Here is a 57,671-nt window from a genome sequence, read left to right as displayed (position 1 = left end):
GTGCGCTGCACCATCGGGTCGAGGTCGCCGTAGGCGGGGGCGCCGCCCAGGCTGTCGTCCCAGTTCGAGGACCAGCCGATCTTCATGGGCTTGCCGTCGAGCTGCGAGACCGGCCGCGCGACGGGATAGTCCGTGCCGAGCGGCGCGTCGGTGAGGTTCTTGTAGTCGTACGTCCAGGGCTCGTAGTAGTCCTTGATCTCCGGGAGCCGCGGGTTGGAGAAGATCCCGGCGAGCTTCTTGAACCGGCCGCCCGCCTTCAGCTTCAGCGCGCCCCGCCGGTTCAGCTCCCAGCCGCCCCGCCACTTCTCCTGGTCCTCGTAGCGGCGCGGGTAGCCCTGTCCGGGGCGGGTCTCGACGTTGTTGAACCAGACGTACTCCATGCCCCGCCGGTTGGTCCACGCCTGCTTGCAGGTGACCGAACAGGTGTGGCAGCCGATGCACTTGTCGAGGTTCATGACCATGGCGACCTGGGCCATCGGGCGCATCAGTACTCGACCTCCTGGGAGCGGCGCCGGACGACCGTCACCTCGTCGCGCTGGTTGCCCGTCGGGCCGAGGTAGTTGAAGGCCCAGCTCAACTGGGCGTAGCCGCCGATGAGGTGGGTCGGTTTGAGGAGCAGGCGGGTGAGCGAGTTGTGGACGCCGCCGCGCTTCCCGGTGGTCTCGGCGAGCGGCACGTTGACCGTGCGTTCCTGCGCGTGGTGCATGTAGACCGTGCCGGGCGGCATGCGGTGCGAGACGATCGCGCGGGCCACGACCACGCCGTTGCGGTTGACCGCCTCGATCCAGTCGTCGTCCGCGACACCGATCGCCGCCGCGTCCTCGACGGACATCCAGATGGTCTGGCCGCCCCGGGACAGGGCCAGCATGAACAGGTTGTCCTGGTACTCGGAGTGGATGGACCACTTGTTGTGCGGGGTGAGGTAGCGGACCGTCACCTCGCGGTCGCCGTCGGGGCCGAGCCGCGGTTCGCCGAACAGCCGGTGCATGTCCAGCGGTGGTCGGTACACGGGCAGCGCCTCGCCCAGCTCGTGCATCCAGTCGTGGTCCACGAAGAAGTGCTGCCGCCCGGTGAGGGTGTGCCAGGGCTTGAGGTGCTCGGTGTTGAGCGTGAACGCCGTGTAGCGCCGCCCGCCCGCCTCGCTGCCCGACCACTCCGGCGAGGTGATGACCGGCACGGGCGCCGCCTGGGTGTCGGCGTAGGTGATCCGCTTGCCCTCGTGCTCGGCGGCCAGGTGGGCCATCGCCTGCCCGGTCTTGGTCTCCAGGGTTCGGAAACCCTGGGTGGCCAGGCGACCGTTGGTGGTGCCGGACAGGGCGAGGATGGTGTTGGCCGCCTTCACCGCCGTGTCCAGCGCCGGGCGCCCGTCGGCCGGGCCGCCGCGCACCGTGCCGTTGAGGTCCCGCAGCCGCGCCACCTCCTCGTCCGGCTTCAGGGTGACGCCCTTGGCGGGCAGGCCCTTGGCTTCCACCAGCGGGCCGAGCGCGGCGAACTTCGCGCCGATCGCCGTGTAGTCGCGCTCCACGACGACGAGGTTCGGCATGGTCGCCCCGGGCTCCGGATCGCACTCACCGCGCCGCCAGTCCCGTACGACACCGCCCGGCTGGGCGATCTCGCCGGGGGTGTCGTGCTGGAGCGGTGCCGCCACCAGGTCCTTGCGCACCCCGAGATGGTCCTCGGCCAGCTCACTCAGCTTCTCCGCGAGGAGCTTGAAGGTGTCGAAGTCGGTGCGGGCCTGCCACGGCGGGTTCACGGCCGGGGAGAAGGCGTGCACGTAGGGGTGCATGTCCGTGCTGGACAGGTCGTGCTTCTCGTACCAGGTCGCCGCGGGCAGCACCACGTCGGAGAGCAGCGTGGACGAGGTGTGCCGGAAGTCGAGGGACAGCAGCAGGTCGAGCTTGCCCTCGGGCGCCTCCTCGTGCCAGACGACGTCCCGGGGCCGCTCGCCGGGCGCCGCCTCCTCGGCCCGCAGCGAGGACTGGGTGCCCAGCAGGTGCTTGGTGAAGTACTCGGCGCCCTTGCCCGACGAACCGAGCAGATTGGCCCGCCACAGGGTCACGATCCGCGGCCAGTTCTCCGGCGCGTCCGGGTCCTCGCCCGCGAACTTCAGCGTGCCCGCGCGCAGTTCGGCCACCGCGTTCGCCACCGGGTCGCCGAAGGCCTCGCCCAGCTCCAGGGGGTTGCGGTCGAAGGTCGGGTACGAGGGCATCCAGCCCGTGCGCGCCGACAGGGCGAGGCAGTCCGCGCCCGCCATCCCCGACAGCCGCCCCTCGCCCAGCGGCGAGGCCAGCACGTCGGCGCGGAACCGGTCGTAGCGCCACTGGTCGGTGTGCAGGTACCAGTACCCGGTGCCGATCGCCTGGCGCGGCGGGCGCGACCAGTCGGACGCGGCGGCCAGCGACGCCCAGCCGGTCACCGGACGGCACTTCTCCTGGCCGACGTAGTGCGCCCAGCCGCCGCCGTTGCGGCCCTGGCAGCCGGTGAGCTGGAGCAGGGCGAGGAAGCCCCGGTAGATCGTCTCGGAGTGGAACCAGTGGTTGGTGCCCGCGCCCATGAGGATCATGCAGCGGCCCTTGGAGCGTTCGGCGGTCCGCGCGAACTCGCGGGCGATCCGCACACAGGCCGCCGCCGGGACCGAGGTGTGCGTCTCCTGCCAGGCCGGGGTCGCGGGCGCGTCCGCGTCCTCGTACGACGCCGGCCAGTCGCCCGGCACGTCCGGACGCGCCACGCCGTACTGGGCGAGGAGCAGGTCGAAGACCGTCGTCACCAGCGGCCCGGTCGCCCCGCCGAGGCGCGTCGCCGGCACTCCCCGGCGCAGAACGTCGCCGCGTCCCTGCCCGTGCGGGCCGCCCTCGGTGTCGAAGCGGGGGAGGAGCACCTCCACGCCCGAGGCCATCTCGTGGCCGTGCACGCTCAGCCGGGGGCGTACCTCGCCCAGGTCCAGGTTCCACTTCCCCCGGTCGGCCTCGTTCCAGCGGAAGCCCAGCGAGCCGTTCGGGACCACCGCGCGGCCCGTCGCCCCGTCCAGGACGACCGTCTTCCAGCGGGCGTCGTCGCCGCCCTGCCCCAGGTCGGCGGCGCGCAGGAACTTGTCCGGGACGTACGCCCCGCCCCGCTCGGTCAGCGTCACCAGGAACGGCAGGTCGGTGAAGCGCCGTACGTAGTCGTCGAAGAACGGGGTCTCCCGGTCGACGAAGAACTCCTTGAGCACCACGTGCCCCATCGCCATCGCCAGCGCGGCGTCCGTGCCCGGGTGCGGGTGCAGCCACTGGTCGGCGAACTTCGTGTTGTCGGCGTAGTCGGGCGAGACCACGACCACCTTCTGGCCCCGGTAGCGGGCCTCCGCCATCCAGTGCGCGTCCGGCGTGCGGGTCACCGGCACATTCGTGCCCCACATGATCAGGTACGCCGCGTCCCACCAGTCGCCCGACTCCGGCACGTCCGTCTGGTCGCCGAAGACCTGCGGGGAGGCCACGGGCAGGTCGGCGTACCAGTCGTAGAACGACAGCATCGGGGCGCCGATCAGCGAGTGGAAGCGGGCGCCCGCCGCGTGCGACACCATCGACATGGCGGGGATGGGGGAGAAGCCCGCGATGCGGTCGGGGCCGTGGGTGCGGATGGTGTGCACGTGGGCGGCGGCGACCATCTCGACCGCCTCGTCCCAACTCGCCCGGACCAGACCGCCCTTGCCGCGCGCCCGCTGGTAGCGCCCGCGGCGCTCGGGGTCGCCCTGGATGTCGGCCCAGGCCAGCACCGGGTCCTTCAGCCGGGCCTTCGCCTCGCGGTACATCGTCAGCAGTACGCCGCGCACGTACGGGTAGCGCACCCGGGTCGGCGAGTACGTGTACCAGGAGAACGCCGCACCGCGGGGGCAGCCGCGCGGCTCGTACTCGGGGCGGTCCGGACCGACCGACGGGTAGTCCGTGGCCTGGGTCTCCCAGGTGATGATGCCGTCCTTGACGAACACGTTCCAGCGGCACGACCCCGTGCAGTTCACGCCGTGCGTCGACGTCACGACCTTGTCGTGGCTCCAGCGGTCCCGGTAGAAGGCGTCCGACTCGCGCCCGCCGACCAGCCCGATGCTGTGCAGATCGGGTGCGGCGGTGCCCGGCCGGAAGAACCGTCCCGCGCGCAGCAGCGCCGCGCCCGGCTCGGTGGGCGGTGTCCGCGTGTCGGTCACGTGCGCTCCCTTGCTCACCCGGTCCCGGGTGCTCGCCAGGCCCTGGTTCCCGAACCTAGGGCCGGGCACGGGAGCGCACCCGTTCGCGGCGCCCGTACGGGTCAGGGCTTGCCTGCGCGGTCCGGGCCAGGGCTTGCGCGCGCGGTCGGGTCAGGGCTTGCGGGCCACCCCCGCGTACACCGGCACGATGCCCTCCGCCTGGGCCGCCACGTCCTCCGGGTCCGGCCGCCAGCCGGTGACCGGGATGATGCCGGGACCCATGAGCTCCAGGCCGTCGAAGAAGCGCGCGAACTCGGTGAGGGAGCGCGGGTGGAAGGGCGTGCCGCCGCGGGCGAACAGCTCCGCCGCCCGCCCCACCGCCTCGGGGTTCAGATCGGGCGTGACCTGGGAGAGGACCAGGAAGCTGCCCGGGGCGAGCACGTCGGTGTACCGCTTGAGCAGGCCGTGCACGTCGTCGCCGTCGGCCGCGTCGCCGAGGTAGTGGGTCAGGGCCACCAGCGACAGGGCGAGGGGCCGGTCGAAGTCCAGGGACTCGCCCGCCAGCCGCAGGATCAGCTCCGGGTCCCGGACGTCCGCGTGGACGTAATCGGTGGAGCCCTCCGCCGAGCCGTGCAGCAGCGCCTCGGCGTGCCTGAGGACGATCGGGTCGTTGTCGGCGTAGACGACCCGCGACTCGGGCGCCACCGCCTGGGCCACCTGGTGCAGATTCGGCTCGGTGGGGATCCCGGTGCCGATGTCCAGGAACTGGCGGATCCCGGCCTCGGCGAGGGTACGGACCGCCCGGTGCATGAACCGGCGGTTCGCGCGTGCCCCGCGCACCGCCGTGGCGTCCACCGCGAGGATCCTGCGGGCCAGCTCCTCGTCCACCGGGTAGTTGTCCTTGCCGCCCAGCCACCAGTCGTAGACCCGGGCCGGGTGCGGCCGGCTGGTGTCGACGGGCGCGGGCCCGGGCTCGGATCCGGTCATGCGGTGTCTTCTCCTCACGGACTGTGTGGCTGCGTGGCAGACCGTCGCCGGTCAGAAGGTCTCGCGGTACTCCCGCAGGATCTTCTCGGTGCGCTGGGTCGAGGCGGCGCGCGCCGTCATGTGGTCCAGGACCTCCAGGTGCGCCGAGACCTCGGTGCGGGAGTCCAGGTACAGGGCGCCCGTCAGGTACTCGGTGAAGACCATGTCGGGCAGCTCCGGCTCCGCGAACCGGAACAGGGTGAACGGCGCGTACGTCCCGGGGTGCGGCCCGTCCTCGAACTCGGCGACCTGGAGCGTCACCCGGTCCCGCGTGGCGAACTCCAGCAGCTTGTCGAGCTGCTCGCGCATCACCCGGCCGTGGATGCTCACCGGGCGCTTCAGCACCGTCTCGTCCATCACCACCCACAGGTGGGGCGGGTCGGGGCGGTCCAGCAGGCGCTGCCGCTCCATGCGCAGGGACACGTGCCGCTCCACCGCGTCCGCGCCCGCGTTGCCGATCGTCCCGGCCTCCAGGACCGAGCGGGCGTAGTCCTCGGTCTGGAGCAGGCCCGGGACGAAGTGCGGCTCGTAGGAACGGACGATCCGCGCGGCGCCCTCCAGGCTCACGTACAGGCTGAACCAGTCCGGCAGCACGTCGTGGTACCGCTGCCACCAGCCCGGCTGGTTCGCCTCCTCGGCGAGCGCGACGAACGCCGAGACCTCGTCGGCGGCGACCCCGTACGCCGTCAGCAGTATCTGGACATACGGTATTTTCAGCGCGACCTCGGCCATTTCCATGCGCCGCACGGTCGCCGGGGCCACGCGGAGCACCTTGGCGGCCTCCTCGCGCTTGAGGCCCGCCGTCTCCCGCAGTTCCTGCAGCCGTCTGCCGAGGACCACCTGGCCCACGGTGGGTGCGGCCCGCCGCTCGCTCACGCCACGCCTCCCCAACGCGCCCAAGTCTCACCGCAGTCTGTCATGTTCCTCTGTCAGTCTCACAGGGGTGTTCGTGGATCATTCGTGGACCGGACGCATTACCCGGCGGGTAATCGACCGCGCCCGTGCGGGGCGGGATGGTGGAGCCACCGGGTTCCGGTACGGCGCACTCCGGTCCGGGACCCGGCCCACCCCAGCATGTACGACCCGACGGAGGGTGACTCGTCATGTCCACGCACCAGCTTGCCGCACTCGCCCGTACGGCCGAACCGCGGCTGATGCTCCGCCGCTTCCTCGCCCTCGACGCGGCGGTGACCGGCGCCAACGCGCTCGCCTACCTCGCACTGTCCGGTCCGCTGGGCCGCTACCTCGGCGCCGGCTCCGGGCTGCTCCTCGCCCTCGGCGTCTTCCTCGTCGTGTACGCCGGGTGCGTGGGCCTGCTGGCCGCCCGCCCCCGGCCCCCGGCGCTCGCCGTCCGGGCCGTCGTCGAGGCCAACCTCGCGTGGGCGGCCGTCAGTCTCGTCGCGCTCGCCCTCTGGCTGACGCCCACCACGGCGGGAGCGGTGTGGACGGTGCTCCAGGCCGTCGTCGTCACCGGCTTCGCGCTGCTCCAGTACACGGCCCTGAGGCAGGGTCAGGTCAGCAGCGTGTGAAGGTACTTGACCGTCGCCGGGTCGGCAGGGAGCAGCGTCTCGATGGCCAGCTCGGCGACCGTCACGTCCATCGGGGTGTTGAAGGTGGAGATGGACGAGATGAACGACAGCACGTGTCCCTCGTGCTCGATCTGCATCGGCAGCGCGAAGTACGGCACCGGCTCGTCCGGCTCGGCGCCCGCCACGGTCTCCGGCACCGGATACGCCGTCACCTCGTCGTACAGCTCCCGCAGCGGCTGTGAGCGGTGCAGGGCGATCTGCCGCCCCATCTGCTCCAGCAGATGCCCGCGCCACTCGCGCAGGTTGCGGATGCGCGGCGCCAGGCCCTGCGGGTGCAGCGTCAGCCGGATCGCGTTCAGCGGCGGCGCGAGCAGGTGCTCCGCGACACCGTCCATCAGCATCGTGATCCCCCGGTTGGCCGCCAGCACCTGGTACGTCCCGTCGACGACCAGCGCCGGATACGGCTCGTATCCCCGGATCAGCCGCTCCATGCCCTCGCGCAGGGCGCCGAGCGCGGGATCGTCCAGCGGGGTCTCCGGGTAGCGCGGGGCGTAACCGGCCGCGAGCAGCAGCGCGTTGCGCTCGCGCACCGGGACGTCCAGGTGCTCGGCGAGGCGCAGCACCATCTCCTCGCTCGGCCGGGAGCGGCCCGTCTCGACGAAGCTGATGTGCCGGGCGGAGGAGTCGGCGCGCAGCGCCAGCTCCAGCTGGCTGACCCGCCGCCGCACCCGCCAGGCCCGCAGCAGCGGGCCCACGCCCCGGTCGGTGGCGGCGGTACCGGGCATGAGTGCGCTCATACCTCGAACGGTAGTCGACGGCGGGCCGCGCCGGACCGGCCGCACTGTGGCACGCTGAAGCGAACCCGCCCGTCGAGCACCACCAGCGAAGGAGCGCAGCACATGCCCGTCGAACCGCTGTCGCCGCAGGAGATCGAGGAGCGGCTGGCCGGACTGCCCGGCTGGTCCCTCGACGCCGGCCGCCTCACCCGCTCCTACCGGCTCGGCTCCCACTTCGCGGCGACCGCGATGGTCGTCCACATCGCGCAGGTGCAGGAGGAACTGGACCACCACTCCGACCTGACCCTCGGCTACAACACGGTCGCCCTCGCCGTGCACACCCACAGCGCGGGCGGCGCCGTCACCGAGAAGGACGTCGAGCTCGCCCGCAGGGTGGAGGACCTGGCCGCCGGCCACGGGGCACACTGACGGTGTGCTCGACTACGACAAGGAAGCGGAGCGGTACGACGAGTCCCGCGGCGGTGAGCCCCGGGCCGCGGCCGCCGCGCAGGCCGTACTGAGCCTGGTGCCGCGGCAGGCCCGGCGGCTGCTCGACGTGGGCTGTGGCACCGGCATCGTCACCCGGCGGATCGCGGCCGGGCGTGACGGTCTCCGGGTGACCGGTGTCGACCTCGTCCCCGCCATGGCCCGCCGCGCCGCCGCCCGGCTGCCCGGAGCCGTCGCGCTCGCCGACAGCCGCCGACTGCCTTTCGCGGACGGGGAGTTCGACGCCGTCACCAGCGTGTGGCTGCTGCACCTCGCCGGCGGCGCCGGGAACGCGCGGGCCATCGTCGGCGAGTGCGCCCGCGCGCTGCGGCCCGGCGGGGTGTACGTGACCACGGTGGACAAAGGCGCCTCCCACAACGTGGGCAGCGACATCGACGCCGTGCTCGCGGCCCGCCCGCCCAGCACCGCGCACGACGCCGCCCACCTCGTCGAGGCGTACGCCCGCGAGCACGGTCTGGTCCCCGTCGGCAAAGCCCGCTTCACCGGCCACGGCCAGGGCCGCAGCCCCCGCCGTACGGTCGCGGACCTGCGGCGCGGCTGGTTCGTCACGCTGCCCCCTGGCGGGCCCCTCGCGGAGTCGTTCGCCGCGCGGCTGGCCGCCCTGCCGGACCAGGACCGGCCCCGGCCCGACCCGGTCTTCACGCTCTTGGCGTTCAAGAAGTCCTGAGGCGGGGGCGGCAACCCGGCCGCCCCGGGCGGCGACTGAGAGGCGGAATCCATCCGCCCCTCAGGAGGTTCGTCCCGTGAGGCACCCCCACACCCGCCACACCCACCGCAGACGCCCACTCGTCCTGGCCGCAGCCCTCGCCGCCGCCGGGCTGGTCGGCGCGGGCCTGACGTCGCTGGCCCCCGGCACCGCCGAGGCAGCCACGGCACGCCAGGTCGAGGCCCTGGACCGGGGCGTCGTCAGCGTCCACACCGGCGACGGCAATCTGGTCAGTTGGCGCTGGCTGGGCACCGACCCGGACAACGTCGCGTTCAACGTCTACCGGGCCGGCACGAAGGTCAACTCCAGCCCGGTCACCGGCTCCACCACCTACTTCCACTCCGGCGCCCCCTCCCAGGCCGACTACACCGTCCGCGCGGTCGTGAACGGCACGGAGCAGGGCGACTCCGTCCACGCGATCCAGTTCCGCGCCGGCTACAAGGACGTACCGATCAGCCCGCCGGCCGGCGGCACCACCCCCGACGGCGTCTCCTACACCTACGAGGCCAACGACGCCTCCGTCGGCGACCTCGACGGCGACGGCGCGCTCGACATCGTCCTCTCTGTTCGGTGACGAAGCGGCCTCTCGGAACGATCCGCCGAAACCCTCCCCAGCCGGACCGATGGCCGCCAGACTGTGCACCTCGAAGTCACCACAAGGGGGGTGCCATGGGATTCATCAACCAGGCCAAAGGCAGCGAGGCCGGCAAGCGTGCTCGCGAAGCGCGCGAGGCCGGCAACGGCGTACTGATCTACAAGTTCATCGAGGCCGTCACCAACAGCAAGGTCACCGCGCCCATGACGGGCATGGCCGAACAGATCCAGGCCGTCGAAGCCGAAGGCTGGCGACTCGACCAGATGGCCGCGGCCGAGGGGAAGGCCCTGACGGGGGAACGGGTCTCCCTCGTCTGTCTGTTCCGCAGAACCTGACCCCGAGCGCAACGGCGCCCCCGCTGTCCTGCCGTAGCGGAGGTGCGGGGGCGCAGTTGCCTTCTCTCAGCGCCTACTCCAGCCAGAGGATCAGCACGGTGGCGATACCGGAAGCCTGACGATCATTGACACAATTTCATCACATGGTCTTCACGTAAGGGTTCACTGGGGGATGATGCACCACGCAACAGCACCATTCCCCGGGGGGAACCATGAGCAACAACTTCACACCGCCGCCCATGCCGTCCTACGGGCCACCGGTACCTCCGCCCCCGCCAGCGCCGCCGGGGAAGAACCGCACAGCGATCGTCGCCGTGGCCGCCGCCGTGGTGGCCGCCGCCGTCGCGGCAGCCGTCACCATGGGAGTCACCGGGGACGACGAGGCGGGACCCGCACCCACGGTCACCGTCACCGAGACGGCGGCCGTGGGCGAGAGCGACACCACCGTGGCCGAGGAGGAGGCCGCGGAGGAAGCCCCCGCGGCCTCAGAGGAGACCGACGACGGTGTCTACGCGCTCGACGAGACGGTCACCTACGAGTCGGACGTCGAGGTCAGCCTGTCCGGCTTCAAGCGCTCGGTGTCGGACGAGTACGCCATGCCCGAGAACACCCCCTACGTGCGGTTCACGGTCAAGGTCAAGAACAGCGGCACCAAGACCCTCGACGCCACGCTGCTCACCGTCAACTGCTCCTACGGCGAGGACGGGCGAAGCAGCGAGTCCGTCTTCGACTCCGACGCCGGTCTCGGGGGCGGCCCGGAGACCAAACTCCTCGCCGGCCGGTCGATCAACGTGCCCTGGGGCTGCGAACTACCCAAGGACGAGAAGCTGATCCAGATCGAGGTCGCCCCCGACTTCGACTCCGAGACGGCGATTTTCACCGGCCCCGTCACGTAGCGATCAGGCACGTGCGGCCGGCGAGCGTGAACCCTCCCGGTGCCGCGTTGGCCCCGACCAGCTCCCCGTGAACCCGAAGCTCACCGAAGCGCCGGGTGTGACCCCGGCGTTCCGGCCGGCGTTGTTCGCCGTCACCGTGGTGCCGGTCCGGATGTGCTCGGCGTTCCACATCTGGGTCACCTTCTGGTCGTCGGCGAACGACCAGGCGAGGGACGGGAGGAGAACATGCGAGGACCGGGCGGACCCAGGCGTGGGCAGGGGCCGCCCGGTCAGGTGGTCTCGTCGTCCGGTGACAAGACCGTGCACACGGAGCCGTCAGGCGCACCGGGGGGAGAGGCGGTGCCCACATCGCCCCTGCAAGGGGCGCGGGGCTGTGTCGACTTGCGGCTACCGCCGCGTGAGCGCGACCAGCCACGCACTGGCCCGCAGCCGAAATCGAACCGCCCAACCCGCGGAGCGCCCCGCGGGGGCTATTCCAATAGCTCCGCGTACGAACCCATGGCGAGGGCTATGTCCGCCTGGGCCCAGAACCGGTGGTACGTGAACGTGGGCGCGGCACCGCCCTGGAGATAGCTCTCGATCTTCGACCAGGCCGGGTCGTCCTGGTAGAAGGAGCGGATCGAGGCGAAGGTCGACGACGCGTCGATCGTGTCGCCGTTCGGCATGGTGCCGCTCCAGCCGTTCGGGACGTAGATCCCGTCGTCGAACCGGTTGTAGTCGGCGCGGGTCTCCGGGACGGCGATGCCGAGCGCGTCCTGGTTGTTCTCCCACATGCCGTCCAGCAGCGCCTTGGCGGTCGAGGCCGCCGCCGTGTCGCCCGAGCGGTCGGCGTAGTACGTCAGGGTCTTGGCGTACGCCGCCGCCACACCGACGTCGTTGGTGTAGTCCGCGACCGTGACGTGCAGGTCGCCGTTGTCACCCGGGGACGAGGCGTTCCAGGTGTCGGGCTGCCCCGACCACTGGAGCGTCGACGGGATCCGGAAGGTGCCGTCCGGGTTGACCGTCGTCTCCGACAGGGCCCAGTCGACCCACTTGGCCAGGACCGCCTCGGCGTCGGCGTCACCGCTCTGCTGGTAGTACTCGGCGACCCGCTCCATGGACCACGCCTGGAAGCCGAACCACTGGTTGGACGGCGGGTCGTGGTAGACAGGCTTCTCGTCGTAGTACATGCCGTAGAAGGTCGGCGTACCGGCCGGCGGCGTCGCGTACCTGCCCGCCCAGCTGTTGGTCGCGCCGCCCGCGATGGCGCCCTCGTCGGACTGCAGCCAGCGGTAGAACTCCACCTGCCGGTCGAGGGACTTGGCCCAGTCGGACTGGCCCGTCGCCGACTTGGGCTTCAGGTCGGCGTCGGTGCTCAGCGCGTACGCGGCCAGCGGGTTCTGGTAGCCGCCGTGGGTGTGGCTGGAGCCGATGCGCCAGGCCCAGCCCGCCGAGGTGTCCACCGCGCCGCCCCAGGCGTAGTACCAGGACAGCAGGTAGTGCGAGGAGTCCTTGCCGGTGCCGGCCGGGCAGCTCGACGGCCCCACGCAGTCGCCGACCTTCTTGAAGTACTTGTCGAACATGGCGTAGCGCAGGTAGTCACCCATCTTCGCGGCCTTGTCGAGGGTCGCGGAGATCTCGTCGCCCTTGCCCTGCTCCCCGGCCCAGATGTCCGCCCAGTACGCGGCCTGCACGGCGCGCGCGTCGGCGTCCGGGGCGTTGGTGAACTTCCACTGCTTGGCGTAGGAGGCGTCACCGGTGAAGAGGTCCAGGTAGCCGTACTTGCCGCCGTACTTGAAGGCGTCGCAGGTCGGCTGCGGCACCGTCTCCCACACCGACTCCTGCGCGCCGCGCTGGAAGGTGTTGATGTAGGACGGGCCGGTGTCGGAGGGGCCCGCCTCGCACTTGCCGGGCGAGTTGCCGTAGCCGTAGGTGTTGTCGACGTCCTGGAGCCAGTGCATGCCGTACACGTCGTCCGTGCCGTACGCCGACTTCAGCTCGCCGGCGATCGGGTCCGAGCCGACCGACACGCTGCCGTCCAGCGGCGCCGGGTACTCGTTCGGCGTGTCCAGCTCGGGCGCGTAGGTGGCCGGCTTCGAGGCGTTGTAGGAGGAGTTGGTCGGCTGGTCGGCGTGGGTGGGGATCATGTACGTCTCCATGATCTCCCAGGCGTTGTTGAACTTCTCCCAGTCGCCGGTCACCTTGCCGTACATGGCCTGGAGCCACAGCAGATAGCTGTACGCCTCCGACGTGGTCTCGTGACCGTGGTCCGGCGCCTCGACGATGAGGGTCTCGACCGAGTGGTACGGGATGCCCTCGGGCGAGAAGTAGCCGTTCGCCGGGTCGGTGATCTTGCCGTACAGCTCCAGGAAGCGGGCGTCGTAGTCCTTCGCGGCCGCCAGCTGGGTCACGGTGACCGTGGCCTTGCCGTGGCCGGGGGCCGTCGACTCGAAGACCGCCGAGCCGCTGCCGGAGGCGTCCGCCGAGACGGTCACCCGCTGGGCGGTGTCCCAGTTCGAGGGAGTGAAGGTGAGGCTCGCCCCGCCGGTCAGCGTCAGGCCCGTGTTGCCGCTCGCGCGGGCGGACGTGACCGTCACGTTCGCCGTCGGCTGCTCCGAGAGCTTGACCTCGTACGTCCCCGACTCACCCTGTTGGACGCCCAGTTGGCCGGGCGAGGCGACCACGGTCGGTCCCGAGGCGACCGTGACGCCGACCGGGGTCGAGTCCGCGGAGGCGCCCATGCTGTCGTAGGCCTTCGCCACCAGGGAATGACTGCCCACGGTCAAGCCAGAGGCCGAGTACGTGTAGGGCGAACTGGTGTCGGTGCCCAGCAGGGTGGCGTCGTCGTAGAACTCCACCTTGCTGATCGTGGCGCCGTCGGCCGCGGCCGCCGTGGCCGCCAGCGGCACCGCCTCGCCCTGCGAGTACACCGCGCCCGCCTCCGGGCTGGTCAGCACGGTGATCGGCGGCTGGTGCGCGCCCACGCAGGAGGTGCCGTTGACCGCGAAGTCCGTCGGGGCGGCGTTGCTGCCGCTGTACGTGAACTGTCCGCCGGTGGAGACGGCGGCCCCGGCGGCGATCCGCGCGTTGTACGACGCGTTCTTCACGGTGACGTTCCGGCCGGACTGGGACCAGGTGCCGTTCCAGCCGTTGGCCAGCTTCTGGTCGCCCGCGTAGGAATACGTCAGCGTCCAGCCGTCGACGGCGTCGGAGCCCCGGTTGGTCAGCGTCAGCTCGGCGGTGAAGCCGGAGCCCCAGTCGTTGGTCCTGTAGTCCACGCTGCACTGAAGTGCGGCTGCCTGAGCGGAAGTTGAGCCTGTGCCCAGCATCGTCAGGGGAAGTGCGAGGGCCGCCAGTGCGGCGGTCCACCATCGCCGGGCGGTGCGGCGTCTGTGTCTGTGTCCGGGGTGCATGGTGCTGGTTCCTCCTTGCGGCTCGGGGAGGGGGTGGGGGGAGGAGCAACAAGCCTTGAACCAGTGGGAGCGCTCCCATAGTGGAGAGGGTGCCTGGTGCGGTCAAGATGTGTGGAGAGTCGAAAAGATTCGACAGGGCCGGCCGGCAGAAAGTCGGTAACTCCTCTGTTCTTTGCCGTCACTTGGCGCTACCTTCGCTGCACCAGTGGGAGCGGTTCCACCAGTCGACGCGTCCGTCACGGCGTGTCCGAACTGCAAGGAGTCGCTCATGCGCCACCCCCCGTTCCACCCTCCGCGTTCAGGACTTTTAGCCGTCGCCGCAGCCGTGGCCGCTACGTGTCCGACGCCTCGCCGGCCTGTGTGCCGGATCGCTCACTCCGCGGGCGGTTCCACCGTGCCCGCGGGCCGTTCCTGACCTCCGATCACGACGGCACCCCCATGCCGATCGGCAGCGGGCCGCGCCGGGTAACGCGCGGCTCCGGACGACAGCAGCACCCCCACGAAAGAAGGAACCCGCACTCATGACCCGTACCAGAACCGCGATGCTCGCCGCCCTGACACTGGTCGCCGGCGCCTCCGGCACGGCACTGGCCGCCCAGTCCGCGAGCGCCGGAGCCGTAGCCGCCGCCTGCACCGTCGACTACCAGGTGCAGAACGACTGGGGAAGCGGATTCACCGCTGCCGTGACCGTCACCAACAACGGTGCCGCCACCTCCAGCTGGTCGCTCGGATGGACGTACGCCGGCAGCCAGAAGGTCACCAACAGCTGGAACGCGAAGGTCAGTCAGAGCGGTGCCGCCGTCACCGCGGCCAACGAGTCCTACAACGGCACTCTGTCCACCGGCGGTTCGGCGAGCTTCGGCTTCCAGGCCACCTACAGCGGCAGCAACGCGATCCCGGCCGCCTTCACCCTCAACGGCGTGACCTGCAACGTCGACGGCGGGACCGACCCCACGGACCCGCCGACCGACCCGACCGACCTGCCGACCGACCCGGGCGGCCCGTCCGACCGGGTGGACAACCCCTACGCCGGCGCCAAGGGATACGTGAACCCGGAGTGGTCCGAGAAGGCGGCGGCCGAACCCGGGGGCAGCCGGGTCGCCGACCAGCCCACCGGCGTCTGGCTGGACCGGATCGCGGCCATCGAGGGCGCGGGCGGCGGCATGGGCCTGCGCGACCACCTCGACGAGGCGCTGAAGCAGAAGGGCTCCGGCGAGCTGTACATCCAGCTCGTCATCTACAACCTGCCCGGACGGGACTGCGCGGCCCTGGCCTCCAACGGCGAGCTGGGCCCGACGGAGATCGACAAGTACAAGACGCAGTACATCGACCCGATCGCCGCGATCCTGGCCGACCCGAAGTACGCCTCGCTGCGGATCGTCACCACGGTCGAGATCGACTCGCTGCCCAACCTCGTCACCAACGTCTCGGGCCGGCCGACCGCCACGCCCAACTGCGACGTGATGAAGGCCAACGGCAACTACCAGAAGGGCGTCGGGTACGCCCTGAACAAGCTCGGTGACATCGGCAACGTCTACAACTACATCGACGCCGGCCACCACGGCTGGCTCGGCTGGGACGACAACTTCGGCGCCTCGGCCGACATGTTCAAGACGGCCGCCACCACCGAGGGCGCGACCGTCAACGACGTCCAGGGCTTCATCGTCAACACCGCCAACTACAGCGCGCTCAAGGAGGACAACTTCAAGATCACGGACAGTGTGAACGGCACGTCCGTGCGCCAGTCCAAGTGGGTCGACTGGAACCGCTACACCGACGAGCTCTCCTACGCCCAGGCCATGCGCGACAAGCTGGTCTCGATCGGCTTCGACTCGAAGATCGGCATGCTCGTCGACACCTCCCGCAACGGCTGGGGCGGCGCCCAGCGACCCACCGGTCCCGGCGCCACGACGAGCGTCGACACCTACGTCGACGGCGGCCGCTACGACCGCCGCATCCACCTCGGGAACTGGTGCAACCAGTCCGGTGCGGGCCTCGGCGAACGGCCGCAGGCCAACCCCGAGCCGGGCATCGACGCCTACGTGTGGATGAAGCCGCCGGGTGAGTCGGACGGCGCGAGCAAGGAGATCCCGAACGACGAGGGCAAGGGATTCGACCGGATGTGCGACCCGACGTACACCGGTAACGCCCGCAACGGCAACAGCATGTCCGGCGCCCTCCCGGACGCCCCGATCTCCGGGCAGTGGTTCTCCGCGCAGTTCCAGGAGCTCATGAAGAACGCCTACCCGCCCCTGTCGTGAGCGGATTCCCGCGTACGTCGCGCGGGTGAGCCGTCGGGGTCCGGTCCTCGCGGGCCGGGCCCCGACGGCCGCGTCGCCGAGCACTCCCTTTTTGCGGGAGCGGCAACATCGCTTGCACCAGGGCGGTGAGTCGTCGCACCCTGACGGCACCGCGAACGGGAGGCTGACCAGCATGGCGCACGACCACCACCACGACACGCACGGCTCCGCCCACGAACAGGGCCCCGGACACCGGCACGGACACGCACACGAGAACGGCGACATCGACTGGGCCGAGATGGCCCCGCACCTCGAGGCGCAGGCCGAGCTGTACACGCCGCTGTACCGGCAGGCCATGTCCTGGCTGGCCCGGGAGGTGACCGATCCCGGCCTGGTCGTCGACGTCGGCAGCGGACCCGGCGTCGTCTCCTGCCTGTTCGCCGACACCTTCCCCGGCGCCCGCGTCGTCGCCGCCGACGGCGCCGCACCGCTCCTCGAACGGGCCCGCGCCCGTGCCGAGCGGCTCGGGTTCGGCGACCGCTTCGGCACCCTCGCCGGTGACCTGCCCGACGCACTGGCCGAACTGGACTACCCCGCCGACCTGATGTGGGCCAGCCAGAGCCTGCACCACCTCCCCGACCAGCGCGCGGCCCTCGCCGCCCTCGGCGGGCACCTCGCCCCCGGCGGCACGCTGGCCGTCCTGGAGGGCGGACTGCCCGCCCGGTTCCTGCCCCGCGACATCGGGATCGGGCGCCCCGGACTCCAGGCCCGGATCCGCGCCGCGGAGGAGGACGCCTTCGCCGAGATGCGCGCGGACCTGCCGGACTCCGTGGCCGAGACCGAGGACTGGCCCGCGATGCTGACCGCCGCCGGACTGAAGCACACCGGCACCCGCAGCTTCCTGCTCGACCTGCCCGCGCCCGTCTCCGACGCGGCTCGCGACTACGTCACCACGTCACTGTCCCGGCTGCGCGAGCGGATCGGCGAGAGCCTCGACGCCGACGACCGCGCCACCCTGGACCGGCTGCTCGACCCCGCCGACGAGGCGGGCGTGCACCGGCGCCAGGACGTGTTCGTGCTGGTGGCGCACACCGTGTACACGGCGGTGCGGCCGGTCTGACGTCGTGCTGACGCCGGTCCGGTGCGCGAGCACTTGACACTTCGAGAGCGCTCCACGTGATGGACTCCCCGCTGTCCGTGAGAGGAACAGGAACAGTCACAGGGGGGACCATGACCGACACACCGGTCACGCTGATCACCGGGGGCGGCTGCGGTATCGGAGCCGCTGTCGCCCGCCGGCTGCTGGACGCGGGGCAGCGGGTGGCCGTCACGGGACGCGGGGAGGCGAGACTGCGGGCGTTCAGCGCCGAACTCGGTGACCCGAGGGCCTGTTGACGATTCAGGGCAGCGCCGCCGAGCACGCGCAGGTGGCCTCCGCGGTCGAGGCCACGCTCAAGGAGTTCGGCCGTCTCGACACGGTCGTCGCCAACGCCGGTTTCGCCACCCACGACTCGGTCGCCGAGGGCGACCCGGCGGGCTGGACCGAGATGGTGCTGACCAACGTGCTGGGCCAGGCCCTGCTCATCAGGGCGTCCATCGACGCGTTCAAGGAGACCCGCGGGCGGATCGTGCTGGTGGGCAGTGTCGCCGGGTTCGTGAACACGCCGGGCAACATCTACGGCGCCACCATGGGGGCACCGCCCGCTCGAGCGAAGCCGAGAGTGGGGGAGGGCGGGCAGCCCAACTGACACACACGGGACACGGGAAGGGCCCGGTCGCACGCGCGGCCGGGCCCCTCCGTGTGCGGCACCGCTCAGGAGTTGACGTTCGCCGGGTCCGGCCCGAGCCGGCGGTCCTCGTTCAGCGCGCTGATCGCCGCGAGGTCCTCGGTGTCCAGGGTGAAGCCGAACACGTCGATGTTCTCCTTGATCCGGGACGGCGTCACGGACTTCGGGATCACCACGTTGCCCAGCTGGAGGTGCCAGCGCAGCACGACCTGGGCCGGGGTGCGCCCGTGCTTCTGGGCGATGGCGACGATCGCCGGGATGTCCAGGATGCCCTTGCCGGAACCGAGCGGGGACCAGGCCTCGGTGGCGATCCCCTGCTCCGCGTGCGCCTCCCGGGCGGCGCGCTGCTGGAGGTGGGGGTGCAGCTCGATCTGGTTGACGGCCGGGATCACCGACGTCTCGGCGGTCAGCCGCTCCAGGTGCTCCGGCAGGAAGTTGGACACGCCGATGGCACGGACCCGTCCGTCGGCCAGGAGCTTCTCGAACGCCTTGTAGCTGTCGACGTACCTCTCCTTGGCCGGCATGGGCCAGTGGATCAGGTAGAGGTCGAGGTACTCCAGGCCGAGCTTCGCCAGCGAGGTGTCGAAGGCGCGGAGGGTGGAGTCGTACCCCTGGTCGCTGTTCCAGAGCTTGGTGGTGACGAAGAGATCCTCGCGGGCCAGACCGGAGGCGGCGATCGCCCGGCCGGTGCCCTCTTCATTGCCGTAGATCGCCGCTGTGTCGATGCTGCGGTACCCGGCCTCCAGTGCCTGGGCGACGGCGGTCTGCGCCTCGTCGTCCGGCACCTGCCAGACGCCGAAGCCCAGCTGGGGCATCTCGACGCCGTTGTTCAGGATGATCGGGGGGACCTTGCTGCTCACGAGCTCTTGATCCTTCGGTTGTGGTCAGGTAGTACTCATATCGTCAACGATCACGAGCCCCGACGCATTCCTGACCGTGGAACTCACGCCCGGTAAAGAGCCTCGACCTCGGTGCCGTAGGCGTTCTCGATGGCCTTGCGCTTCAGCTTCAGCGAGGGCGTCAGCAGCCCGTGCTCCTCGGTGAACGGCTGGGCGAGGATACGGAAGGTGCGGATCGACTCGGCCTGCGACACCAGCGTGTTGGCCGCGACCACCGCGCGCCGCACCTCCGTCTCCAGGTCGGTGTCGTGCACCAGGTCGGCCGGGGACATCCGCGGCTTGTTGCGCATCGTCAGCCAGTGCTCGACCGCCTCCTGGTCCAGGGTGATGAGGGCCGCCACGTAGGGGCGGTCGTTGCCGACGACGATGCACTGGTTGACCAGCGGATGGTCGCGCACCCGCTCCTCCAGCAGACCGGGGGAGACGCTCTTGCCCCCGGAGGTCACCAGGATCTCCTTCTTGCGGCCGGTGATGGTGAGGTAGCCGTCCTCGTCCAGGGAACCCAGGTCGCCGGTGGCCAGCCAGCCGTCGTGCAGGCTCTCGTCGGTGGCCTTGGGGTTGTTCAGATAGCCCGCGAAGACGTTGCCGCCGTTCAGCCAGATCTCGCCGTCGTCCGCGATGTGCACGGTGACGCCCGGCACGGGCTGCCCCACGGTGCCGTAGCGGGTGCGCTCGGGTGGGTTGGCGGTGGCGGCCGCCGTGGACTCGGTCAGACCGTAGCCCTCGTAGATCTGCACGCCCGCGCCCGCGAAGAACAGCCCGAGCCGCCGGTCCATCGCCGAGCCGCCCGACATGGCGTTGCGGATGCGCCCGCCCATCGCGGCCCGCACCTTGGAGTAGACGAGCTTGTCGAAGAACTGGTGCTGCATCCGCAGCCCCGCCGAAGGACCTGGCCCGATCCCCCAGGCCTTCGCCTCGACCGCCTCCGCGTACTTCACGGCCACGTCCACGGCCTTCTCGAAGGGACCCGCCTTCCCGTCCTTCTCGGCCTTGCGCCGCGCCGCGTTGAACACCTTCTCGAAGATGTACGGCACCGCCAGGATGAAGGTCGGCCGGAAGGCCGCCAGGTCGGGCAGCAGGGCCGCGGCGTTGAGCTGCGGCTGGTGGCCGAAGCGGACCCGGCCGCGGATCGCCGCGACCTCCACCATCCGCCCGAAGACGTGCGCGAGCGGCAGGAACAGCAGGGTCGCCGCCTCGTCGCCCCGCTTGGAGTGGAACACCGGCTCCCAGCGCTCGATGACGGTGTCCGCCTCGTACATGAAGTTGCCGTGCGTCAGGACGCAGCCCTTGGGCCGGCCGGTGGTGCCCGAGGTGTAGATGACGGTGGCGACCGAGTCCGGCGTGACCGCCTTGCGGTGCCGGTGGACCACCTCGTCGTCGAGGTGCGCGCCCGCGTCGTACAGCTCCTGGACGGCGCCGGAGTCCAGCTGCCACAGCCCGCGCAGGTGCGGCAGCCGGTCGATGACGGTGGCGATCGTCATCGCGTGGTCCTCGTGCTCCACCACCGCCGCCGTCACCTCGGCGTCGTACAGCATCCACATGCACTGCTCGGCCGAGGAGGTCGGGTAGATCGGCACCACCTGGGCACCGATCGTCCACAGGGCGAAGTCGAAGAGGGTCCACTCGTAGCGGGTGCGGGACATGATGGCGACCCGGTCGCCGAAGCGGATGCCCTGGGCCAGCAGCCCCTTGGCGAGGGCCAGCACCTCGTCGCGGAAGGCGCCGGCGGTGACGTCCCGCCACTGCCCGGACTCGTCCTTGCGGCCGAGTGCGATGTACCGCGGATCCTCCTGGGCGTGCTCGAAGACGACGTCGGCCAGACCGCCCACCGGTGGTGCCAACGTCAACGGAGGACTGGTGAACTCGCGCAAACCCCGCTCCCCGCTTTTCGATGACGCCCCCCACAGCGCGGTGAAAGCTACCCCACCCGACGCGGGGAGGGGAGGGGCGGCAAAATCGAACAGGGCTCATGTTCACGCTGGTCAGCGAGAGGAAATGCGCCCACATGGGGAAGGGTCGGACAGTTTCCTGACGGTTGAGTAAGTTTCGGTGCCGTAATCTCCACCGAATCTGTACGACCCGCTTACCGCTGGTACGGCGCTGCCGGAGCGGCCTCCTCCTTGGTCAGCGCGGACGTCGCGGAATCCGTCACCCCGGCAGCCCGGCCCCCGCGGCCCGCCCGGACCAGGACGAGCACCAGCACCCCGGCGACCGCCGCGACCGCGCCCGCGGTCACCGCCGCCGCGTTCAGCCCGGAGGCGAACGCGGCCCGCAGCGCGTGCTCACCGAACACGCCCCGCAGGGCGCCCGCCGCACCGCCCGCCAGTCCGTGCGCCGCGTCGTGCGGCAGCGTGTCCGCCATCCGCGAGGTCAGCACCGTGCCGAACACGGCGATGCCGAGCGCGTACCCGAGCTGCCGGAAGGTGTTGACCGCGCCCCCGGCCATACCGGCCCGCTCCGCCGGGACCGCCGACAGCGCCGCGCCCGCGATGCCGGGCGACACCAGGCCCGTCCCGACGCCCACCAGCAGCAGCCCCGGCACCAGGGCCGACGCACTGGAGCCCGCGTCCAGGAACGCCATGCAGAACTGCCCCGCCGCGATCAGCAGCAGTCCGCCGCCGATGGTCAGCCGCGCCGGCACCCCGTGCAGCAGCCGCCCGCCCGCCGCGGCCACCACGAACGACGCCAGCGACAGCCACACGAACACCAGCCCGCCCCGCACCGGGCTCATCCCGAGCAGCGTCTGCAGCCATATGGACGTGTACGCCATCACACCGAACGCCGCCCCGTTGAAGGCCAGCGCGCCCAGCATCACGCCCGAGAACGCGGGCCGCAGGAACAGCCGCGGATCGAGCAGCGGATCGGCGACCCGGCGCTCCACCGCGACGAACGCACCGAGCGCCACCGCCGCGAGCACGAAGGAGGCGAGCGTGCCGCCCTCCGTCCAGCCGTGCGACCCGGCCCGCACCGCCCCGTACGTCACCGCCCCGGCGAACGCCGCGAAGGTCGCCGTACCCGCCCAGTCCACGCGGCGACCGGCCGCCCCGCGGGACTCCGGCACCACGCGCAGCGTCAGCCAGACCGCCACCACGCTCACCGGCAGGTTCACCCAGAAGATCCACCGCCAGCCCGGACCGTCGGTGAGCAGCCCGCCCAGTACCGGCCCCACGGCCGCCGCCGCGCCGCTGACCGCACCCCACACCCCGAGCGCCATCGACCGCCGGCGCCCCTGGTAGACCGAGCCGAGCAGCGGCAGCGTGGTGGCGAACATCGCCGCCCCGCCCACGCCCTGCAGCCCGCGCGCGGCGACCAGCATCCCGGGCCCGGTGGCAAGCCCGCACAGCAGCGACGCCACCGCGAACAGCACCACGCCCGCCACATGGACCCGGCGCCGTCCCAGTGCGTCGGCCGCGGCGCCCAGCCCCAGCAGCAGCGCGGCCAGCGCGAGCGCGTAGCCGTCCATCACCCACTGCAGATCGCTCAGCGACGCGTGCAGCCCCCTGGCCATGTCCGGCAGCGCGACGACCGCGATCGTCACGTCCAGCAGCAGCATGAACGTCCCCAGGCACACCGCCGTGAGCGGCCCCCATGTACGCATGTTCCGTCTTCTCTCCCGTGTCGTACGTGTTTCCGTCCCTCCGTACGATGGGTCTCGCTTGACCGATCGCATTGGTTCACGGCGAAGATGCGACGGAACTCGACGGGAGTGGCCGACGTGCGGATGGAATCCGATGCCTTCGACGAACTCGACCTGCGGGTACTGGACGCCCTGGAGGTGAACGGCCGCGCCTCCTTCAGCCGCATCGGTGCGGTACTCGGCGTCTCCGACCAGACCGTCGCCCGCCGCTACCGCAGGCTGTGCGCCGAGGGCGGGCTGCGGGTGGTCGCCGTCCGGGACGCCGAGCGGCTCGGCCAGGACCACTGGACGCTGCGGCTGCGCTGCGTCCCCGACAGCGCGCCGGCCATCGCGGACGCCCTCGCCAAGCGCCCCGACACCAGCTGGATCGGGCTGGCCGCGGGCGGCACCGAGGTCATCTTCGGCACCCGGCCGCGCAGCCCCGGCGACCGGGACGACCTGCTCCTCGGCAAGCTGCCGCGCACCCCGCGCGTCCTGGAGATCCACGCCCACCAGCTCCTGCACCGCTTCTACGGCGGACCCAGCGGCTGGCTGCGCAAGTTCCGCGTGCTCAGTGACGACCAGGTCGCGGCGCTGCGGCCCGGCACCGGCCCGGCCACGCCCGGACCGGCCCGCATCGACCCCGAGGACGAGCCGCTGCTCGCCGTCCTGGAACGCGACGGGCGCGTCGGCTACCCCGAGCTCCAGCGGGCCACCGGCCGCTCCGAGTCCGCGGTCAAACGCCGCCTGGCAGCGCTGCTCGGCTCCGGCGCCGTGTACATCGACGTGGAGTACCACTCGGAGATCCTCGGGTATCCGACCGCCGCCGTCCTGTGGCTCACCACCAGCCCGGCCGCGCTGCACCGGGTCGGCGAGGCCCTCGCCGCGCACGACGAGATCGCCCACGCCGCCGCCACCGCGGGCCCGTCCAACATCGTCGCCACCGCGGTCGTCCGCAACACCGCCGACCTCTACGCCTACCTCAGCGGTCCGCTCGGCCGCCTGGAGGGCGTCCAGCACGTGGAGGCGTCGCCCTTCCTGCGCCGGGTCAAGCAGCTCACCTATCCGAGGCCGGTCCGCTGAGGCCGGTGCAGCCGGTCGCCGCCCGCCAGGATCGCCGCCGCCAGCGCGTCCGCGGCGCCCTGTGCCGAGGGCCGGCGCCGGCCGTGCACCAGTACGAAGTCGACGCCGCCCAGCTCGGGCAGCCCGGCCCGGTCCGGCACCCGCACGAGACCGGGCGGGACGAGGCCGCGCGAGTGCGCCATCACGCCCAGGCCCGCACGGGCGGCCGCGATCAGGCCGTTGAGGCTGCCGCTGGTGCACGCGATGCGCCACTCCCGGCCCTCCCGCTGCAGGGCGTCCAGGGCGAGCGCCCGGGTGATGCCCGGCGGCGGGTAGACGATGAGCGGCACCGGGCGGTCCGCTTCGAGGCGCAGCCGCTCCGCGCCGATCCACACCAGCCGGTCGCTCCACACGGGTTCGCCCCGCGGGTCCTCGGGCCGCCGTTTGGCGAGCACCAGGTCCAGCTTCCCGGCCGCCAGCTGCTCGTGCAGCGTGCCCGACAGCTCCACCGTCAGTTCCAGGTCGACCTCGGGGTGGTCGTGCCGGAAGCCCTCCAGGATCTCCGGCAGCCGGGTCAGCACGAAGTCCTCGGAGGCCCCGAACCGCAGCCGCCCGCGCAGCCGGGTGCCCGTGAAGAAGGCCGTCGCCTGCTCGTGGACCTCCAGGATCCGGCGCGCGAACCCGAGCATCGCCTCCCCGTCCTCCGTCAGCTCGACGGAGTGCGTGTCCCGGCTGAACAGCTGCCGCCCGGTGGCGTCCTCGAGGCGCCGCACGTGCTGGCTCACCGTCGACTGACGCAGCCCGAGCCGCCGGGCGGCCTGCGTGAAGCTCAGCGTCTGGGCCACCGACAGGAACGTACGCAGGTGGGAGGGGTCGTACATCCCGCCAGGCTACCGGTGATCGGCGATCGTGATGACAGTCAGAGCGGTATACCGGATTCCCGATCGCCGGGCGGGGGAGCAGGATGGAGCGGGGACCCGTGACCCCGGTGAACGAGTGAGAACCAAGCCGGTACCGAGCAAGCAGCGAGCAAGTGGAGCACCGTGAAACGCCTGAGTTGGCCGCGTTGGATGCCGATCGACCCGTACATCATGCTGCTGCTCGGCACGGTGGGCCTCGCGGCGCTGCTGCCGGCCCGCGGCATGGGCGCGGACGTCGCCTCCGGCGCCTCCACCGGCGCGATCGCCTTCCTCTTCTTCCTCTACGGAGCCCGGCTCTCCACCCGTGAGGCGATGGACGGCGTACGGCACTGGCGGCTCCACGTCACCGTGCTGGCCTGCACCTTCGTCGTCTTCCCGCTGCTCGGACTCGCCTCCCGCGGTCTGGTCCCGGTGTTCCTGACCGACCCCCTCTACCAGGGCCTGCTCTTCCTCACCCTGGTCCCGTCGACCATCCAGTCCTCGATCGCCTTCACCTCCATCGCCCGCGGCAACGTGCCCGCCGCCATCTGCGCCGGGTCCTTCTCCTCGCTGGTCGGCATCGTCGTCACACCGCTGCTGGCCGCCGCCCTGCTGGGCGGCGGCGGGGGCGGGTTCTCCGCCGACTCGGTGGTGAAGATCGTGCTGCAACTGCTGGTGCCGTTCGTGGCCGGGCAGCTGCTGCGCCGGTGGATCGGGGGCTTCGTCGCCCGGCACAAGAAGGTGCTCGGGCTCGTCGACCGCGGTTCGATCCTCCTGGTCGTCTACACGGCGTTCAGCGAGGGCATGGTCCAGGGCATCTGGCACCAGGTGAGCCCGGTGCGGCTGGCCGGGCTGCTGGCGGTGGAGGCGGTGCTGCTGGCCGTGATGCTGATCCTGACCTGGTACGGGGCGAAGGGGCTCGGCTTCGGGCGGGAGGACCGGATCGCGATCCAGTTCGCCGGGTCCAAGAAGTCGCTCGCCGCCGGTCTGCCCATGGCGAGCGTCCTGTTCGGCGCCCAGGCCTCGCTGGCGGTGCTGCCGCTGATGCTCTTCCACCAGATGCAGCTCATGGTCTGCGCGGTGATCGCCAAACGGCGGTCGCGCGACCCGGAGGCGGTCTCCGGTGAGGAACGGGCCGCCCCGGTGCGCACCGCGGTCGGCACCGGTAGCCGTTCCGGCTGAGGCGTCCGCTCCCGGCGGTGACGGTCAGCCGCCCGTGTCCGTCCGGTCCACCCGGTCCATGGGCAGGTGCAGGACGGTGTTCCCGGTGGCGGAGGGCGGATCACCGGCAGCGATCTCCTCGCCGGTCAGGGCCCGGTCCCACACGCGCACGTCGTCGATGGCGCCCGTGAAACGGGCCCGGCCGTCCATCCGTTCGCCGATGTGCACCCCGAAGGGCGAGTTCCGGCTGACCGAACCCGGCACGTCCGCCGCGTCGGCCACCGCCGAACCGTCGACGAACAGCGTGAGCCGGCCCCCGCCGCGGCGCAGCGTCAGGTGGTGCCACCGGCCGTCGTTGTGGGCCTGGCCGGTGCGCACCCACGCCGAGCGCGGGGCCGCCCCGCCCTCGCGGGCGGTGATCAGCCCCTGCACCCGCCCGTTCCCGGGCTCGGCGCGCAGCCACACCTGGGGCTGCGTGGTGCCGATGCCGCCCATCCACAGCAGCGGCTGCTCCCCGCCGGCCGCCGAGTACCGGAACCGCAGCGACGCCGTGAAGTCGCCGTCCCCGAGCGGCAGCCGCCCGTCGTACGGCAGCCGTACGGCGTCGTCGGCGCCGTCGAACGCGAGCGCGCCGTCCACCGCGCCGTCCGTCGTGCCCGCACCGCCGAGGACGGCCGCGGGCATGGCACCGGCGGCGAGGTCGGGGGTGGCCGGGTCGGCGGCCCGGCGGGGCGTCAGCCAGTCCTCGGTGAAGCGGGCGAAGCGGATCTCGTCGCGGGCGTCGGACGTCCCGCCCTCGTACAGCAGGCCCACGGTGCCGTCGTCGACGGCCACCAGGTCCGAGTAACCCGACCAGTCCCGGGTGACGACCGTGCCGCGGTCCACGCCGTCCCAGGTCGCGCCGCCGTCCCAGGAGGACCGGAGCGTCATCGTCCGGCGGCGGTCGGGGTCGGCCGGCGCGGACAGGAGGACGCGGTCGCCGAGGCGCAGCAGCGCGCCCTGCACCTGCGGGGCGTACAGGTCGGGCAGGGCGGAGAAGGGTGCCGTGAAGCTGTCGCCGCCGTCGCGGCTGAGGGCCTGGGTGCGGTGGCCGAGGTCGGTGCCGTTCTCCTCGCGGCCGCTGACCAGAAGTGCCCCGTCGGCGCGTTCGGTGAGGGTCAGTTCGGAGGGCTTCTGACGGAAGGTGCCGTCGGGGGCGACGGGCCAGGTGTCGGTGGCGCCGGTCTTCCAGTGCTCGCCGCCGTCGTCGCTGACCACGAGGGCCGCGTGGTTGGCGGTGACCCGTTCGCCGTCCCAGGTCTCGGCGTTGACGCCGACGACGAGCCGGCCTGGGTGGGCGCCGCCGGTGAGCTGGACGCCGTGCACGGGGCCGGTGGCGTACCAGGAGTTCCAGCCGGTCGGCAGGATCTCGGGGCTCAGGTCGCGGGGCGCGGACCAGGTGCGGCCGTCGTCGTCGCTGTGCTGGAGGTGAGGCGTGCGGTCGCAGGGCACCGCGCAGTTGGCGGCGTCCGTGCGGCCCGCGTTGTACGTCTCCAGCAGGAGGACCCGGCCGGTGGCGCGGTCGACGACCGGGGCCGGGTTGCCGTGGGTGTCGCCGCCGCCGTCGTTGACGACCTGGAGGGGGCCCCAGGACTGTCCGCCGTCGGTGGAGCGCTTGAGGACGATGTCGATGTCGCCCGCGTCCCCGCAGTCGAGGACGCGGCCCTCGGCGAACGCGAGCAGCGTGCCGTCCGTCGTGCGCACGATCGCCGGGATGCGGAAGCAGGCATAGCCGCCCGGGTCCCGGGCCGCGTCGAAGAGCACCTGCTCCTCGAACTCCGGTGCCCGCTCGCCGGGTCGTGCGTGCGCCGGGAGAGGGGACAGGGCCAGCGCGCACGACGCGGCCAGGGCGAGCCAGAGGGGGCGGGGAGGTCGGGGCGGCATGGCGCGGTCTGCCCTTCGGGCGGCTGGTGGAGGGGAATCCCTTCGTCCGGACATCAGTACAAGAGGTGTCCCGTGTCCACAGGGACCGCGCCGGTTCCCGCGTGTCGGGGCCGGGGCCGGGGCCGGTGCCGAGGGCGGGGCCTCAGGGGACGAGTACGACCTTCCCGAGGTTGCCGCGTGACGTGACGGCCTCGTGCGCCTTCGCCGCGTCCTCCAGCGCGTAGGGTCCGTGCACGGCGGGCCGGAGCCCTTCCTCCGCGTACAGCCGCCACAACTCGCGCCGCCAGCCCTCGTACATCTCCGGCATCCCCCGGGCGGTCCGCGCCAGCTGGAACCCGGTCACGGTCCTGGCCCCCACCAGCAGGTCGTACGCCCGCACGGTCCCGCCGCCCGAGCTGTACGCCACCAGCCGGCCGCCCGGGGCGAGGGCGCCGACCGCCGGGGTGAGCAGGTCGCCGCCCACGCCGTCGACGACGTAGTCGACGGGCTCGCCCCAGCCGTCGTCGCCGTAGGCCACCACCTCGTCGGCGCCGAGGGAGCGTACGAAGTCCGCCTTCGCGGGGTCGGAGACGGCGCCCACGACCCGCGCGGCACCACGGGCGCGGGCGAGCCGCACGGCCAGGTGGCCGACCCCGCTCGCCGCGGCCGTCACGAGGGCCGCCTCGCCGGGCCGGGGGCGGGCGGCCGTGAGGGCGCCGAGGGCCACCAGACCGCTGCGGACCAGCGCGACCGCGTCGACGGCGCCGACCCCGTCGGGCACGGGCGAGGCCATGTCCCGGCGCAGGACCGCGAAGTCGGCGTAGCCGTGCCCGAAGCACAGCCCCGTCACGCGCTCGCCCACCGCGAAGCCGGTGACCTCGGCACCGAGCGCGACGACCTCCCCGGCGACCTCCCCGCCCAGCGGTACGGGCTCGGCGGCCTCGGTGACCTTGCGTACGACGGGCAGCGTCACGCCGATCGCCTCGCAGCGCACCAGGACCTCACCGGCGCCCGGCTCCGGGAAGGGCGCCTCCTCCAGGAACAGCGGGCCACCGGTGGACGCGTAACGGACACGGCGCATGGGAGCGAACCTCCGGAGAGTCGGGAGCATGGAGACCCGTTGAGGGAGCAACTCATTGGGGACCCCAACGATAAGTGTGCGATCGTGGGGAAGTCCAACGGTTTCTGGATAGGCTGGCCCCATGACCGCCGCACCCCTGCCCGAGATCCGCTCCCTCCCCAGCTGGCTGCTGGGCCGCGCCGCCACCCGCGGGCGGGCCCTGGTGGCCGAGGCGCTGGCGGCCGAGGGCCTGAAGATGTGGCACCACGTGGTGCTCTCCGCCGTCCGCGACCTCGCCCCCGTCGCCCAGGCCGACCTGGGGCGCGGTATCGGGCTCGATCCGAAGGACCTGGTCGGCGTCCTCAACGACCTGCAGTCCGCCGGTCTCGTCGTCCGGGTGCCGGACCCCGGCGACCGCCGCAAGAACGCGGTGTCGCTCACGGAGGAGGGCGGCCGGGTGCTGGCGCGCTGCGAGGAGGCGGCCCGCGCGGCCAACGCCGAGCTGCTGGCGCCGCTCACCGAGGACGAACGGGTGCGGCTCATGGACCTGGTCCGGCGGATCGCCGGTACGGAGTCGGACGGCTGACGCGGAAGGCGACGTGGTCGAGGCGGGGCCCCGCGGCGCAGGGGGCGCTCCCCGCCGGCAGGGGCCCCGCCGCCGTGCAGCGGGGAGGCGGGTCAGCCCTGGGCGGCCGCGGCCCGCAGGGCGACGCGGTCCTCGCCCGCGTACACGTTCATGGAGCTGCCGCGCAGGAAGCCCACCAGCGTCAGTCCCGTCTCGGCGGCGAGGTCCACCGCGAGCGAGGACGGCGCCGACACCGCGGCCAGCACCGGGATGCCCGCCATCACGGCCTTCTGCGCCAGCTCGAAGGAGGCCCGGCCCGACACCAGCAGGACGGAGCGCGACAACGGCAGATCGCCGTTCTGCAGGGCGCGCCCGACCAGCTTGTCGACCGCGTTGTGCCGGCCCACGTCCTCCCGCACGTCCACCAGCTCGCCCTCCTCGGTGAACAGCGCCGCCGCGTGGAGTCCGCCGGTCCGGTCGAAGACCCGCTGGGACGCGCGCAGCCGGTCGGGCAGCTCCGCCAGCAGCTCCGGGGTGACGCGGACCGGGGGAGTGTCGGCGATGGGCCAGCGGGCCGTCGTACGCACGGCGTCCAGGCTCGCCTTGCCGCACAGCCCGCAGGACGAGGTGGTGTAGACGTTCCGCTCCAGGGTGATGTCCGGGACGCGCACGCCGGAGGCCGTCCGCACGTCGACCACGTTGTACGTGTTGGACCCGTCGACGGTCGCGCCCGCGCAGTACACGATGTTCTGGAGGTCGGCCTGCTCGGCGAGCACTCCCTCGCTCACCAGGAAACCGGCCGCCAGCGCGAAGTCGTCGCCGGGTGTGCGCATCGTGATGGCGAGCGGCTTGCCGTTCAGCCGGATCTCCAGCGGTTCCTCGGCGACGAGCGTGTCCGGGCGCGTGGAGACGGCACCGTCCCGTACCCGGATCACCTTGCGTCGTTCCGTGACTCGTCCCATGTTCGTGCCCCTTGCGCCGGTCGGTGTGCTGGTCAGTCCCGGTTCTGTACGTGCTGGTAGCCGAAACGGCCCTTGATGCACAGGTTGCCGTGGGTCACCGGATTGTCGTGCGGAGAGGTGACCTTCACGATCTCATTGTCCTGCACATGGAGCGTGAGATTGCAGCCCACGCCGCAGTACGCGCACACCGTCGTCGTCTCCGTCTGCCGCTCCTCGTCCCAGGTGCCCGCCGCGCGCATGTCGAACTCCGACTTGAAGGACAGGGCGCCCGTGGGGCACACCTCGATGCAGTTGCCGCAGTAGACGCACGCCGAGTCGGTCAGCGGACCGTCGTGCTCGACCGAGATCCGGGCGTCGAAGCCGCGGCCGGAGACGGAGATGGCGAAGCTGTTCTGCCACTGGTCGCCGCAGGCGTCCACGCACTTGTAGCAGAGGATGCATTTGCCGTAGTCGCGCACGTAGAGGTCGTTGTCGACGCGCGGCTCCTCGTCGACCCGGGCCGCGTCCGGGCCGAAGCGGTCGGGCTTCGCCTCGTACTCCTTGATCCACTGTGCGGCCGAGGGGGTGGTGGAAAGGTCGACCGAGGAGGCGAGGAGTTCGAGGACGAGCTTGCGGCTGTGCCGGGTGCGCTCGGTGTCCGTGCGCACCACCATGCCCGGCTCCGCCCTGCGCGAGCAGGCGGGCGCGAGGGTCCTGGCGCCCTCGACGTCCACCACGCAGACCCGGCAGGCGTTCTTCGGGGCGAGCGTGTCGCCCTCGCACAGCGTCGGGACGTCCTTCCCGGCGGCACGGCAGGCGTCCAGGATCGTGGACCCTTCGGGGACCCTGGCCTCCTGCCCGTCGAGGGTGAACTCCACCAGACGGCGCGGCACTCCGAGCGGTATCGCGGTCATTCGTACGCCCCCAGACGGTCGATGGCGGATTCCACGGCGTTCCACGCGGTCTGCCCGAGACCGCAGATCGAGGCGTCCCGCATCGCGCGGCCGACCTCGCGCAGGAGAGCGATGTCGTCGGCGGCGGCGGCGCCGGTGCGCGTGGCCATCCGGCGCAGGGCCTCCTCCTGGCGTACGGTGCCGACCCGGCACGGCACGCACTGCCCGCACGACTCGTCGCGGAAGAACTCGGCGATGCGCAGGAGGAGGCGGGGGAGCGGGACCGTGTCGTCGAAGGCCATGACGACGCCGGAGCCGAGGGTCGTGCCGGCCTCGCGCGTGCCTTCGAAGGTGAGCGGGACGTCCAGCTCGTCGGGGCGGACGAAGCCGCCGGCGGCGCCGCCGAGCAGGACCGCGCGGAGATTGTCGCGGACACCGGCGAGGGCGAGCAGTTCGCCGAGGGTCGCGCCGAAGGGGAGTTCGTAGACGCCGGGCCGGGCCACGGTGCCGGACACGCAGAACAGCTTCGGGCCGGTGGACGTCGGCGTGCCGATCGCGGCGTACGCCTCGGCGCCCATCGTCAGGATGGGGAGAACGTTGACCAGGGTCTCCACGTTGTTCTCCACCGTGGGTTTGCCGAACAGGCCCTTCTCCACGGGGAACGGCGGCTTGGAGCGGGGCTCGCCGCGGTAGCCCTCGATGGAGTTGAACAGGGCCGTCTCCTCGCCGCAGATGTACGCGCCCGCCCCCCGCCGGATCTCGATGTCGAAGGCGTAGCCCTGGCCGAGGACGTCCTCGCCGAGGAGGCCGCGGGTGCGGGCCTGCGCGATGGCGTGGGTGAGGCGGGCGAGGGCGCGGGGGTATTCGCCGCGGAGGTAGAGGTAGCCCTTGTGGGCGCCGGTCGCATAGGCGGCGATGGTCATAGCCTCGACCAGGGCGTAGGGGTCGCCCTCCATGAGGACGCGGTCCTTGAAGGTGCCCGGTTCGGATTCGTCGGCGTTGCAGACGAGGTAGTGCGGGTGGTCGGGCTGGGCGGCCGTCGCCTGCCACTTGCGGCCGGTGGGGAACGCGGCACCGCCGCGGCCGACCAGGCCGGCGTCGGTGACCTCGCGGATGACGGCGGCGGGGCCGAGGGCGAAGGCACGGCGGAGGGCGGTGTAGCCGCCGTGGGCGCGGTAGTCGTCGAGCGAGGTGGGGTCCACGGTGCCGATGCGGTGGAGGAGGGTGAGGGCGGGGTCGCCGGCCTGGGGGACCGCGAGGGCGGGGGCGGGTTCGGCGGGGGCGGATTCGGGGGCGGTGGCCGCGTGGACGGTGGTGTCCGGGGTCGCGGGGGCACATACGGCCGTCGCGTGGCGGGTGTTTTGCCTTTGCCGCCCCTTCCCTCCCCCGCTCTCGGCTTCGCTCGAGCGGGAGGTGCCCCCATCGTCCCCGGGGGCTGCCGCCCCCTGACCCCCGCTTTCGGCCTGGACGGCCTCGTCCTCGAACGCCGGACGGGCCGAATCGCCTGCCCGGATCGTCAAGGTCGCCGGGGCCCTTTCGCACAGGCCCAGGCAAGGAGACCGCTCGACCTTCACCCCGCTCTCCGGGCCCAGCCGTGTCTCTACCGCCGCGCACAGCTCGCTCGCCCCCGCCGCGGTGCACGCCAGGTCAGTGCAGACGTGCAGGACGGTCGCCGGGCGGGGGCGGACCGAGAACATGGCGTAGAAGGTGGCCACCCCGTACGCCTCGGCCGGGGGGACGGTCAGGCGTCGGCACACGTAGTCCAGCGCGCCCTCGCTGATCCAGCCGACGCGGTCGTTGAGCGCGTGCAGGGCCGGCAGGAGCTGGTCGCGGCGGTCCCGGGCCTCCCGGCCGCCGCGGGCCCACCTGAGGTCGGCGTCGGAGCGGTCGGCGCCCTCCCAGGAGGACTCGGGCGGGCCGAGCAGGGCGTCGACGGCCGCGCGTTCCTCGTCCGTGGGTTTGCCGTCACCGAAGCGCAGGTCCACTGGTGCTCACCTTCTCGATCCGGATGGCCGAGGCCTTGAACTCCGCCGTCCCGGCGATCGGGCAGTTGGCCTCGATGGTCAGCTGGTTGGTGTCCACCTCGTCGGGGAAGTGGAAGCTCATGAAGGCCAGGCCCGGGCGCAGTGCCGTGTCGACCCAGACGGGTGCGAGCAGCGAGCCGCGCCGTGAGGTCACCCGGACCTCCTCGCCGACCACCACCCCGTAGCGCTCGGCGTCCTCCGGGCACAGTTCGACGGACTCGCCGCGGCGCAGGGGAGAGGCGTAACCGCCGCTCTGCACACCCGTGTTGTAGGAGTCGAGGCGGCGACCCGTGGTCAGCCGGATCGGGTACTGCTCGTCGGTGAGGTCCACGGGCGGGTCGTGCCGCACGATCCCGAAGGGGGCGAGGCGGCCGCGGTGGGCCGGGTCCTGGTCCCACAACCTGCCGTGCAGGTAGGTCGGTTCCAGCCCCTCCGTGCTCGGGCACGGCCACTGGATGCCCTGGTGCTCGTCCAGGCGGGCGTACGTCATGCCGTGGTGGTCGGGGGAGAGGGAGCGCAGTTCGTTCCAGACCGACTCCGCGTCGGCGTACTTCCAGTCGTGGCCCAGGCGGGCCGCGAGGTCGCAGAGGATGTCGATGTCCTCCCGGGCCTCCCCCGGCGGGGTCACGGCCCTGCGGACACGTTGTACGCGCCGTTCGCTGTTGGTGGTGGTGCCCTCCGTCTCCGCCCAGCCGGCCGTCGCCGGGAGGACCACGTCGGCCAGTTCGGCGGTCTTCGTGAGGAAGATGTCCTGGACGACGAGGAAATCCAGCGCGCGCAGGCGGCGTACCGCCTGTTCGGCGTCCGCCTCCGACTGGGCCGGGTTCTCGCCGATGCAGTAGACGGCGCGGAGCGTGCCCTCGTCCATCGCCTCGAACATCTCCGTCAGGGTGAGACCGTGGCGCGGCTCGACCACCGTGTCCCACGCCGTCTCGAACTTCCGGCGGACCTCCGGGTCCAGCACGTCCTGGAAGCCGGGGAGGCGGTTGGGGATCGCGCCCATGTCGCCGCCGCCCTGCACGTTGTTCTGGCCGCGCAGGGGCTGCAGGCCGGAGCCGTAGCGGCCGACGTGGCCGGTGAGCAGGGAGAGGTTGATCAGTGCGCGGACGTTGTCCGTGCCGTTGTGGTGCTCCGTGATGCCGAGGGTCCAGCACAGCTGGGCGCGCTCGGCCCGGGCGTAGGCGTGCGCCAGCTCGCGGATGGCGGCGGCCGGTACGCCGGTCACCTTTTCGGCGAGGGAGAGTGTCCACGGTTCGACGAGGGCCTTGTACTCCTCGTAGCCGGTGGTGGCTCGTTCGATGAACGCCTCGTTGGCCAGGCCCGCGTGGATGATCTCGCGGCCGACCGCGTGCGCCAGCGGGATGTCCGTGCCGACGTTCGGGCCGAGCCAGCTCTCCGCCCACTCTGCGGTGGAGGTGCGGCGCGGGTCCACCGCGTACATGCGGGCGCCGTTGTGTATGCCCTTCAGTACGTGCTGGAAGAAGATCGGGTGCGCGAAGCGGGCGTTGGAGCCCCACATCACGATGACGTCGGTGTGCTCGATCTCCTCGTAGGAGGAGGTGCCGCCGCCCGAGCCGAAGGCGGCCGACAGGCCCGCCACGCTCGGCGCGTGACAGGTGCGGTTGCAGGAGTCGACGTTGTGGGTGCCCATGACCACCCGGGCGAACTTCTGCGCCACGTAGTTCATCTCGTTGGTCGCCCGCGCGCAGGAGAACATCCCGAACGCGCCGCGCGCCGCCGTCAGACCCCGGGCCGTGCGGTCCAGGGCCTCCTCCCAGCTCGCCCGGCGGAAGGGCTCGTCGCGCGAGTCCCGGACCAGGGGATGGGTGAGGCGGGTGTAGGTCTTGGGGGTTCGGTCGCGTTTCCTCATGCGGCGCTCCTCAGCGCGAGCAGGTCCGACAGGGCGTGCACGGTGCGCAGGGTGGGCACCGGGACCCCGGTGATCTCCGCCAGCTCGACGACGGCCGCGAGCAGGACGTCGAGTTCGAGCGGCTTGCCGCGCTCCAGGTCCTGGAGCGTGGAGGTGCGGTGGTCGCCGACCCTTTCGGCGCCCGCGAGCCGGCGTTCGATGGAGACGCCGACCTCGCAGCCGAGCGCTCGGGCGACCGTCAGCGTCTCGGTCATCATGGTCTCGATGACCTCTCTGGTGCCGCCGTGCAGGCACATCTGCCGCATGGTGGCCCGGACCAGGGCGCTGATCGGGTTGAAGGAGATGTTGCCCAGCAGCTTCAGCCAGATGTCGCCGCGCAGGTCGGGCTCGACCGGGCACTTCAGGCCGCCCGACCGCATCGCCTCGCTGAACGCCAGACACCGCGCCGAGACGTCCCGGCCGGGTTCGCCGATCGAGAACCGGGTGCCTTCCACGTGCCGTACGACGCCCGGCTGTTCCAGTTCGGTGGCCGCGTACACGACGCAGCCGACGGCCCGTTCGGGCGCGAGCACCGCACTGACCGCGCCGGCCGGGTCCACGCTTTCGAGACGGCGCCCGTCGTAGGGGCCGCCGTGCCGGTGGAAGTACCACCAGGGGATGCCGTTCTGGGCGGCCACGACCGCCGTGGTCTCGTGCAGCAGCGGCTCGATCAGCGGCCCGCACGCCGCATACGAGTTCGCCTTCAGACCCAGGAACACGTAGTCGACCGGGCCGACTTCGGCCGGGTCGTCGGTGGCGCGCGGGTGCGCGGTGAAGTCGCCGCGCGGGCTGCGCACCCGTACTCCGTACTGCCTCATGGCCGCCAGATGCGGTCCACGGGCGATGAGATGCACGTCGGCGCCCGCACGGTGGAGCGCGGCGCCGACGTAGGCGCCGATCGCCCCGGCGCCGAGGACTGCGACTTTCATGGCGGGGGAGCTCCGTTCGGTCGAGGGATACCGAGGAACTGGGAAGAAATCAGTCGATGGTGTCGACGAAATATTGTCTACAGTATGGAAGTTGGGGCGGCAAGGCTTTGTGCAGCAGTGGTGGTGGTCTGTAGTTGTCCGCTCAACAGTCTTCTCAAGCGCTTTCCGGATGCCTACGGTTGGGGACCCATGAGTCCCCCCGTCGCACCGCCGGGCTGGAGCCGCTGGCTCGTCCCCCCGGCCGCTCTCTCGGTCCACCTATCCATCGGGCAGGCCTATGCCTGGTCCGTGTTCAAACCGCCCCTGGAGTCCGCGCTCGGCCTGAGCGGCACGCAGAGCGCGCTGCCCTTCCAGCTCGGCATCGTCATGCTCGGTCTGTCGGCAGCGTTCGGCGGCACGCTCGTGGAACGGCACGGGCCGCGCTGGGCGATGACCGTCGCCCTGGTCTGCTTCTCGTCCGGCTTCCTGCTCTCCGCGCTGGGCGCGGCGGTGGAGCAGTACTGGCTGATCGTCCTCGGCTACGGCTTCGTCGGCGGGATCGGTCTCGGCATCGGCTACATCTCGCCCGTGTCGACGCTGATCAAGTGGTTCCCGGACCGGCCGGGCATGGCCACCGGCATCGCCATCATGGGCTTCGGCGGCGGTGCGCTCATCGCCTCGCCCTGGTCGGCGCAGATGCTGAAGTCCTTCGGCACCGACAGCTCCGGGATCGCCCTCGCCTTCCTCGTCCACGGACTGACGTACGCCGTCTTCATGCTCCTCGGCGTGCTGCTGGTACGGGTGCCGCGGCCCAAGGAACGGGCGGACGGCCGGCCCGCTCCGCTCGAAGGCGTCCAGGTCTCGGCGCGTTCGGCCATGCGCACCCCGCAGTTCTGGCTGCTGTGGATCGTGCTCTGCATGAACGTCACGGCCGGCATCGGCATCCTGGAGAAGGCCGCGCCGATGATCCGGGACTTCTTCGCCGACACCGCCACACCGGTGTCGGCCACCGCGGCGGCCGGTTTCGTGGCGCTGCTGTCGGCGGCCAACATGGCGGGCCGGATCGGCTGGTCCTCCACCTCCGACCTGATCGGACGCAAGAACATCTACCGCGTCTACCTGGGCGTCGGTGCGCTCATGTACGCCCTGATCGCGCTGTTCGGCGACTCCTCCAAGCCGCTGTTCGTCCTGTGCGCCCTGGTCGTCCTGTCCTTCTACGGCGGCGGCTTCTCCACCGCCCCCGCCTACCTCAAGGACCTCTTCGGCACCTACCAGGTCGGCGCGATCCACGGACGGCTGCTCACCGCCTGGTCGCTGGCCGGCGTCCTCGGACCGCTGATCGTGAACTGGATCGCCGACCACCAGGAGGAGGCCGGACGGCACGGCTCGGCGCTGTACGGCACGTCCTTCCTCATCATGATCGGGCTGCTGGTCGTCGGCTTCGTCGCCAACGAACTCGTCCGGCCCGTCCACGCCCGGCACCACGAACCCGCCACCGCCACCCCCGCGCAGAAGGAGGGCAACGATGTCACCCGACAGCAGCCAGAGTCCGCCTGACGCGGCCGGCCTGCCCGACCGGCGGCCGCTGATCGCCTTCACCTGGCTCTGGGTGGGCGCACCGCTCGTCTACGGGCTGTACGAACTCGTCCGGAAGGCGACCCAGCTCTTCACCGGATGAGGCCGGTGGCGAGAGGGCAGGGACGGCCGGGGGCGGCGGTGGATGCTGACCGAAGCCGACAAGCCGGGCGCCGGTTTCCTGTCGTATCACCTGCCGTCGTACCCGTCGGTCACTGATCACACTGGTGGATCCCGTACCCCGAGGCAGCGAGGACTCCACCCATGCACCACGGCTCCCGGATCACCGCCGTCGGCCACTACCAGCCCGCCCGGGTCCTCACCAACGAGGACCTGGCGGGCATGGTCGACACCAGCGACGAGTGGATCAGGAGCCGGGTGGGCATCAGTACGCGCCGGATCGCCGGACCCGACGAGCCGGTCGACGAGCTGGCCGGCCACGCCGCCGCGAAGGCGCTCGCGGCGGCCGGGCTGACCCCGGCCGACGTGGACCTGGTGGTGGTCGCCACCTCCACCGCGATCGACCGCTCCCCGAACACCGCCGCCCGCGTCGCGGCCCGCCTCGGCGTCCCCGGACCCGCCGCGCTGGACCTCAACGTCGTGTGCGCGGGCTTCACCCACGCCCTGGCCACCGCCGACCACGCCGTACGGGCGGGGTCCTCCAGCCGCGCGCTGGTCATCGGCGCGGACAAGATGTCCGAGGTCGCCGACTGGACCGACCGCACCACCTGCGTGCTGGTCGGCGACGGGGCCGGGGCCGCCGTCGTCGAGGCCTGCGCACCGGGCGAGGAGGCCGGGATCGGGCCCGTGCTGTGGGGGTCGGTACCCGAGATGGGCAACGCGGTCCGCATCGAGGGAACGCCGCCGAGGTTCACGCAGGAGGGACAGAGCGTCTACCGCTGGGCGACCACCCGGCTGCCCGCCATCGCGCGCCAGGCCTGCGAGCGGTCCGGTCTCGCGCCCGCCGACCTCGCCGCGGTCGTCCTGCACCAGGCCAACCTGCGCATCATCGAACCCCTCGCCGCGAAGATCGGTGCCGTCAACGCCGTGGTCGCCCGCGACGTCGTCGAGTCCGGCAACACCTCCGCTGCGAGCATCCCGCTGGCCCTGTCCAAGCTGGTCGAGCGGGGCGAGGTGACCACCGGCGATCCGGTGCTGCTCTTCGGCTTCGGCGGCAACCTCTCCTACGCCGGACAGGTCGTCCGCTGCCCCTGAACGCCCCGCCCCACCCGGCGGTGTGACGTGGCCTACACACCAGGGCTCAAGCTTCCGGTGCGCCGTAGACTGTAGACGAAAGACAATCGATACTGCGCGTACCGAATGCTGCGCGCACTGGTTGTGTGCCGGCCGTCGAGGGGGGACCGATGTTGTCCGCAGGACTGCCGCAGGGCGCGGTGCCCAAGCTGGAGCGTCCCGGCCCGTTGCGGGACCGTGTCTACGAGGCGCTGCTCGAACTCATCACCACGCGGGCCCTCCGGCCGGGCCAGCACCTCGTCGAGAGCGAACTCGCCGGTCACCTCGGGGTGTCGAGGCAGCCGGTGCGCGAAGCGCTGCAGCGGCTCAACACCGAGGGCTGGGTCGATCTGCGGCCCGCGCAGGGTGCTTTCGTGCACGAGCCGACGGAGGAGGAGGCGGACCAGCTCCTGACGGTCCGTACGCTGCTGGAGGCCGAGGCGGCGCGGCTCGCCGCGGCCAACGCCTCCAGTGCCGGCATCGCCGAGCTGGAAGAGCTGTGCGAGGAGGGGGAGCGGGCCGTCGCCGCCGAGGACGTGGACGCCACCGTCGCCTACAACGCCCGCTTCCACGGCAAGGTGATGGAGCTCGCGGGCAACGCGGTCCTCGCCGAACTGGCCGCGCAGGTCGACCGCCGGGTCCGCTGGTACTACACCCCGGTCGCCCGGCAGCGCGGCCGGCAGTCCTGGATCGAGCACCGCAAGCTGATCGCCGCGATCACCGACCGGGACGAGCAGTCGGCGACCCGGCTGATGCGCGAACACACGGAGCACACCCGGCGCTCGTACCATGCGCGCGGAGAATCGTAAGGTCAGAGCCCGATCAGAGCCCGCTGAGGGCTGGTTCACAGGCCGCCCGGCACGTTGGCCGGGCGGCCTCGTCGTGCCCGGGGGCGTCCGACGCCGCTCCCTTCTTTGTCCACTCAGTGGAGAAAGTTCGCAGCAATTCATGCGTGACTTCTTCCCACACCCGGCGCCCACTGCTACGTTCCCTCCGAAAGCAAGCCACTGGACGAGGCCGGAAGACCGGCACATTCACAGCCGATTGAGGCGGGGAGGGGCTCGTGAGACGCATGACCGCGCGACCCGCGAACGCCCACCAAGCGCGACTGCTCCAGCTGTTGCGCGACGGCGGGCCCAACTCCCGTGCCCAGCTCGGTGACCAGGTCGACCTCTCCAGGTCGAAACTGGCCGTCGAGGTGGACCGGCTGCTGGAGACCGGTCTCGTCGTGGCCGACGGGCTCGCCGCCTCGCGCGGCGGGCGCCGCAGCCACAACGTCCGCCTCAACCCCGAACTGCGCTTCCTCGGCGTCGACATCGGCGCGACCTCGGTCGACGTCGCCGTCACCAACGCCGAGCTGGAGATCCTCGGGCACATCAACCAGCCCATGGACGTGCGCGAGGGTCCGGTCGCGGTCTTCGAGCAGGTGCTGTCGATGGCCGCCAAGCTGCGGGCCTCGGGGCTCGCGGAGGGCTTCGACGGCGCCGGCATCGGCGTCCCGGGGCCGGTCCGCTTCCCCGAGGGCGTGCCGGTGGCTCCGCCGATCATGCCGGGCTGGGACGGTTTCCCCGTACGGGAGGCGCTCAGCCAGGAACTCGGCTGTCCCGTCATGGTCGACAACGACGTGAACCTGATGGCGCTGGGGGAGCAGCACGCGGGCGTCGCCCGCACCCAGCACGACTTCCTCGTCGTCAAGATCGGTACCGGCATCGGCTGCGGCATCGTCGTCGGCGGTGACGTCTACCGCGGGACCACGGGCAGCGCGGGCGACATCGGGCACATCCAGGCCGTGCCCGACGGACGCCAGTGCGCCTGCGGCAACCGGGGCTGCCTGGAGGCCCACTTCAGCGGCGCGGCCCTGGCCCGCGACGCCACGGAGGCCGCCCAGCAGGGCCGGTCGGCCGAGCTCGCGAACCGGCTGGAGACGAACGGGGGCCTCAGCGCCGCCGACGTCGCCGCCGCGGCCGCCGCGGGCGACGCCACCGCACTGGACCTGATCAGGGAGGGCGGCCGCAGCACCGGCCAGGTCATCGCCGGCCTGGTCAGCTTCTTCAACCCGGGCCTGGTGGTGATCGGCGGCGGGGTGACCGGCCTCGGCCACAACCTGCTCGCCGCGATCCGCACCCAGGTCTACCGCCAGTCGCTGCCTCTCGCGACCGGCAACCTGCCCATCGTCCTGGGGGAGTTGGGACCCACCGCCGGCGTCATCGGCGCGGCCCGGCTGATCAGCGACCACCTGTTCTCGCCCGCGTAGACACCGTTCGCTTCCTCAAGCTCCACGGCTCCACGGCTCCGTCCAGTACAGCGCTCTACCCCGGTATGCCCTGTTCTGTCCATCTCTGTTCTGCCCAGCCCTGCTCTGCTCTGCCCTGACACCGGCCCGCAAGCCCGCCGAGGGGACCTCACATGGCACCAGAACCACCGCTGCTCAGCATGTCCGGCATCACCAAGTCGTTCCCCGGAGTCCGGGCCCTCGACGGCGTCGACCTCGACGTCCAGGCCGGTGAGGTGCACTGCCTCCTCGGCCAGAACGGCGCCGGGAAGTCCACCCTCATCAAGGTGCTGGCCGGCGCCCACCAGCCCGACACCGGCACCATCCGCTGGCGCGGCGAGGACGTCACCCTGCGCTCGCCCATCGCGGCGATGCGCCTGGGCATCGCGACCATCTACCAGGAACTCGACCTGGTCGAGCACCTGTCGGTCGCCGAGAACGTCCACCTCGGCCACGAACCGACCGCCGCCGGCTTCGTCGTACGGGGAAGGGCCGCCAAGGCGTCGACGGCCGCGCTCCTCAAGCGGCTCGGGCACCCCGAGGTCGACCCGGGGCGGCTGGTCGGTGACCTGTCGGCGGCGCAGCAGCAGATCGTGTCCATGGCGCGGGCGCTCTCGCACGACGTACGGCTGATCGTGATGGACGAGCCGTCCGCCGCGCTCGACCCGGACGAGGTCGACAACCTCTTCCGCATCGTCGCCGACCTCACCGCCGAGGGTGTCGCCGTCGTCTACATCTCGCACCGTCTGGAGGAGATCCGCCGCATCGGCGACCGGGTCACCGTCCTCAAGGACGGCCGGGCCGTCGCCGGCGGGCTGCCCGCCGAGTCGACGCCGACCCGCGAGGTGGTGGCGCTGATGACGGGACGCAACGTCGAGTACGTCTTCCCGGAGCGGCCGGCCGCCCCGCCCGCGGCTGAACCGGTGCTGAAGGTCGAAGGGCTGTCCCGGGAAGGCGAGTTCGCGCCGCTCGACCTCGAAGTGCGACCCGGCGAAATCGTCGGCCTCGCGGGACTGGTCGGCTCCGGCCGCTCCGAGATCCTGGAGACGGTCTACGGCGCACGCAAGGCGAACACCGGCAAGGTACTCGTCGGCGGGCAACCGCTCAGGCCCGGCAGCGTGCGCGCCGCGGTACGCGCCGGACTCGGGCTCGCCCCCGAGGAACGCAAGGCACAGGCCCTGCTGATGCTGGAGTCCGTCACCCGCAACGTGTCGGTCTCCGCCATGTCCCGCTTCTCACGCGGGGGCTGGATCGACCGCGGCGCCGAACTCGGCGCGGCCCGCAAGGCCACCCGCGAGCTGTCGCTGCGGCCCGACAACCCCGCCGTGCCCGTGCGCACGCTCTCCGGCGGCAACCAGCAGAAGGCGGTGCTCGCCCGCTGGCTGCTGCGCGGCTGCCGGGTCCTGCTGCTCGACGAACCCACCCGCGGCGTCGATGTCGGCGCCCGCGCCGAGCTGTACGCCGTCATCCGGCGCCTCGCCGACGAGGGCCTCGCCGTGCTGCTGGTCTCCAGCGAGGTGCCCGAGGTGCTGGGCCTCGCCGACCGCGTACTGGTGCTGCGCGAGGGCCGCGTCGTGCACGAGGCCCCCGCCCGCGACCTCGACGAACACCGTGTACTCGACCTCGTGATGGAAGGAAGCCCGGCGTCATGACGCAGCACGTGTCCCCGCCACGGGGCGGCACCGACAAGGCGGCACCGGTGGAGGGGCCGCCCGCCTGGCGGGTCCGGTTGGGCCGCGCCGACGTCCGCACCCTCACCCTGCTCGGCGTGCTCGCCGTGCTGGTCCTCATCGGCGGCATCACCCAGCCCGACGCGTTCCTCGACACCCGCAACCTCCAGCTGGTACTCACCCAGGCGTCCGTGATCGGCGTCGTCACCGTCGGCATGACCTTCGTCATCGTCTCCGGCGGCATCGACCTGTCCGTCGGCGCCATCGTCGCCCTCGCCTCCGTGTGGGCGACCACGGTCGCCACCCAGGAGTACGGGTTCGTCGGCATCCTCTTCACCGCGGTCGTGGTGGGAGTGGGCTGCGGCCTGGTCAACGGGGTGCTCGTCGCCTTCGGCCAGATGGTGCCGTTCATCGCCACCCTCGCCATGCTGGCCTCGGCGCGCGGCCTCGCACTGCAGATCACCGACGGCCGCACCCAGGTCGTCACGGTCCCGGGCGTCCTCCGCCTCGCCGAGCGCGACTGGTACGTGCTCGGCATACCGCCGCTGGTCATGGTCTTCGCGGCCGTCACCGTCGTCGGCTGGCTGGTGCTCAACCGGACCACCTTCGGCCGGCGCACCGTCGCCGTCGGCGGCAACGCCGAGGCCGCCCGGCTGGCCGGCATCGACGTCCGCCGCCAGCGCCTCTACCTCTACCTGCTGTCCGGGCTGTGCTGCGGCATCGCCGCCTTCCTGCTGGTGGCCCTCGCCGGCTCCGGCCAGAACACCAACGGCAACCTCTACGAACTCGACGCCATCGCCGCCGCGATCATCGGCGGCACCCTGCTGACCGGCGGCCGGGGCCACATCCTCGGCTCCGTGCTCGGCGTCCTGATCTTCACCACCATCACCAACATCTTCGCCCTGAACAACCTGCAGACCGACGTGCAGCAGATCGCCAAGGGCGCGATCATCGTCGCCGCCGTGCTGGTCCAGCGCCGTACCGCAAGCACGCATTGAGGAAAGGGTTCACCGTCATGACGAAGCTCACGAGTCGCAGAGGGCTGCTCTTCGGGGCCGCCGCCGTGTCCGCCGGTGCCGTCCTCACGGGGTGCACCAGCAACGACCCCGACAACGGCGACGACAAGGCCGCCGCGGACACGCAGCCGGCCGCCGACGACAAGCCCGGCAAGCCGATCACCATCGGCTACGCCGGTCCGCAGGCCGACCACGGCTGGCTCAACGCCATCAACGACAACGCCAAGAAGCGCGCGGAGAAGTACTCGGAAGTCACCCTCGAGGTCACCGAGGGCTCCAACGACACCGCGCAGCAGATCGGCCAGATCGAGACCCTCATCAACAAGAAGGTCGACGTCCTGGTGGTGCTGCCCGCCGACGGCAAGGCGCTCACCCAGGTCGGCCTCAAGGCGATGCGGGCCGGCATCCCGGTCATCAACCTCGACCGGATCTTCAACAGCCCCCAGGCGTACCGCTGCTGGGTCGGCGGCGACAACTACGGCATGGGTCTCAACGCCGCCCACTACATCGGCGAGAAGCTCAAGGACAAGCCGGACGCACGGGTCATAGAGCTGGCCGGCATCGACAACCTGGAACTGACCCAGCAGCGCACCCAGGGCTTCGACGACGGCCTGAAGAACTACCCGAACATCAAGAAGGTGGCCCGCCAGGCCGCCGAGTTCACCGTCGAGTCCGGCCAAGCCAAGATGTCCCAACTGCTCCAGGCCCAGTCGGACTTCGACGCCCTGTGGAACCACGACGACGACCAGGGCGTGGGCGCCCTGCGCGCCATCGAGCAGGCCGGACGCGACGACTTCCTGATGGTCGGCGGCGCGGGCGCGCTCTCCGCCTTCCAGGCCATCAAGGCGGACAGCGGCGTTCTGAAGGCCACGGTGCTGTACCCGCCGACGATGGCCGCCTCCGCGATCGACCTGGCCCGCGCCCTCGGCCAGGGCAAGGGCATCGGCGGCCTCGCCGAGTTCGAGATCCCCTCGACCGTCACCTGCTACTCGGCCGTCGTCGACAAGGAGAACGTCGACCAGTACATGCCCACGGGCTTCAAGTGAGGGTTGCCGCCCCGGCAGCGGCCCGACCAGCCGGGGGCCGGGGCGGGGCCCACCCCCACCGCGCCACCACGACGAGGAGGACATCCGCATGGGACAGCCGCAGCAGCCCGAGGGGGCCGGCGCCGAGGAGGCAGCCGCCGGGACCGATACCGGGACCGACGCCCGGGACGGGGCGGCGACGGGGGCGTCCGCGACCAGACCACCCCTGCGCGTCGGCATGGTCGGCTACGCCTTCATGGGTGCCGCCCACTCCCAGGGCTGGCGCACCGCGGGCCGCGTCTTCGACCTGCCGCTGAACCCGGTGCTGGCCGCGATCTGCGGGCGGGACGCCGACGCCGTCCGACTGGCGGCCGACCGGCACGGCTGGGCGAGCACCGAGACCGACTGGCGGACCCTGGTCGAACGGGACGACATCGACCTCGTCGACATCTGCACCCCCGGCGACAGCCACGCCGAGATCGCCCTGGCCGCGCTCGCCGCCGGCAAACACGTCCTGTGCGAGAAGCCGCTGGCCAACACCGTCGAGGAGGCTCAGGCGATGACCCTCGCCGCTGAAGAAGCGGGCACGCGGGGACAGTTGGCGATGGTCGGGTTCAACTACCGGCGGGTGCCGGCCACCGCGCTGGCCCGGCGGATGGTCGCCGAGGGCCGCGTCGGCCGGCTGCGGCACCTGCGGGTGACGTACCTCCAGGACTGGCTGGTGGACCCGAAGGCCCCGCTCACCTGGCGGCTGCGCAAGGAGCTGGCCGGGTCGGGGGCGCTCGGCGACCTGGGCGCGCACATCGTCGACCTCGCGCAGTACCTGTCGGGGGAGCGGATCGCGGGCGTCTCCGCCCTCACCGAGACCTTCGTACGGGAACGCCCGCTGCCCGCCGGCGCCCCCCGGGGCCTGTCCGCGGGCTCGGCGGACGGCGTGACGGGCCAGGTGACGGTGGACGACGCCGCCGTGTTCACGGGCCGCCTCACCTCCGGCGCCCTGGTCTCCTTCGAGGCCACCCGGTACGCGACCGGCCGCAAGAACGCCCTGCGCATCGAGCTCAACGGGGAGCGCGGCTCGCTCGCCTTCGACCTGGAACGGCTCAACGAGCTGGAGTACCACGACGGCACGGAACCGGGGGAGCACGCGGGCTTCCGCCGCATCCTCGTCACCGAACCCGAACACCCCTACCTGGACGCCTGGTGGCCGCCGGGCCACGGGCTCGGCTACGAGCACACCTTCGTGCACCAGGCGCGCGACCTCGTCCACGCCGTCGCCGAGGGCCGCGGGCCAGAGCCCTCCTTCGCCGACGGGCTGCAGGTGCAGCGCGTGCTCGCGGCCGTGGAGGAGAGCGCCGAGAAGAACTCCGTCTACACCCCGATCGCCCCCTGAGGAGGCCGGCAGCGACATGCCACGCAACTTCACGCTCTTCACCGGACAGTGGGCGGACCTGCCGCTGGAGGAGGTCTGCCGCCTCGCCCGCGACTTCGGCTACGACGGTCTGGAACTCGCCTGCTGGGGCGACCACTTCGAGGTCGACAAGGCCCTCGCCGACCCGTCCTACGTGGACTCCCGGCACCAGCTGCTCGACAAGTACGGCCTCAAGTGCTGGGCGATCTCCAACCACCTGGTCGGGCAGGCGGTCTGCGACGCCATCATCGACGAGCGCCACGAGGCCATCCTGCCCGCCCGGATCTGGGGCGACGGCGACGCGGAGGGCGTGCGGCAGCGCGCCGCGGCCGAGATCAAGGACACCGCACGGGCCGCCGCCCGCTTCGGCGTCGACACCGTCATCGGCTTCACCGGCTCGGCGATCTGGCACCTGGTCGCCATGTTCCCGCCCGCCCCCGAGTCGATGATCGAGCGGGGCTACCAGGACTTCGCCGACCGCTGGAACCCGATCCTCGACGTCTTCGACGCCGAGGGCGTGCGGTTCGCGCACGAGGTGCACCCCAGCGAGATCGCCTACGACTACTGGACCACGCAGCGCGCGCTGGAGGCGGTCGGCCACCGGCCGGCCTTCGGCCTCAACTTCGACCCCTCGCACTTCGTGTGGCAGGACCTCGACCCCGTCGGCTTCCTGTGGGACTTCCGCGACCGCATCTACCACGTCGACTGCAAGGAGGCCCGCAAGCGCCTCGACGGCCGCAACGGGCGGCTCGGCTCCCACCTGCCGTGGGGCGACCCGCGGCGCGGCTGGGACTTCGTGTCGGCCGGGCACGGCGACGTCCCCTGGGAGGACGTCTTCCGCATGCTGCGCTCCATCGACTACCAGGGACCCGTCTCCGTCGAGTGGGAGGACGCCGGTATGGACCGGCTGCAGGGCGCACCGGAGGCCCTCACCCGGCTGAAGGCATTCGACTTCGAGCCGCCCAGCGCGTCCTTCGACGCCGCCTTCAACAGCTGATCCGCACGCTCGACCGCAGGTCAGAACCGGGGACCGGCCAAGACGCCGGTGCCCGGTCCGGGCTGCCCGAATCCCGCTTTGTCCTGAGTTGGGAAAAAGTTCAACCAGTCGCGGTCCAAGGGGTGTTCGCCCCGGAAGAACGCGGTTACCGTCCCTGAAGTGTTCAGGACACTCACACCTCCGGGGTGACGGCGCACCCCGGCGCCCCGTATCGCACGTCTTCGCACCCATCCCGTACGGCCCACCCCCGTTCCCGGAGGGACTTCGTGCACAGAACCAGACTCAAAGGCACCACGACCGCGAGGCGCCCCAGGCTTCGCACCACCCTCGCCCTGTTCACCGGCCTGCTGCTGGCCGTGGGCACCCCGGCGACCGTCGCCGGCGCCCACCCCGGACACCCCGAGCACGACGAGACGGCAGCCGCCGCCGAGGGGCAGTTCCAGCAGGTACCGCTCGCCAAGGGCGAGCCCGAGATGGGCGAGCCGATGTCGCTCGCCGTTCTCCCGGACCGCAGCGTCCTGCACACCGCCCGCGACGGCACACTGCGCCTGACCGACCAGGGCGGCGTCACCAAGGTCGCCGGCAAGATCCCCGTCTACAACCACGACGAGGAGGGCCTGCAGGGCGTCGGCATCGACCCGGACTTCGAGAGCAACCGGGCGATCTACCTCTACTACGCCCCGCCGCTCGACACCCCCGCGGGCGACGCCCCGGAGAACGGCACCGCCGAGGACTTCAAGAAGTTCGACGGCGTCAACCGCCTCTCCCGCTTCGTCCTGAACGCCAACGGCACGCTGGACATGGCCAGCGAGAAGAAGGTCATCGAGGTCGCGACCTCCCGCGGCACCTGCTGCCACGTCGGCGGCGACATCGCCTTCGACGCCGAGGGCAACCTCTACCTCTCCACCGGCGACGACTCCAACCCGTTCGCCTCCGACGGCTACTCGCCGATCGACGAGCGCCCCGACCGCAACCCGGCCTTCGACGCCCGCCGCAGCTCCGGCAACACCAATGACCTGCGCGGCAAGATCCTGCGCATCAAGGTCGCCGAGGACGGCTCGTACACCATCCCGGAGGGCAACCTCTTCGAGCCCGGCACCGAGAAGACCCGGCCCGAGATCTACGCGATGGGCTTCCGCAACCCGTTCCGGATCAGCGTCGACAAGAAGACCGGCACGGTCTACGTCGGTGACTACGGCCCCGACGCCGGCGCCGCCGACCCGAAGCGCGGTCCGGCCGGGCAGGTCGAGTTCGCCAAGGTCACCAAGGCCGCCAACTTCGGCTGGCCCTTTTGCACCGGCGACAACGACCCGTACGTCGACTACGACTTCGCCACCGGCACCTCCGGCGAGACCTTCGACTGCGCCGCGCCGAAGAACACCTCGCCGCACAACACCGGTCTCACCGACCTGCCGCCCGCGCAGGCCGCGTGGATCCCGTACGACGACGACTCCGTGCCCGAGTTCGGCAGCGGCTCCGAGTCCCCGATGGGCGGCCCGGTCTACCGCTACGACCCCGACCTCGACTCCAAGGTGAAGTTCCCCGAGGAGTACGACGGGGACTTCTTCGCCGGTGAGTTCGGCCGCCGGTGGATCAAGCGGATCGAGCAGAACGACGACGGCACGGTCGCGAAGATCAACGACTTCCCGTGGACCGGCACCCAGATCATGGACATGGAGTTCGGCCCCGACGGCGCGCTCTACGTCCTGGACTACGGCCTGTCCTGGTTCCAGGGCGACAAGGACTCCGCCCTGTACCGGATCGAGAACGCCGCGGACGGCTTCTCCCCGATCGCCGAGGTGAGCGCCGACAAGACCTCCGGCGCGGCCGGCCTGAAGGTGGCCTTCACCGCCACCGCCAAGGACGCCGACTCCCCGGACCTCACCTACGGCTGGGACTTCGGCGACGGCACCAAGGGCGAGGGACTCAATCCCACCCACAAGTACAAGAAGGTCGGCACCTACACCGCGACCTTCACCGCCAAGGACCCCGAGGGCAACACCGGCAACGCCAGCGTCCGGATCGTGGTCGGCAACACCGAGCCCACGGTGACCATCGAGACCCCCGGCAACGGCACCCTGCTCCCCATGGGCGAGCCCATCCCGTTCAAGGTGAAGGTCACCGACCCCGAGGAGACGATCGACTGCTCCAAGGTCAAGGTCGCCTACAGCCTCGGCCACGACTCCCACGCCCACGAGCTGACCAGCGAGATGGGCTGTGAGGGCACCCTCAACCCGCCGCCGGGCGACGGCGGCCACGACCCCAACGCCAACATCTACGGCGTCGTCGGCGCCAGCTACACCGACGGCGGGGCCAACGGCCAGGAGGCCCTGACCGGCACCGCCCGCACCGTGATCCAGCCGCCGCACCGCCAGGCCGAGCACTTCACCACCCAGTCGGGCGTGAACACCTTCGACAAGGCCGAGGCCAACGGCGGCAAGACCGTCGGCGACATCAACGACGGCGACTGGATCTCCTTCAGCCCCTACAAGTTCGACGGGCAGAAGAAGATGACCGTACGGGCCTCCTCGGGCGGCGCCGGCGGCTACCTCGAGCTGCGCACCGGCTCGCCCACCGGTCCGCTGCACGGCTCGGCGTACATCCCGCCGACCGGCAGCTGGGAGACGTTCCAGAACGTCGACGTCCCGCTGCGGGCCCTGCCCAAGAAGACCACCGAGATCTACCTGGTCTTCAGGGGCGGCGAGGGCGCGCTGTACGACGTGGACGACTTCGAGTTCTCCACGGAGCCGTTCAAGGCCGGCAAGAAGGTCCTGGTCTTCTCCAAGACCGCCGGCTTCCGCCACGACTCCATCCCGGCGGGCATCGCCGCCCTGAAGGAGCTGGGCGCCCCGGCCGGCATCTCGGTCACCGCGACCGAGGAGGCCGGACAGTTCACCACCGCCAACCTCGCCAAGTACGACGCGGTGGCCTTCCTGTCCACCACCGGTGACGTCCTGAGCGCCGACCAGCAGAAGGCGTTCGAGAACTACGTCAAGAACGGCGGCGGCTACATGGGCATCCACGCCGCCGCCGACACCGAGTACGACTGGGAGTTCTACGGCGGCCTCGTCGGCGCCTACTTCGACTCGCACCCGGCCATCCAGAAGGCCACCGTCCGCGTCGAGGACCACGACCACCCGGCCACCGCGCACCTGGACGACGCCTGGGAGCGCACCGACGAGCTGTACAACTACCGCACCAACCCGCGCGAGCAGGCCAAGGTCCTCGCCACCCTCGACGAGACGACCTACTCCGGCGGCACCATGAAGGGCGACCACCCGATCGCCTGGTGCCAGAACTACGGCGGCGGCCGCTCCTTCTACACCGGCCTCGGCCACACCAAGGAGTCCTACGCGGACGAAGCCTTCCGCGGCCACCTGCTCGGCGGCATGCAGTACGCCACCGGCCAGGTCAAGGCCGACTGCAAGCCGAACAAGGGCTACCGGGACATCTTCAACGGCCAGACCCTGGAAGGCTGGAAGCAGGCCGGCCCCGGCAAGTTCAACGTCAAGGACGGCACCCTGGAGTCCGAGGGCGGCATGGGCCTGCTCTGGTACCAGGCCAAGGAGCTGAAGTCGTACTCCCTCAAGCTCGACTGGAAGATGCAGGGCGACGACAACTCCGGTGTCTTCGTGGGCTTCCCGGCCTCCGACGACCCCTGGTCCGCCGTGAACAAGGGCTACGAGATCCAGATCGACGCCACGGACGCCGTGGACCGCACCACGGGTGCGATCTACACCTTCAAGGCGGCGAACATCAAGGCCCGTGACCAGGTTCTGCGGCCGCCCGGCCAGTGGAACTCCTACGAGATCAAGGTCCAGGGCGAACGCCTCCAGGTGTTCCTCAACGGAGTCAAGATCAACGACTTCACCAACAAGGACCCCGAGCGGAGCCTGACCGACGGCTACATCGGCCTCCAGAACCACAGCGCCGACGACCAGGTCTCCTTCCGCAACATCCAGCTCAAGGAACTGCCCTCCTAGGGCGAACCGCCTCCGAGGGGTGACCTCTCCCAGGGGCGCCTTGCTCCTCGGGGGCAACCGGAACGGCGGCGGGCGGAGGACGCCGGACCTCCGCCCGCCGTCACCTCGCACGGATCACCCCCCGGCCGTACCACCGCTCGTGTGTGTTCGACGCGCTCGACAAGGAGGCTGCCCATGTCCGCGTCCCCCTCTGCTTCCTCCCGTGGCTCCCGTACCGGTGTCTGGCTGATCGGAGCCCGCGGCTCCGTCGCCACCACGGTGGTGGCGGGCTGCGCCGCCGTGACCGCGGGGCTGCACCCCCCGACCGGCATGGTCACCGAGACCCCCGACTTCGCCGACACGGGACTCCCCGCGCTCCCGTCCCTCGTCTTCGGCGGTCACGACACCATGGACTGCCCCCTGCCCAAGCGGGCGGAGGCCCTGGCCGCCGGGGGCGTGCTGCCGCACGGGCTGCCCTCGGCCGTGAGCGCGGAACTGGCCGCGGCCGACCGCGAGATCCGCCCCGGAGGCCCGCTGCCGGGCGACACCCGTGACGAGGAGGAGCTGATCGCCGCGTTCGCCGCGGACATCACCGACTTCGCGCGACGCTGCGGAGCGGAGCGGACGGTCGTCCTGAACGTGGCCTCCACCGAGCCCGCGCCCACCGGCGGCGCTCTTCCCGCCAGCTCGCTGTACGCGGCCGCCGCCCTGCGCGCCGGCTGCCCGTACGTCAACTTCACCCCGTCGACCGGTCTGCACCACCCGGCGCTCGCCGCACCGGCCGAGGCGAGCGGCCTGCCGTACGCGGGCCGCGACGGCAAGACCGGTCAGACCCTGCTGCGCTCGGTGCTGGGCCCGATGTTCGCGCAGCGTGCCCTCGCGGTGCGCGCCTGGTCCGGCACCAACCTCCTGGGCGGTGGCGACGGCGCCGCCCTCGCCGACCCGGCGGCCGCCGCCGCCAAGAACGCCGGCAAGGAACGCGTACTCGCCGACACCCTCGGCGCCCCCGTCGAGGGCGAGGTCCACATCGACGACGTGCCCGCGCTCGGCGACTGGAAGACCGCCTGGGACCACATCGCCTTCGACGGCTTCCTCGGCGCCCGCATGATCCTCCAGACCACCTGGCAGGGCTGCGACTCCTCCCTCGCCGCGCCGCTCGTCCTCGACCTGGCCCGCCTGGTCGCCCGCGCCCACCAGAAGGGGCTGTCCGGCCCGCTGGGCGAACTGGGCTTCTTCTTCAAGGACCCGGTGGGGGACGGCCCGTCGTCCCTGGCCGAGCAGTACGAGGAGCTGAAACGCTTCGCCGGACGACTGCGGGACGACCGGGACCGCGTCCCCGCCGACGGGGAGGGCGGGGACGCCGGGCCCGTCCGGCCCGTCGGCCGGGCCGACGAGTGCGGGGCAGGGCGATGAGCCGCACCGTCGCCACGGCGCTCGACACCGCCGGGTCGTCGCGGGCGTCGACGGGTGCATGGGGGGCGCCAGAAGCAGCCTCAGGGACCACCGGACCGACGCCTCCGGCTGCCGAGCCACCCGCTCGCTCTTCCCGCTTCGGCGCATGGGCCGAACTGCTGCGTCTGCCCGCCCTGTTCACCGTCCCCGGCGACGCCCTGGCCGGCGCGGCGGCGGCCGGCGCACGCCCCGGACCCCGCACGCTGCTCGCCATCGGCTCCTCCCTGTGTCTGTACGAGGCCGGCATGGCCCTCAACGACTGGGCCGACCGCGCGGAGGACGCCGCGGAACGCCCGCACCGCCCTCTCCCGTCCGGCCGCATCCGCCCTGCCGCCGCGCTGACGGCCGCCGGGGCCCTCACCGGCGCCGGGCTGGCGCTGGCGGCCGGTGCGGGACGTCCCGCCTTCGCGGTCGCGGCGCCGCTGGCGGCCACCGTCTGGGCCTACGACCTCGCCCTGAAGCACACGCCGGCCGGTCCCGCGGCCATGGCGGCGGCCCGCGGACTGGACCTGCTCCTGGGCGCGGCCGCCACCGGCGGCGGCACCCGGGCCGCGCTGCCCTCCGCCGCGCTGCTCGGCAGCCACACCCTCGCGGTCACGGCCGTCTCCCGGCGGGAGACGACCGGCGGTTCCGTCCTGGCTCCGCTGGCCGCCCTCGCGACGACGGGGGCCCTGACCGGCCTGGTCGCCCGCCGCCGCACCCGACTCCCGGCAGGCCGGCGGGCAGCAGCCGCCCCCGGCCTGTCGGGCTCCACCCCGGCACCAGGCGCCTCCGACGCCCTCACGGTCGGGCTGAGCGCCTGCTACGCCGCGACTGCCGCCCGCCCCTACTTCCACGCCGCGCTCAACCCCTCACCCCCGCTCACCCAACGCGCCGTGGGCGGCGGCATCCGGGCCACGATCCCGCTCCAGGCCGCGCTCGCCGCCCGCTCGGGTGCCGGCGCCACGTCCCTCCTGGTCGCGGCCCTCGCCCCGGCCGGACGGTGGTTCGCCAGGAGGGCCGCCATGAGGAAGGTGAGGATCACATGAGCCGGAACCCGAACGACGGACCGACGCAGGGGACGGAGCGAGAGCCGGTGCAGGTGGCGCACCCCGGACCGAACCCGGGACTGAACGAGGCCGGGGCCGCCGCGCCCCCGCTCCGCTTCGGCTACGGCACCAACGGCCTCGCCGACCTCCGTCTCGACGACGCCCTCGCCCTCCTCGCCGACCTGGGATACGACGGCGTGGGCCTGACCCTCGACCACATGCACCTCGACCCGCTCGCCGACGACCTCGCCGCCCGCACCCGCCGGGTCGCCGCGCGGCTGGACGCGCTCGGTCTGGGCGTCACCGTGGAGACGGGCGCCCGCTACGTCCTCGACCCGCGCCGCAAGCACGGCCCCTCCCTGCTCGACCCGGACCCGGAGGACCGCGCCCGCCGTGCCGGCCTCCTGGTGCGCGCCGTCGCCGTCGCCGCCGACCTCGGTGCCCACGCCGTGCACTGCTTCAGCGGCGTCACCCCGGCGGGCACGGACGAGGACACGGCGTGGAAACGGCTGGCCGAGTCCCTCGCCCCGGTCCTGGACGCCGCCGCCACCGCGGGCGTCCCCCTCGCCGTGGAACCCGAACCCGGACACCTCCTCTCCACCCTCGCCGACTTCCACACCCTGCGCCGTACCCTCGGCGACCCCGAACCCCTCGGCCTCACCCTGGACATCGGCCACTGCCAGTGCCTCGAACCGCTCCCTCCCGCCGACTGTGTACGCGCCGCCGCCCCCTGGCTGCGCCACGTACAGATCGAGGACATGCGCCGCGGCGTCCACGAACACCTCCCCTTCGGTGACGGCGAGATCGACTTCCCTCCCGTCCTCGAGGCCCTCGCCGCCACCGGCTACCAGGGCCTGACCGTCGTCGAACTGCCCCGCCACTCCCACGCGGGCCCCCACTTCGCCGAACGCTCCCTCCCGTTCCTGCGCCGCGCCGCACCGGCGTCGCCACCCCGCACCAACCGCTCGGGCGAGCCCTCCGCCACCCACTGAAGGGAGCCACACCATGAGGCAGCCACACGCCACCCACGTCACCCCCGGCACCCAGGACGCGGATGGCGCCCCCTCCGGGCACACCGGACAGGACCAGGGCACCACCCCCGCCCACGTCCCGCCCGCCGACCTGCGCGCAGCCCTCGCCACCCGGCTCGGCCCAGCCGCCCGCGCCTGGCTGGACCAGGCCCTCGACGAGGCCGCCGCCCACCCCGGCACCCACGGCCCCATCTCGGTGTGGGAGCTGCGCCTCGCCGAGGCAGGCCGCCGCTGCGGGCCCGCCCACGCCGACGCCGCCCGCGTCCTCGTGCTGCACGCCGCCCGCGCCGACACCGACGCCCTGACCCGGGTCTACACCCAGGGCACCGCCGACGAACGCCGCGCCGCCCTGCACGCCCTGCCCCACCTGGTGCCGGGACCGGACGCCCTGCCGCTCGTCGAGGATGCCCTGCGCACCAACGACACCCGGCTCGTCGCCGCTGCCCTCGGCCCGTACGCCGCCCGGCACCTCGACGCGCACCAGTGGCGGCACGCCGTACTGAAGTGCCTGTTCACCGGTGTCCCCGTCGACAGCGTGGCGGACCTCGCCCGCCGGGCCCGAGGGGACGACGAACTCGCCCGGATGCTCGCCGACTACGCCGCCGAACGCACCGCCGCGGACCGCACCGTCCCCGAAGACCTGCACCGCGTCCTGGCCCTGACCGAGTCCGGACGCCCCGCGCCCGGCACGGCCGACCCCCACGGCAAGGAGTCCTGATGCGCATCTTCGACCCCCACATCCACATGACCTCCCGGACCACCGACGACTACGAGGCCATGCACGCCGCCGGCGTCCGCGCCGTCGTCGAACCCTCCTTCTGGCTGGGCCAGCCCCGCACTTCCCCCGACTCCTTCCGTGACTACTTCGACGCCCTGCTCGGCTGGGAACCCTTCCGCGCCGCCCAGTACGGCATCGCCCACCACTGCACGATCGCCCTCAACCCCAAGGAGGCGAACGACCCCCGGTGCCTGCCCGTCCTCGACGAACTGCCCCGCTATCTCGTCAAGGACCGCGTGGTGGCGGTCGGTGAGATCGGCTACGACTCGATGACGCCCGCCGAGGACACCGCCCTGGCCACGCAGCTCCAGCTCGCCGCCGACCACGGTCTGCCCGCCCTCGTGCACACCCCGCACCGCGACAAGCTCGCCGGCCTGCGCCGCACCCTCGACGTGGTCCGCGAGTCCGCCCTGCCCACGGAGCGGGTGCTGGTCGACCACCTCAACGAGACCACCGTCAAGGAGGCCAAGGACAGCGGCGCCTGGCTCGGCTTCTCCGTCTATCCGGACACCAAGATGGACGAGACCCGGATGGTCGCCCTGCTGCGCGAGTACGGCCCGGACCAGGTCCTGGTGAACTCCGCCGCCGACTGGGGCAGGAGCGACCCGCTCAAGACCCGCAAGGTCGGCGACCTGATGCTCGCCGAGGGCTTCACCGAGGACGACGTGGACCGGGTGCTGTGGCGCAACCCCGTCGCCTTCTACGGGCTCAGCGGGCGGCTGGAACTCGACGTGGCCCCGGGCGAGGCCACGCACGAGGGCAACTCCATCCTGCGCGGCGGGGAGTGAGCCATGCGCTTCCGGCACCCCGACGGCTCCACCGTCCACCTCGCCTACTGCACCAACGTCCACCCCGCCGAGACTCTCGACGGTGTCCTCGCCCAGCTCCGCGACCACTGCGAGCCGGTCCGCAAACGCCTGGGCCGCGACCGGCTCGGCATCGGGCTGTGGCTCGCCCGCGACGCAGCCCATGCCCTGGTCACCGACCCCGCCGCGCTGCGCGGCCTGCGCACCGAGCTCGACCGGCGCGGCCTGGAGGTCGTCACCCTCAACGGCTTCCCCTACGAGGGGTTCGGCGCGGAGGAGGTCAAGTACCGCGTCTACAAGCCGGACTGGGCCGACCCCGAACGCCTCGACCACACCACCTCCCTCGCCCGGCTGCTCGCCGGACTGCTGCCCGACGACGTCACGGACGGCACCATCTCCACCCTGCCCCTCGCCTGGCGCACCGCCTACGACGAGACCCGTGCCGACAAGGCCCGCGCCGCCCTGGTCACGCTCGCCGAACGCCTCGACGCCCTCCACGAACTGACCGGCCGCTCCATCCGCATCGGCCTGGAACCGGAACCCGGCTGCGTCGTCGAGACCACCCACGACGCCATCGCACCGCTGACCACGATCGCCCACGAACGCATCGGCGTCTGCGTCGACACCTGCCACCTCGCCACCTCCTTCGAAGACCCGGACACCGCTCTGGACGCCCTCACGGCCGCCCGCGTACCCGTCGTCAAGTCCCAGCTGTCCGCCGCCCTGCACGCCGAACACCCCGCCGATCCCGCGGTCCGCGAGGCGCTCGCCGCCTTCGCCGAGCCGCGCTTCCTGCACCAGACCCGCACCACCACACCGTCCGGCGGCCGGCAGGGCACCGACGACCTCGACGAAGCCCTCGCGGACGGCGGCCCGCTGCCCGCCACCGCGCCCTGGCGCGCCCACTTCCACGTCCCCCTGCACGCGGCCCCCGCCGCGCCCCTCACCTCCACTCTCCCCGTGCTCAAGGCCGCGCTGACCCGGCTCGTCGGCGGCCCGCACCCCGTCACCCGCCATCTGGAGGTCGAGACCTACACCTGGCAGGCCCTCCCGCCCGAGCTGCGGCCCCGCGCCCGCGCCCAGCTCACCGACGGCATCGCCGCCGAGCTGACCCTCGCCCGCGACCTGTTGACGGACCTCGGCCTGAAGGAACTGCCATGACCGGACCGACCCACCCCGACGGATCACTCCACCCCGACGGATCACCTCACCCCGACGCACCGACCCCCCTCCTCGTCCTGGACGTCGTCGGCCTCACCCCCCGTCTCCTCGACCACATGCCCCGCCTCAAGCAGCTCGGCCAGTCCGGGTCCCGCGCGCCGCTCGGCACCGTCCTGCCCGCCGTCACCTGCGCCGCCCAGTCCACCTTCCTGACCGGCACCCACCCTTCCGAGCACGGCATCGTCGGCAACGGCTGGTACTTCCGCGAACTCGGCGACGTCCTGCTCTGGCGCCAGCACAACGGACTCGTCGCCGGCGACAAACTCTGGGACGCCGCCCGCCGTGCCCACCCCGGTTACACCGTCGCCAACATCTGCTGGTGGTACGCCATGGGCGCCGACACCGACATCACCGTCACCCCCCGTCCCGTCTACTACGCCGACGGCCGCAAGGAACCCGACTGCTACACC

At 72.0% G+C, this 57,671-nt stretch carries 46 protein-coding genes and 2 pseudogenes (2 of these 48 running past the window's edge); 30 read left to right on the top strand and 18 right to left on the bottom strand.

From position 1 onward, the window contains the following. The 4 genes from narH to ABS735_RS24435 form a co-directional block, all read right to left on the bottom strand. On the bottom strand, positions 1-485 hold the start of the coding sequence (gene narH / locus ABS735_RS24450) for a nitrate reductase subunit beta (RefSeq protein ID WP_373900419.1). It extends 1,120 nt beyond the left edge of the window; only the first 485 of its 1,605 coding nucleotides appear in the window; it begins with the start codon at positions 483-485; its stop codon lies off the left edge, out of view. Beyond that, on the bottom strand, positions 485-4,180 hold the full coding sequence (locus ABS735_RS24445) for a nitrate reductase subunit alpha (protein ID WP_373900420.1): 3,696 nt from the start codon (positions 4,178-4,180) through the stop codon (positions 485-487). The genes narH and ABS735_RS24445 overlap by 1 nt, the downstream gene beginning before the upstream one ends. A 150-nt stretch (positions 4,181-4,330) precedes the next feature. Then, the gene (locus tag ABS735_RS24440) at positions 4,331-5,146 is read right to left on the bottom strand and encodes an SAM-dependent methyltransferase (protein WP_373900421.1); all 816 of its coding nucleotides are present in this window, start codon (positions 5,144-5,146) and stop codon (positions 4,331-4,333) included. Positions 5,147-5,197: 51 nt separating this feature from the next. Beyond that, positions 5,198-6,061 (bottom strand): helix-turn-helix domain-containing protein, encoded by an 864-nt coding sequence (locus tag ABS735_RS24435; protein WP_373900422.1) that lies wholly within the window; start codon positions 6,059-6,061, stop codon positions 5,198-5,200. Positions 6,062-6,288: 227 nt separating this feature from the next. Between ABS735_RS24435 and ABS735_RS24430 the strand changes: the two genes are divergently transcribed. Next, complete coding sequence (locus ABS735_RS24430) at positions 6,289-6,714, top strand: hypothetical protein (RefSeq protein WP_373900423.1); 426 nt, start codon at positions 6,289-6,291, stop codon at positions 6,712-6,714. Here the strand turns inward: ABS735_RS24430 and ABS735_RS24425 are convergent. After that, entirely contained in the window at positions 6,696-7,511 is an 816-nt protein-coding gene (locus ABS735_RS24425) for a helix-turn-helix domain-containing protein (protein ID WP_373900424.1), read from the bottom strand. The two genes, ABS735_RS24430 and ABS735_RS24425, sit on opposite strands and share 19 nt — an antisense overlap. A gap of 102 nt (positions 7,512-7,613) precedes the next feature. Here ABS735_RS24425 and ABS735_RS24420 point away from each other — a divergent pair, with 102 nt between their 5' ends. From ABS735_RS24420 to ABS735_RS24400, 5 genes and pseudogenes are all read left to right on the top strand, one after another. Beyond that, on the top strand, positions 7,614-7,919 hold the full coding sequence (locus ABS735_RS24420) for a 4a-hydroxytetrahydrobiopterin dehydratase (RefSeq protein WP_373900425.1): 306 nt from the start codon (positions 7,614-7,616) through the stop codon (positions 7,917-7,919). A 4-nt stretch (positions 7,920-7,923) separates the two neighbouring features. After that, positions 7,924-8,664 carry a class I SAM-dependent methyltransferase gene (locus ABS735_RS24415; protein ID WP_373900426.1) on the top strand — a complete coding sequence of 247 codons (741 nt, stop codon included), beginning with the start codon at positions 7,924-7,926 and terminating at the stop codon, positions 8,662-8,664. 76 nt (positions 8,665-8,740) lie between these two features. Further along, positions 8,741-9,265 (top strand): annotated as a pseudogene (locus ABS735_RS24410) (rhamnogalacturonan endolyase family protein); the annotation flags it as partial. A 107-nt stretch (positions 9,266-9,372) separates the two neighbouring features. After that, on the top strand, positions 9,373-9,633 hold the full coding sequence (locus tag ABS735_RS24405; RefSeq protein ID WP_373900427.1) for a hypothetical protein: 261 nt from the start codon (positions 9,373-9,375) through the stop codon (positions 9,631-9,633). Positions 9,634-9,845: 212 nt separating this feature from the next. Continuing rightward, a complete protein-coding gene (locus ABS735_RS24400; protein ID WP_373900428.1) occupies positions 9,846-10,529 on the top strand; it encodes a hypothetical protein in 684 nt (227 codons plus the stop codon). A gap of 3 nt (positions 10,530-10,532) precedes the next feature. Here the strand turns inward: ABS735_RS24400 and ABS735_RS24395 are convergent, their stop codons facing one another. Next, positions 10,533-10,700 carry a cellulose binding domain-containing protein gene (locus ABS735_RS24395; RefSeq protein WP_373901259.1) on the bottom strand — a complete coding sequence of 56 codons (168 nt, stop codon included), beginning with the start codon at positions 10,698-10,700 and terminating at the stop codon, positions 10,533-10,535. 299 nt (positions 10,701-10,999) lie between these two features. Next, on the bottom strand, positions 11,000-13,921 hold the full coding sequence (locus ABS735_RS24390; protein WP_373900429.1) for a glycoside hydrolase family 48 protein: 2,922 nt from the start codon (positions 13,919-13,921) through the stop codon (positions 11,000-11,002). 521 nt (positions 13,922-14,442) lie between these two features. On the opposite strand from ABS735_RS24390, the gene ABS735_RS24385 reads away from it, so the two are divergent. The 3 genes and pseudogenes from ABS735_RS24385 to ABS735_RS24375 form a co-directional block, all read left to right on the top strand. Further along, the gene (locus ABS735_RS24385; RefSeq protein WP_373900430.1) at positions 14,443-16,182 is read left to right on the top strand and encodes a glycoside hydrolase family 6 protein; all 1,740 of its coding nucleotides are present in this window, start codon (positions 14,443-14,445) and stop codon (positions 16,180-16,182) included. Between the two features lie 172 nt (positions 16,183-16,354). Then, positions 16,355-17,281, top strand: a complete 927-nt coding sequence (locus ABS735_RS24380) for a class I SAM-dependent methyltransferase (RefSeq protein ID WP_373900431.1) — start codon at positions 16,355-16,357, stop codon at positions 17,279-17,281. A 110-nt stretch (positions 17,282-17,391) separates the two neighbouring features. Then, positions 17,392-17,858 (top strand): annotated as a pseudogene (locus ABS735_RS24375) (SDR family oxidoreductase); the annotation flags it as partial. Positions 17,859-17,974: 116 nt separating this feature from the next. Here the strand turns inward: ABS735_RS24375 and ABS735_RS24370 are convergent. The 3 genes from ABS735_RS24370 to ABS735_RS24360 form a co-directional block, all read right to left on the bottom strand. Beyond that, entirely contained in the window at positions 17,975-18,808 is an 834-nt protein-coding gene (locus ABS735_RS24370; protein WP_373900432.1) for an aldo/keto reductase, read from the bottom strand. A gap of 83 nt (positions 18,809-18,891) precedes the next feature. After that, on the bottom strand, positions 18,892-20,718 hold the full coding sequence (locus ABS735_RS24365) for an AMP-dependent synthetase/ligase (protein WP_373900433.1): 1,827 nt from the start codon (positions 20,716-20,718) through the stop codon (positions 18,892-18,894). Positions 20,719-20,930: 212 nt separating this feature from the next. Next, positions 20,931-22,445, bottom strand: a complete 1,515-nt coding sequence (locus ABS735_RS24360; RefSeq protein WP_373900434.1) for an MFS transporter — start codon at positions 22,443-22,445, stop codon at positions 20,931-20,933. 123 nt (positions 22,446-22,568) lie between these two features. Here ABS735_RS24360 and ABS735_RS24355 point away from each other — a divergent pair, with 123 nt between their 5' ends. After that, the gene (locus ABS735_RS24355; RefSeq protein WP_373901260.1) at positions 22,569-23,546 is read left to right on the top strand and encodes an Lrp/AsnC family transcriptional regulator; all 978 of its coding nucleotides are present in this window, start codon (positions 22,569-22,571) and stop codon (positions 23,544-23,546) included. Here ABS735_RS24355 and ABS735_RS24350 read toward each other — a convergent pair. Then, positions 23,525-24,406, bottom strand: a complete 882-nt coding sequence (locus ABS735_RS24350; RefSeq protein ID WP_373900435.1) for a LysR substrate-binding domain-containing protein — start codon at positions 24,404-24,406, stop codon at positions 23,525-23,527. The two genes, ABS735_RS24355 and ABS735_RS24350, sit on opposite strands and share 22 nt — an antisense overlap. A gap of 162 nt (positions 24,407-24,568) precedes the next feature. Between ABS735_RS24350 and ABS735_RS24345 the strand changes: the two genes are divergently transcribed. Then, positions 24,569-25,606, top strand: coding sequence for a bile acid:sodium symporter family protein (locus ABS735_RS24345; RefSeq protein WP_373900436.1), 1,038 nt, complete (start codon positions 24,569-24,571; stop codon positions 25,604-25,606). A 24-nt stretch (positions 25,607-25,630) separates the two neighbouring features. Here the strand turns inward: ABS735_RS24345 and ABS735_RS24340 are convergent, their stop codons facing one another. Together ABS735_RS24340 and ABS735_RS24335 are read right to left on the bottom strand one after the other, a co-directional pair. Beyond that, positions 25,631-27,508 carry an exo-alpha-sialidase gene (locus ABS735_RS24340; RefSeq protein WP_373900437.1) on the bottom strand — a complete coding sequence of 626 codons (1,878 nt, stop codon included), beginning with the start codon at positions 27,506-27,508 and terminating at the stop codon, positions 25,631-25,633. A gap of 142 nt (positions 27,509-27,650) precedes the next feature. After that, a complete protein-coding gene (locus tag ABS735_RS24335) occupies positions 27,651-28,568 on the bottom strand; it encodes a quinone oxidoreductase family protein (RefSeq protein ID WP_373900438.1) in 918 nt (305 codons plus the stop codon). Between the two features lie 121 nt (positions 28,569-28,689). On the opposite strand from ABS735_RS24335, the gene ABS735_RS24330 reads away from it, so the two are divergent. Then, positions 28,690-29,133 (top strand): MarR family winged helix-turn-helix transcriptional regulator, encoded by a 444-nt coding sequence (locus ABS735_RS24330; protein WP_373900439.1) that lies wholly within the window; start codon positions 28,690-28,692, stop codon positions 29,131-29,133. Positions 29,134-29,225: 92 nt separating this feature from the next. On the opposite strand, the gene fdhD is transcribed toward ABS735_RS24330, so the two are convergent. From fdhD to ABS735_RS24305, 5 genes are read right to left on the bottom strand one after another with little or no spacing between them, the layout of a single operon-like run. Further along, the gene (gene fdhD / locus ABS735_RS24325) at positions 29,226-30,074 is read right to left on the bottom strand and encodes a formate dehydrogenase accessory sulfurtransferase FdhD (protein ID WP_373900440.1); all 849 of its coding nucleotides are present in this window, start codon (positions 30,072-30,074) and stop codon (positions 29,226-29,228) included. A 32-nt stretch (positions 30,075-30,106) separates the two neighbouring features. Continuing rightward, positions 30,107-30,967, bottom strand: coding sequence for a 2Fe-2S iron-sulfur cluster-binding protein (locus tag ABS735_RS24320; protein ID WP_373900441.1), 861 nt, complete (start codon positions 30,965-30,967; stop codon positions 30,107-30,109). Next, positions 30,964-32,931, bottom strand: coding sequence for an NAD(P)H-dependent oxidoreductase subunit E (locus tag ABS735_RS24315; protein WP_373900442.1), 1,968 nt, complete (start codon positions 32,929-32,931; stop codon positions 30,964-30,966). The genes ABS735_RS24320 and ABS735_RS24315 overlap by 4 nt, the downstream gene beginning before the upstream one ends. Beyond that, positions 32,912-34,840 (bottom strand): molybdopterin oxidoreductase family protein, encoded by a 1,929-nt coding sequence (locus ABS735_RS24310; RefSeq protein WP_373900443.1) that lies wholly within the window; start codon positions 34,838-34,840, stop codon positions 32,912-32,914. The genes ABS735_RS24315 and ABS735_RS24310 overlap by 20 nt, the downstream gene beginning before the upstream one ends. Beyond that, positions 34,837-35,808, bottom strand: coding sequence for a 2-dehydropantoate 2-reductase (locus ABS735_RS24305; RefSeq protein WP_373900444.1), 972 nt, complete (start codon positions 35,806-35,808; stop codon positions 34,837-34,839). The genes ABS735_RS24310 and ABS735_RS24305 overlap by 4 nt, the downstream gene beginning before the upstream one ends. Positions 35,809-35,997: 189 nt before the next feature. On the opposite strand from ABS735_RS24305, the gene ABS735_RS24300 reads away from it, so the two are divergent. From ABS735_RS24300 to ABS735_RS24215, 18 genes are all read left to right on the top strand, one after another. After that, complete coding sequence (locus tag ABS735_RS24300; RefSeq protein WP_373900445.1) at positions 35,998-37,344, top strand: OFA family MFS transporter; 1,347 nt, start codon at positions 35,998-36,000, stop codon at positions 37,342-37,344. Next, entirely contained in the window at positions 37,313-37,465 is a 153-nt protein-coding gene (locus ABS735_RS24295) for an MFS transporter small subunit (protein ID WP_373900446.1), read from the top strand. The genes ABS735_RS24300 and ABS735_RS24295 overlap by 32 nt, the downstream gene beginning before the upstream one ends. A 161-nt stretch (positions 37,466-37,626) precedes the next feature. Further along, positions 37,627-38,577, top strand: a complete 951-nt coding sequence (locus ABS735_RS24290) for a beta-ketoacyl-ACP synthase III (protein WP_373900447.1) — start codon at positions 37,627-37,629, stop codon at positions 38,575-38,577. A gap of 149 nt (positions 38,578-38,726) precedes the next feature. Continuing rightward, positions 38,727-39,404 carry a GntR family transcriptional regulator gene (locus tag ABS735_RS24285; protein ID WP_373900448.1) on the top strand — a complete coding sequence of 226 codons (678 nt, stop codon included), beginning with the start codon at positions 38,727-38,729 and terminating at the stop codon, positions 39,402-39,404. Between the two features lie 263 nt (positions 39,405-39,667). Further along, the gene (locus tag ABS735_RS24280) at positions 39,668-40,849 is read left to right on the top strand and encodes an ROK family transcriptional regulator (protein ID WP_373900449.1); all 1,182 of its coding nucleotides are present in this window, start codon (positions 39,668-39,670) and stop codon (positions 40,847-40,849) included. A 152-nt stretch (positions 40,850-41,001) separates the two neighbouring features. Then, positions 41,002-42,519, top strand: coding sequence for a sugar ABC transporter ATP-binding protein (locus tag ABS735_RS24275; protein ID WP_373900450.1), 1,518 nt, complete (start codon positions 41,002-41,004; stop codon positions 42,517-42,519). Then, positions 42,516-43,535 carry an ABC transporter permease gene (locus ABS735_RS24270; RefSeq protein ID WP_373900451.1) on the top strand — a complete coding sequence of 340 codons (1,020 nt, stop codon included), beginning with the start codon at positions 42,516-42,518 and terminating at the stop codon, positions 43,533-43,535. Before ABS735_RS24275 ends, ABS735_RS24270 begins: the two co-directional genes overlap by 4 nt. A gap of 17 nt (positions 43,536-43,552) precedes the next feature. Continuing rightward, positions 43,553-44,599 (top strand): substrate-binding domain-containing protein, encoded by a 1,047-nt coding sequence (locus tag ABS735_RS24265; protein WP_373900452.1) that lies wholly within the window; start codon positions 43,553-43,555, stop codon positions 44,597-44,599. A gap of 88 nt (positions 44,600-44,687) precedes the next feature. Further along, the gene (locus ABS735_RS24260; protein WP_373900453.1) at positions 44,688-45,968 is read left to right on the top strand and encodes a Gfo/Idh/MocA family protein; all 1,281 of its coding nucleotides are present in this window, start codon (positions 44,688-44,690) and stop codon (positions 45,966-45,968) included. Between the two features lie 16 nt (positions 45,969-45,984). Continuing rightward, positions 45,985-46,983, top strand: a complete 999-nt coding sequence (locus ABS735_RS24255; RefSeq protein ID WP_164417681.1) for a sugar phosphate isomerase/epimerase family protein — start codon at positions 45,985-45,987, stop codon at positions 46,981-46,983. 266 nt (positions 46,984-47,249) lie between these two features. Further along, positions 47,250-50,966, top strand: a complete 3,717-nt coding sequence (locus ABS735_RS24250) for a ThuA domain-containing protein (protein ID WP_373900454.1) — start codon at positions 47,250-47,252, stop codon at positions 50,964-50,966. 174 nt (positions 50,967-51,140) lie between these two features. After that, positions 51,141-52,358, top strand: a complete 1,218-nt coding sequence (locus ABS735_RS24245) for an inositol-3-phosphate synthase (protein ID WP_373900455.1) — start codon at positions 51,141-51,143, stop codon at positions 52,356-52,358. Beyond that, complete coding sequence (locus ABS735_RS24240; RefSeq protein ID WP_373900456.1) at positions 52,355-53,425, top strand: SCO3242 family prenyltransferase; 1,071 nt, start codon at positions 52,355-52,357, stop codon at positions 53,423-53,425. The genes ABS735_RS24245 and ABS735_RS24240 overlap by 4 nt, the downstream gene beginning before the upstream one ends. After that, entirely contained in the window at positions 53,422-54,417 is a 996-nt protein-coding gene (locus tag ABS735_RS24235) for a sugar phosphate isomerase/epimerase family protein (protein WP_373900457.1), read from the top strand. Before ABS735_RS24240 ends, ABS735_RS24235 begins: the two co-directional genes overlap by 4 nt. A 13-nt stretch (positions 54,418-54,430) precedes the next feature. Further along, complete coding sequence (locus tag ABS735_RS24230; RefSeq protein ID WP_373900458.1) at positions 54,431-55,174, top strand: EboA domain-containing protein; 744 nt, start codon at positions 54,431-54,433, stop codon at positions 55,172-55,174. Further along, positions 55,174-56,022, top strand: a complete 849-nt coding sequence (locus ABS735_RS24225; RefSeq protein ID WP_373900459.1) for a TatD family hydrolase — start codon at positions 55,174-55,176, stop codon at positions 56,020-56,022. Before ABS735_RS24230 ends, ABS735_RS24225 begins: the two co-directional genes overlap by 1 nt. Positions 56,023-56,025: 3 nt before the next feature. Further along, on the top strand, positions 56,026-57,201 hold the full coding sequence (eboE, locus tag ABS735_RS24220) for a metabolite traffic protein EboE (RefSeq protein ID WP_373900460.1): 1,176 nt from the start codon (positions 56,026-56,028) through the stop codon (positions 57,199-57,201). After that, positions 57,198-57,671: the 5' portion of an alkaline phosphatase family protein gene (locus tag ABS735_RS24215; protein ID WP_373900461.1), read on the top strand. The gene runs 960 nt beyond the window's last position; the window shows 474 of its 1,434 coding nt (coding positions 1-474); the start codon lies at positions 57,198-57,200; its stop codon lies off the right edge, out of view. The genes eboE and ABS735_RS24215 overlap by 4 nt, the downstream gene beginning before the upstream one ends.

Source organism: Streptomyces sp. MMCC 100 (genome assembly GCF_041538145.2).
Classification (GTDB): domain Bacteria; phylum Actinomycetota; class Actinomycetes; order Streptomycetales; family Streptomycetaceae; genus Streptomyces.
Note: the sequence above shows the minus strand (reverse complement) of the source record. Positions and strands in the feature narration are given on the sequence as shown.

What these genes read in the sequence shown, in the direction of transcription:
- ABS735_RS24440 (WP_373900421.1), bottom strand. Translation starts at nt 5,146, where the DNA reads ATGACCGGATCCGAGCCCGGGCCCGCGCCCGTCGACACCAGCCGGCCG.
- ABS735_RS24430 (WP_373900423.1), top strand. Translation starts at nt 6,289, where the DNA reads ATGTCCACGCACCAGCTTGCCGCACTCGCCCGTACGGCCGAACCGCGG.
- ABS735_RS24425 (WP_373900424.1), bottom strand. Translation starts at nt 7,511, where the DNA reads ATGAGCGCACTCATGCCCGGTACCGCCGCCACCGACCGGGGCGTGGGC.
- ABS735_RS24420 (WP_373900425.1), top strand. Translation starts at nt 7,614, where the DNA reads ATGCCCGTCGAACCGCTGTCGCCGCAGGAGATCGAGGAGCGGCTGGCC.
- ABS735_RS24405 (WP_373900427.1), top strand. Translation starts at nt 9,373, where the DNA reads ATGGGATTCATCAACCAGGCCAAAGGCAGCGAGGCCGGCAAGCGTGCT.
- ABS735_RS24400 (WP_373900428.1), top strand. Translation starts at nt 9,846, where the DNA reads ATGAGCAACAACTTCACACCGCCGCCCATGCCGTCCTACGGGCCACCG.
- ABS735_RS24395 (WP_373901259.1), bottom strand. Translation starts at nt 10,700, where the DNA reads ATGTGGAACGCCGAGCACATCCGGACCGGCACCACGGTGACGGCGAAC.
- ABS735_RS24390 (WP_373900429.1), bottom strand. Translation starts at nt 13,921, where the DNA reads ATGCACCCCGGACACAGACACAGACGCCGCACCGCCCGGCGATGGTGG.
- ABS735_RS24385 (WP_373900430.1), top strand. Translation starts at nt 14,443, where the DNA reads ATGACCCGTACCAGAACCGCGATGCTCGCCGCCCTGACACTGGTCGCC.
- ABS735_RS24380 (WP_373900431.1), top strand. Translation starts at nt 16,355, where the DNA reads ATGGCGCACGACCACCACCACGACACGCACGGCTCCGCCCACGAACAG.
- ABS735_RS24360 (WP_373900434.1), bottom strand. Translation starts at nt 22,445, where the DNA reads ATGCGTACATGGGGGCCGCTCACGGCGGTGTGCCTGGGGACGTTCATG.
- ABS735_RS24355 (WP_373901260.1), top strand. Translation starts at nt 22,569, where the DNA reads ATGGAATCCGATGCCTTCGACGAACTCGACCTGCGGGTACTGGACGCC.
- ABS735_RS24350 (WP_373900435.1), bottom strand. Translation starts at nt 24,406, where the DNA reads ATGTACGACCCCTCCCACCTGCGTACGTTCCTGTCGGTGGCCCAGACG.
- ABS735_RS24340 (WP_373900437.1), bottom strand. Translation starts at nt 27,508, where the DNA reads ATGCCGCCCCGACCTCCCCGCCCCCTCTGGCTCGCCCTGGCCGCGTCG.
- ABS735_RS24335 (WP_373900438.1), bottom strand. Translation starts at nt 28,568, where the DNA reads ATGCGCCGTGTCCGTTACGCGTCCACCGGTGGCCCGCTGTTCCTGGAG.
- ABS735_RS24330 (WP_373900439.1), top strand. Translation starts at nt 28,690, where the DNA reads ATGACCGCCGCACCCCTGCCCGAGATCCGCTCCCTCCCCAGCTGGCTG.
- fdhD (WP_373900440.1), bottom strand. Translation starts at nt 30,074, where the DNA reads ATGGGACGAGTCACGGAACGACGCAAGGTGATCCGGGTACGGGACGGT.
- ABS735_RS24320 (WP_373900441.1), bottom strand. Translation starts at nt 30,967, where the DNA reads ATGACCGCGATACCGCTCGGAGTGCCGCGCCGTCTGGTGGAGTTCACC.
- ABS735_RS24310 (WP_373900443.1), bottom strand. Translation starts at nt 34,840, where the DNA reads ATGAGGAAACGCGACCGAACCCCCAAGACCTACACCCGCCTCACCCAT.
- ABS735_RS24305 (WP_373900444.1), bottom strand. Translation starts at nt 35,808, where the DNA reads ATGAAAGTCGCAGTCCTCGGCGCCGGGGCGATCGGCGCCTACGTCGGC.
- ABS735_RS24300 (WP_373900445.1), top strand. Translation starts at nt 35,998, where the DNA reads ATGAGTCCCCCCGTCGCACCGCCGGGCTGGAGCCGCTGGCTCGTCCCC.
- ABS735_RS24295 (WP_373900446.1), top strand. Translation starts at nt 37,313, where the DNA reads ATGTCACCCGACAGCAGCCAGAGTCCGCCTGACGCGGCCGGCCTGCCC.
- ABS735_RS24290 (WP_373900447.1), top strand. Translation starts at nt 37,627, where the DNA reads ATGCACCACGGCTCCCGGATCACCGCCGTCGGCCACTACCAGCCCGCC.
- ABS735_RS24285 (WP_373900448.1), top strand. Translation starts at nt 38,727, where the DNA reads ATGTTGTCCGCAGGACTGCCGCAGGGCGCGGTGCCCAAGCTGGAGCGT.
- ABS735_RS24280 (WP_373900449.1), top strand. Translation starts at nt 39,668, where the DNA reads ATGACCGCGCGACCCGCGAACGCCCACCAAGCGCGACTGCTCCAGCTG.
- ABS735_RS24275 (WP_373900450.1), top strand. Translation starts at nt 41,002, where the DNA reads ATGGCACCAGAACCACCGCTGCTCAGCATGTCCGGCATCACCAAGTCG.
- ABS735_RS24270 (WP_373900451.1), top strand. Translation starts at nt 42,516, where the DNA reads ATGACGCAGCACGTGTCCCCGCCACGGGGCGGCACCGACAAGGCGGCA.
- ABS735_RS24265 (WP_373900452.1), top strand. Translation starts at nt 43,553, where the DNA reads ATGACGAAGCTCACGAGTCGCAGAGGGCTGCTCTTCGGGGCCGCCGCC.
- ABS735_RS24260 (WP_373900453.1), top strand. Translation starts at nt 44,688, where the DNA reads ATGGGACAGCCGCAGCAGCCCGAGGGGGCCGGCGCCGAGGAGGCAGCC.
- ABS735_RS24255 (WP_164417681.1), top strand. Translation starts at nt 45,985, where the DNA reads ATGCCACGCAACTTCACGCTCTTCACCGGACAGTGGGCGGACCTGCCG.
- ABS735_RS24245 (WP_373900455.1), top strand. Translation starts at nt 51,141, where the DNA reads ATGTCCGCGTCCCCCTCTGCTTCCTCCCGTGGCTCCCGTACCGGTGTC.
- ABS735_RS24240 (WP_373900456.1), top strand. Translation starts at nt 52,355, where the DNA reads ATGAGCCGCACCGTCGCCACGGCGCTCGACACCGCCGGGTCGTCGCGG.
- ABS735_RS24235 (WP_373900457.1), top strand. Translation starts at nt 53,422, where the DNA reads ATGAGCCGGAACCCGAACGACGGACCGACGCAGGGGACGGAGCGAGAG.
- ABS735_RS24230 (WP_373900458.1), top strand. Translation starts at nt 54,431, where the DNA reads ATGAGGCAGCCACACGCCACCCACGTCACCCCCGGCACCCAGGACGCG.
- ABS735_RS24225 (WP_373900459.1), top strand. Translation starts at nt 55,174, where the DNA reads ATGCGCATCTTCGACCCCCACATCCACATGACCTCCCGGACCACCGAC.
- eboE (WP_373900460.1), top strand. Translation starts at nt 56,026, where the DNA reads ATGCGCTTCCGGCACCCCGACGGCTCCACCGTCCACCTCGCCTACTGC.